48 protein-coding genes and 1 riboswitch (2 of these 49 cut by a window edge) are annotated in these 57,383 nt (G+C 65.2%); of the genes, 31 read left to right on the top strand and 17 right to left on the bottom strand.

The features are described 5' to 3' along the window. From cysT to cbl, 4 genes are all read left to right on the top strand, one after another. Positions 1-746, top strand: partial view of a sulfate ABC transporter permease subunit CysT gene (cysT, locus tag I6L38_RS16280; protein WP_216988733.1) — the 3' portion only. Its footprint begins 94 nt before the window's first position; 746 of the gene's 840 nt are visible here — the last part of the coding sequence; the start codon falls outside the window, past its left edge; the stop codon is at positions 744-746. After that, on the top strand, positions 743-1,639 hold the full coding sequence (gene cysW / locus I6L38_RS16275) for a sulfate ABC transporter permease subunit CysW (RefSeq protein WP_216988732.1): 897 nt from the start codon (positions 743-745) through the stop codon (positions 1,637-1,639). Before cysT ends, cysW begins: the two co-directional genes overlap by 4 nt. A 22-nt stretch (positions 1,640-1,661) precedes the next feature. Further along, on the top strand, positions 1,662-2,729 hold the full coding sequence (locus I6L38_RS16270) for a sulfate/molybdate ABC transporter ATP-binding protein (RefSeq protein WP_010635192.1): 1,068 nt from the start codon (positions 1,662-1,664) through the stop codon (positions 2,727-2,729). Positions 2,730-2,904: 175 nt separating this feature from the next. Beyond that, positions 2,905-3,852, top strand: coding sequence for an HTH-type transcriptional regulator Cbl (gene cbl / locus I6L38_RS16265; protein WP_005308577.1), 948 nt, complete (start codon positions 2,905-2,907; stop codon positions 3,850-3,852). A gap of 92 nt (positions 3,853-3,944) precedes the next feature. Here cbl and gbpA read toward each other — a convergent pair whose 3' ends face one another. Both gbpA and I6L38_RS16255 read right to left on the bottom strand, forming a co-directional pair. Then, the gene (gene gbpA / locus I6L38_RS16260; RefSeq protein ID WP_216988731.1) at positions 3,945-5,369 is read right to left on the bottom strand and encodes an N-acetylglucosamine-binding protein GbpA; all 1,425 of its coding nucleotides are present in this window, start codon (positions 5,367-5,369) and stop codon (positions 3,945-3,947) included. Between the two features lie 61 nt (positions 5,370-5,430). Continuing rightward, positions 5,431-5,516: riboswitch (cyclic di-GMP riboswitch) on the bottom strand. Between the two features lie 265 nt (positions 5,517-5,781). After that, positions 5,782-7,473: a methyl-accepting chemotaxis protein gene (locus tag I6L38_RS16255; RefSeq protein ID WP_216988730.1), complete on the bottom strand. Its 1,692-nt coding sequence runs from the start codon at positions 7,471-7,473 to the stop codon at positions 5,782-5,784. 291 nt (positions 7,474-7,764) lie between these two features. Here I6L38_RS16255 and I6L38_RS16250 point away from each other — a divergent pair, with 291 nt between their 5' ends. Further along, on the top strand, positions 7,765-9,612 hold the full coding sequence (locus tag I6L38_RS16250; protein WP_216988729.1) for a M3 family metallopeptidase: 1,848 nt from the start codon (positions 7,765-7,767) through the stop codon (positions 9,610-9,612). A gap of 77 nt (positions 9,613-9,689) precedes the next feature. Then, the gene (locus tag I6L38_RS16245) at positions 9,690-10,481 is read left to right on the top strand and encodes an ABC transporter substrate-binding protein (protein ID WP_216988728.1); all 792 of its coding nucleotides are present in this window, start codon (positions 9,690-9,692) and stop codon (positions 10,479-10,481) included. A gap of 21 nt (positions 10,482-10,502) precedes the next feature. Here I6L38_RS16245 and I6L38_RS16240 read toward each other — a convergent pair whose 3' ends face one another. Next, positions 10,503-12,698, bottom strand: coding sequence for a glycoside hydrolase (locus tag I6L38_RS16240; protein ID WP_216988727.1), 2,196 nt, complete (start codon positions 12,696-12,698; stop codon positions 10,503-10,505). A 332-nt stretch (positions 12,699-13,030) separates the two neighbouring features. On the opposite strand from I6L38_RS16240, the gene I6L38_RS16235 reads away from it, so the two are divergent. Further along, positions 13,031-13,693, top strand: coding sequence for a hypothetical protein (locus tag I6L38_RS16235; RefSeq protein WP_216988726.1), 663 nt, complete (start codon positions 13,031-13,033; stop codon positions 13,691-13,693). Between the two features lie 20 nt (positions 13,694-13,713). Further along, complete coding sequence (locus I6L38_RS16230; RefSeq protein WP_216988725.1) at positions 13,714-15,057, top strand: zinc-dependent metalloprotease; 1,344 nt, start codon at positions 13,714-13,716, stop codon at positions 15,055-15,057. 101 nt (positions 15,058-15,158) lie between these two features. Here the strand turns inward: I6L38_RS16230 and I6L38_RS16225 are convergent, their stop codons facing one another. After that, entirely contained in the window at positions 15,159-18,329 is a 3,171-nt protein-coding gene (locus I6L38_RS16225) for a S41 family peptidase (RefSeq protein ID WP_216988724.1), read from the bottom strand. A 260-nt stretch (positions 18,330-18,589) separates the two neighbouring features. Between I6L38_RS16225 and I6L38_RS16220 the strand changes: the two genes are divergently transcribed. From I6L38_RS16220 to I6L38_RS16195, 6 genes are all read left to right on the top strand, one after another. Further along, positions 18,590-19,066: a murein L,D-transpeptidase family protein gene (locus I6L38_RS16220; RefSeq protein ID WP_005308598.1), complete on the top strand. Its 477-nt coding sequence runs from the start codon at positions 18,590-18,592 to the stop codon at positions 19,064-19,066. Between the two features lie 135 nt (positions 19,067-19,201). Then, on the top strand, positions 19,202-19,921 hold the full coding sequence (locus I6L38_RS16215; protein ID WP_017787476.1) for an AzlC family ABC transporter permease: 720 nt from the start codon (positions 19,202-19,204) through the stop codon (positions 19,919-19,921). A 2-nt stretch (positions 19,922-19,923) separates the two neighbouring features. Next, positions 19,924-20,265, top strand: coding sequence for an AzlD domain-containing protein (locus I6L38_RS16210; protein ID WP_216988723.1), 342 nt, complete (start codon positions 19,924-19,926; stop codon positions 20,263-20,265). Between the two features lie 116 nt (positions 20,266-20,381). Next, positions 20,382-21,908 (top strand): YjjI family glycine radical enzyme, encoded by a 1,527-nt coding sequence (locus I6L38_RS16205; RefSeq protein WP_216988722.1) that lies wholly within the window; start codon positions 20,382-20,384, stop codon positions 21,906-21,908. A 37-nt stretch (positions 21,909-21,945) separates the two neighbouring features. Continuing rightward, positions 21,946-22,797, top strand: coding sequence for a YjjW family glycine radical enzyme activase (locus I6L38_RS16200; RefSeq protein WP_216989598.1), 852 nt, complete (start codon positions 21,946-21,948; stop codon positions 22,795-22,797). Between the two features lie 192 nt (positions 22,798-22,989). Next, positions 22,990-23,313 (top strand): DUF1820 family protein, encoded by a 324-nt coding sequence (locus tag I6L38_RS16195; protein ID WP_005308607.1) that lies wholly within the window; start codon positions 22,990-22,992, stop codon positions 23,311-23,313. Between the two features lie 43 nt (positions 23,314-23,356). On the opposite strand, the gene I6L38_RS16190 is transcribed toward I6L38_RS16195, so the two are convergent. The 3 genes from I6L38_RS16190 to I6L38_RS16180 form a co-directional block, all read right to left on the bottom strand. Beyond that, on the bottom strand, positions 23,357-24,280 hold the full coding sequence (locus I6L38_RS16190; protein ID WP_216988721.1) for a LysR family transcriptional regulator: 924 nt from the start codon (positions 24,278-24,280) through the stop codon (positions 23,357-23,359). Positions 24,281-24,338: 58 nt separating this feature from the next. Continuing rightward, positions 24,339-25,535: an amino acid aminotransferase gene (locus I6L38_RS16185; protein ID WP_216988720.1), complete on the bottom strand. Its 1,197-nt coding sequence runs from the start codon at positions 25,533-25,535 to the stop codon at positions 24,339-24,341. Between the two features lie 168 nt (positions 25,536-25,703). Then, a complete protein-coding gene (locus I6L38_RS16180; RefSeq protein WP_106553410.1) occupies positions 25,704-25,979 on the bottom strand; it encodes a metal/formaldehyde-sensitive transcriptional repressor in 276 nt (91 codons plus the stop codon). Positions 25,980-26,050: 71 nt separating this feature from the next. On the opposite strand from I6L38_RS16180, the gene dmeF reads away from it, so the two are divergent. Next, positions 26,051-27,004 carry a CDF family Co(II)/Ni(II) efflux transporter DmeF gene (gene dmeF / locus I6L38_RS16175; protein ID WP_216988719.1) on the top strand — a complete coding sequence of 318 codons (954 nt, stop codon included), beginning with the start codon at positions 26,051-26,053 and terminating at the stop codon, positions 27,002-27,004. A gap of 59 nt (positions 27,005-27,063) precedes the next feature. Here the strand turns inward: dmeF and I6L38_RS16170 are convergent, their stop codons facing one another. Continuing rightward, on the bottom strand, positions 27,064-27,474 hold the full coding sequence (locus I6L38_RS16170) for a hypothetical protein (protein ID WP_216988718.1): 411 nt from the start codon (positions 27,472-27,474) through the stop codon (positions 27,064-27,066). 280 nt (positions 27,475-27,754) lie between these two features. Between I6L38_RS16170 and pulA the strand changes: the two genes are divergently transcribed. Beyond that, on the top strand, positions 27,755-31,789 hold the full coding sequence (gene pulA / locus I6L38_RS16165) for a pullulanase-type alpha-1,6-glucosidase (RefSeq protein ID WP_216988717.1): 4,035 nt from the start codon (positions 27,755-27,757) through the stop codon (positions 31,787-31,789). A 196-nt stretch (positions 31,790-31,985) separates the two neighbouring features. Here pulA and I6L38_RS16160 read toward each other — a convergent pair whose 3' ends face one another. Next, positions 31,986-34,391 (bottom strand): zinc/cadmium/mercury/lead-transporting ATPase, encoded by a 2,406-nt coding sequence (locus I6L38_RS16160; protein ID WP_216988716.1) that lies wholly within the window; start codon positions 34,389-34,391, stop codon positions 31,986-31,988. A gap of 217 nt (positions 34,392-34,608) precedes the next feature. On the opposite strand from I6L38_RS16160, the gene tpx reads away from it, so the two are divergent. Continuing rightward, entirely contained in the window at positions 34,609-35,109 is a 501-nt protein-coding gene (tpx, locus tag I6L38_RS16155; protein ID WP_065018319.1) for a thiol peroxidase, read from the top strand. Between the two features lie 68 nt (positions 35,110-35,177). On the opposite strand, the gene I6L38_RS16150 is transcribed toward tpx, so the two are convergent. Beyond that, positions 35,178-35,987, bottom strand: coding sequence for a transporter substrate-binding domain-containing protein (locus tag I6L38_RS16150; protein WP_216988715.1), 810 nt, complete (start codon positions 35,985-35,987; stop codon positions 35,178-35,180). A gap of 147 nt (positions 35,988-36,134) precedes the next feature. Here I6L38_RS16150 and I6L38_RS16145 point away from each other — a divergent pair, with 147 nt between their 5' ends. Then, positions 36,135-37,355, top strand: coding sequence for a DEAD/DEAH box helicase (locus tag I6L38_RS16145; protein WP_216988714.1), 1,221 nt, complete (start codon positions 36,135-36,137; stop codon positions 37,353-37,355). Between the two features lie 160 nt (positions 37,356-37,515). Beyond that, positions 37,516-38,997 (top strand): alkaline phosphatase D family protein, encoded by a 1,482-nt coding sequence (locus I6L38_RS16140; protein ID WP_216988713.1) that lies wholly within the window; start codon positions 37,516-37,518, stop codon positions 38,995-38,997. 38 nt (positions 38,998-39,035) lie between these two features. Here the strand turns inward: I6L38_RS16140 and I6L38_RS16135 are convergent, their stop codons facing one another. From I6L38_RS16135 to I6L38_RS16115, 5 genes are all read right to left on the bottom strand, one after another. Further along, on the bottom strand, positions 39,036-39,818 hold the full coding sequence (locus I6L38_RS16135) for a hypothetical protein (protein ID WP_216988712.1): 783 nt from the start codon (positions 39,816-39,818) through the stop codon (positions 39,036-39,038). Further along, positions 39,815-41,131, bottom strand: coding sequence for a sphingomyelin phosphodiesterase (locus tag I6L38_RS16130; protein WP_216989597.1), 1,317 nt, complete (start codon positions 41,129-41,131; stop codon positions 39,815-39,817). Before I6L38_RS16130 ends, I6L38_RS16135 begins: the two co-directional genes overlap by 4 nt. A gap of 173 nt (positions 41,132-41,304) precedes the next feature. Beyond that, positions 41,305-42,135 carry a CPBP family intramembrane glutamic endopeptidase gene (locus I6L38_RS16125; protein ID WP_216988711.1) on the bottom strand — a complete coding sequence of 277 codons (831 nt, stop codon included), beginning with the start codon at positions 42,133-42,135 and terminating at the stop codon, positions 41,305-41,307. A 161-nt stretch (positions 42,136-42,296) separates the two neighbouring features. Further along, a complete protein-coding gene (locus I6L38_RS16120; RefSeq protein ID WP_005308637.1) occupies positions 42,297-42,590 on the bottom strand; it encodes a hypothetical protein in 294 nt (97 codons plus the stop codon). A gap of 62 nt (positions 42,591-42,652) precedes the next feature. Beyond that, complete coding sequence (locus tag I6L38_RS16115) at positions 42,653-43,027, bottom strand: YacL family protein (protein ID WP_017785565.1); 375 nt, start codon at positions 43,025-43,027, stop codon at positions 42,653-42,655. A 322-nt stretch (positions 43,028-43,349) separates the two neighbouring features. On the opposite strand from I6L38_RS16115, the gene I6L38_RS16110 reads away from it, so the two are divergent. The 7 genes from I6L38_RS16110 to I6L38_RS16080 all read left to right on the top strand — a co-directional run bounded on the left by I6L38_RS16110 (position 43,350) and on the right by I6L38_RS16080 (position 50,760). Further along, positions 43,350-44,465 carry a sugar diacid recognition domain-containing protein gene (locus I6L38_RS16110; protein WP_216988710.1) on the top strand — a complete coding sequence of 372 codons (1,116 nt, stop codon included), beginning with the start codon at positions 43,350-43,352 and terminating at the stop codon, positions 44,463-44,465. A gap of 119 nt (positions 44,466-44,584) precedes the next feature. Beyond that, positions 44,585-45,847: a GntP family permease gene (locus I6L38_RS16105; protein WP_054544056.1), complete on the top strand. Its 1,263-nt coding sequence runs from the start codon at positions 44,585-44,587 to the stop codon at positions 45,845-45,847. A 9-nt stretch (positions 45,848-45,856) separates the two neighbouring features. Beyond that, the gene (locus I6L38_RS16100; RefSeq protein WP_139396731.1) at positions 45,857-46,990 is read left to right on the top strand and encodes a glycerate kinase; all 1,134 of its coding nucleotides are present in this window, start codon (positions 45,857-45,859) and stop codon (positions 46,988-46,990) included. A gap of 210 nt (positions 46,991-47,200) precedes the next feature. After that, positions 47,201-47,764, top strand: coding sequence for an NnrU family protein (locus I6L38_RS16095; protein ID WP_010635161.1), 564 nt, complete (start codon positions 47,201-47,203; stop codon positions 47,762-47,764). A 62-nt stretch (positions 47,765-47,826) separates the two neighbouring features. Then, positions 47,827-48,363 (top strand): glutathione peroxidase, encoded by a 537-nt coding sequence (locus I6L38_RS16090; protein ID WP_139431186.1) that lies wholly within the window; start codon positions 47,827-47,829, stop codon positions 48,361-48,363. 82 nt (positions 48,364-48,445) lie between these two features. Continuing rightward, the gene (locus I6L38_RS16085) at positions 48,446-49,381 is read left to right on the top strand and encodes a LysR family transcriptional regulator (protein WP_043169442.1); all 936 of its coding nucleotides are present in this window, start codon (positions 48,446-48,448) and stop codon (positions 49,379-49,381) included. A gap of 182 nt (positions 49,382-49,563) precedes the next feature. Continuing rightward, the gene (locus tag I6L38_RS16080) at positions 49,564-50,760 is read left to right on the top strand and encodes a NupC/NupG family nucleoside CNT transporter (RefSeq protein ID WP_201881972.1); all 1,197 of its coding nucleotides are present in this window, start codon (positions 49,564-49,566) and stop codon (positions 50,758-50,760) included. A 266-nt stretch (positions 50,761-51,026) separates the two neighbouring features. Here the strand turns inward: I6L38_RS16080 and I6L38_RS16075 are convergent, their stop codons facing one another. Next, the gene (locus tag I6L38_RS16075) at positions 51,027-51,521 is read right to left on the bottom strand and encodes a methylated-DNA--[protein]-cysteine S-methyltransferase (RefSeq protein WP_201881973.1); all 495 of its coding nucleotides are present in this window, start codon (positions 51,519-51,521) and stop codon (positions 51,027-51,029) included. Between the two features lie 23 nt (positions 51,522-51,544). Continuing rightward, a complete protein-coding gene (gene arfB / locus I6L38_RS16070) occupies positions 51,545-51,961 on the bottom strand; it encodes an alternative ribosome rescue aminoacyl-tRNA hydrolase ArfB (protein ID WP_005308653.1) in 417 nt (138 codons plus the stop codon). Between the two features lie 201 nt (positions 51,962-52,162). Between arfB and glnK the strand changes: the two genes are divergently transcribed. The 5 genes from glnK to I6L38_RS16045 form a co-directional block, all read left to right on the top strand. After that, positions 52,163-52,501, top strand: coding sequence for a P-II family nitrogen regulator (glnK, locus tag I6L38_RS16065; protein ID WP_005308655.1), 339 nt, complete (start codon positions 52,163-52,165; stop codon positions 52,499-52,501). A gap of 206 nt (positions 52,502-52,707) precedes the next feature. Then, positions 52,708-53,715: a Fe(3+) ABC transporter substrate-binding protein gene (locus tag I6L38_RS16060; protein WP_201881974.1), complete on the top strand. Its 1,008-nt coding sequence runs from the start codon at positions 52,708-52,710 to the stop codon at positions 53,713-53,715. A gap of 39 nt (positions 53,716-53,754) precedes the next feature. Continuing rightward, the gene (locus I6L38_RS16055; RefSeq protein WP_216988709.1) at positions 53,755-55,380 is read left to right on the top strand and encodes an iron ABC transporter permease; all 1,626 of its coding nucleotides are present in this window, start codon (positions 53,755-53,757) and stop codon (positions 55,378-55,380) included. Between the two features lie 82 nt (positions 55,381-55,462). Continuing rightward, the gene (locus I6L38_RS16050; RefSeq protein ID WP_216988708.1) at positions 55,463-56,497 is read left to right on the top strand and encodes an ABC transporter ATP-binding protein; all 1,035 of its coding nucleotides are present in this window, start codon (positions 55,463-55,465) and stop codon (positions 56,495-56,497) included. A 103-nt stretch (positions 56,498-56,600) separates the two neighbouring features. After that, positions 56,601-57,383 carry the 5' portion of a Dyp-type peroxidase gene (locus tag I6L38_RS16045; RefSeq protein ID WP_024942028.1) on the top strand. The gene runs 123 nt beyond the window's last position, so the window shows 783 of its 906 coding nt (coding positions 1-783); its start codon is at positions 56,601-56,603; its stop codon lies off the right edge, out of view.

The raw sequence follows: 57,383 nt of genomic DNA, 5'->3' as shown, positions 1-57,383 counted from the left end.
CGGCGCTGGTGCTGTTCGCGGTGAACAATCTGACCCTGGCCGAGTTCTGGCAGGTGATAGGTTCGCCGCGGGTGCTCGCCTCCTTTCGTCTGAGCTTCGAGGCCGCCCTGGTGGCGGCGCTGCTCAACGCCCTGTTCGGCCTGATCCTGGCCTGGGTGCTGGTGCGTTATACCTTCCCCGGCCGCCGACTGGTGGATGCCCTGATCGATCTGCCGTTCGCCATGCCTACCGCCGTCTCCGGCATCGCCCTGTGCGCCATCTTCGCCCCTAACGGCTGGATCGGGCAGTGGGTCGCCCCGTTTGGCATCGAGCTCGCCTACAACCCCATCGGCGTGGTGATTGCGCTCACCTTCATCGGGCTGCCGTTCGTGGTGCGCACCCTGCAGCCGGTGCTACGGGAAGCCGAGACCGAGCAGGAGGAGGCAGCTGCCAGCCTGGGCGCCGATCGCTGGCAGACCTTCATCCGGGTGCTGTGGCCGACCCTGGTGCCGGCTCTGTTGACCGGCTTTGCCCTGGCCTTCGCACGGGCGGTGGGGGAGTACGGCTCCGTCATCTTCATCGCCGGCAACCTGCCGATGGTGTCGGAGATTGCGCCGCTGATGATCATGAGCCACCTGGAGGAGTACGACTACGCCGGCGCCTCTGCCATCGCCGTGGTCATGCTGCTGATCTCTTTCATTTTGTTACTGCTTATCAACAAGTTGCAGGCCTGGAGCTGGGCCCGTATCGGAGGGAGCCGGATATGAACGCATCCAACGCAAGCCTGACGCTGGCAACGGGCGAGGCGGCGCCGACCACCTCGGTGCGCCAGCCCCCCGTCATCCGCGAGCCGGTCTGGGTCAAGTGGCTGCTGGTCACGGTCGGTCTCGGCTGGTTTGCCGCCCTGCTGCTGCTGCCGCTGGCTACCGTCTTTATCCAGGCGCTAAGCCCTGGTTTGGCCTTCTTCTGGCACGCCATCAGCGAGCCGGACGCCCTCAGTGCCCTCGGCCTCACCGCCCTGGTGACCCTCTGCTCGGTGCCCCTCAACCTGCTGTTCGGGGTTGCCGCCGCCTGGGCCATCGCCCGCTTCCGCTTCTCGGGTCGGCAACTGCTCATCACCCTCATCGATCTGCCGTTCTCCGTGTCGCCGGTGATCGCAGGGCTGATGTTCGTGCTGATGTTCGGCAGTCGCGGCTGGTTCGGCGAATGGCTGAGCGAGCACGACATCAAGGTGATTTTCGCCACCCCTGGCATCATCCTGGCCACCACCTTCATCACCGTGCCCTTCGTGGTGCGCGAGCTGCTGCCCCAGATGGAGGCGCGCGGCCCGGAAGAGGAGGAGGCCGCCATCATGCTGGGGGCGAGCGGCCTGCAGATGTTCTGGCGGGTCACCCTGCCCGGCATCCGCTGGAGCCTGATGTACGGCCTGCTGCTCTGTACCGCCCGTGCGGTGGGGGAGTTCGGCGCCGTGTCTGTGGTCTCCGGCCACATTCGCGGCCAGACCAACACCCTGCCGCTGCACATCGAGATCCTCTACAACGAGTACCAGACCGGCGCCGCCTTCGCGGTGGCCAGCCTGTTGGCCCTGTTCGGGATCTTCACCCTGCTGGGGGAAACCCTGCTGGCCCGGCTGCGTGCCCAGCCTGTTCACTCTCACTGATCACCGAATTCAAGAGGCTGCCATGAGCATTCAGGTACAAGGACTCAACAAGCATTTCAACCAGTACGCGGCGCTGGCCGACATCAACCTCGACTTTCACGACGGTGAGCTGGTGGCGCTGCTCGGCCCCTCCGGCTGCGGCAAGACCACTCTGCTGCGGATCATCGCCGGGCTGGAGCAGGCCGACAGCGGCCACGTCATCATCCGCGGCGAGGATGCCTCGGATCTGCACGTGCGCGAGCGCAACGTCGGCTTCGTGTTCCAGCACTACGCCCTGTTTCGCCACATGACGGTGTTCGAGAACGTGGCGTTTGGCCTTAGGGTCAAGCCGCGCCGCGAGCGACCGGCCGAGGCGGCGATCCGCGCCCGGGTCAAGGAGCTGCTGGATCTGGTGCAGCTCAGCCATGTGGCCGCGCGCTACCCGACCCAGCTCTCCGGCGGCCAGCGTCAGCGGGTCGCGCTGGCCCGCGCGCTGGCGGTGCAGCCCAAGGTGCTGCTGCTGGATGAGCCGTTCGGCGCCCTCGACGCCCAGGTGCGCAAGGAGCTGCGGCGCTGGCTGCGCGAGCTGCACGACGAGCTGCACGTTACCAGCCTGTTCGTCACCCACGATCAGGAGGAGGCGCTGGAGGTGGCGGATCGGGTGGTGCTGATGAACGCCGGCAAGGTCGAGCAGATCGGCACCCCGGCCGAGGTCTATGACCAGCCCGCCAGCTCCTTCGTGCACAGCTTCCTCGGCAGTGTGAACCTGTTTCGCGGCCGGGTGGCCGGGCAGGGGCTCGGCATCGGCGAGCAGCTGCTGGGCGGGCCCATCAGCTCCCAGCTGGCGGAAGGCAGCGCGGCCGTCGCCTATGTGCGTCCCCACGAGCTGGAGATAGTGCCGGCGGATGCGCCGGGCGGCATCAGCGCCACCATCACCCGATTGCTGCCCATGGGGCCGCGCATCCGGGTGGAACTGCGTGGCAATGGGGATACAAACGGTGCACACTTCGAGGCCGAGCTGAGCAAGGAGGCGGCCCGCGCCTTCCACCCGGGCCAGGGGGTGCGGCTGGTGGCCAGGCAGGCCCAGCTCTACCCGGATTACCAGATTTAAGTAGAAGGCCCCTGGAGGACCGTGCAGGCAAGCAGCGTGACCAGGGTGGGGTCTGCCCGCCTGGGTACAACAGGGTCAGTGTGGCGGTCAGAGTTCAGGCTCGGGCAGCCAGACAAGATAACAACAAGGCGGCGGGGAGGGCCCCGACCGGCCGGTCAGCGCAGGAGGCGATGACGTGAATTTTCAGCAGTTGCGAATCATTCGGGAGGCAGCACGGCGGGATTACAACCTGACCGAGGTGGCCAATGCCCTGTTTACCTCCCAGTCCGGGGTTAGCCGCCATATCCGCGAGCTGGAAGAGGAGCTGGGGATCGAGTTGTTCATCCGCTATGGCAAGCGGCTGCTCGGCATGACAGAGCCGGGCAAGGAGCTGCTGGTGATCGCCGAGCGCATCCTCGGGGATGCCGAGAACATCCGCAAGCTGGCCAGCACCTTCGCCAACCGCGACTCGGGCCGGCTGCTGGTGGCGACCACCCACACCCAGGCCCGCTACGCCCTGCCGCGGGTGGTGAAGGCGTTTCGCGAGCAGTTCCCGCTGGTGCAGCTGGAGCTGCGCCAGGGCGGTCCGGAGGAGATAGTGCGGCTGGTGCAGACCGGCGAGGTGGACATCGGCATCAGCAGCGAGCAGCTCGACAAGAGCGAAGGGGTGGTGGCGTTTCCCTACTACCGCTGGCACCACAACATAGTGGTGCCGGAGCAGCATCCGCTCAGTGCCGAGCAGGAGCTGACCCTGGCGGCGCTGGCCCAGTGGCCCATCATCACCTATCAGGCCGGGCTGACCGGGCGGGCGCGGGTGGACGAGGCGTTTGCCGAGGCCGGTATCGCCCCGCAGATCCTGTTGACCGCACAGGACTCCGACGTCATCAAGACCTATGTCGAGCTGGAGATGGGGGTGGGCATACTGGCAGACATGGCGTTCGACACCCAGCGCGACAAGGGGCTGGTGCAGCTGGACGGCAGCCGGTTGTTTGCGCCCCACACCGCCTGGATCGGTCTCAAGCAGGGGCAGTTCCAGCACAACTTCGCCTGGCAGTTCATCCAGCTCTGCAACCCTGAGCTGGCGCTGGCGGACATTCAGGCCCGCGCCATGGGCGGCGAGCCCGCCATCGACTTCCAGATCTGAGCGGTCACAGCAGAGAACACCAGAGAACACCAGAGAAAACGGGGAGCCAGTGGCTCCCCGTTTTGTTGATGGCGTCATGCTGCGCCTGCGGATCAGTTCACCAGGATCCAGGCATCCTGCCAATTGCTACCGACCCCGGGTTCATACTGGGTGGCGCTGGCCGACCACTGGCTGCACCAGCCGCGATAGGGGAAGGGCTTGCACTGGTAGACCTTGCCGTTCTTGGGCTGCAGCACCCTGGTGCCGTCGGTGTAGGACTTGAGCCCCTCCGGGAAGGTGAACTGGTAGTCACCGCCGGCGGCCGGATCCTTGAGCATCAGGTCCAGAGTCTGCTGCACCGCCTCGCCACCGGCCTTGGGTTTGCCTTCGATCACCAGCTGGTGGTGACCGGCGCTGAGCCCAGTGAGCGGCATGGTGAAGCTGTGGCTGCTGTCCTTGATGTCGGCGCTGGTCTGTCCCTTGGCGGCCCCACCGTGATCATACAAGGTGTTGGTGACGGTCAGATCGCCCTCGGCGGCCACGGTAAAGTTGAGGGTGAGTTTGCCCTCGTCGAGCAGGTACTCGCTCTCCAGGCCGCTCACGCTGACACCGTTGCTCACCGGCGGCTGCTGCTGTTCGAGCTGAATCTCGACCCGCTCCAGCGCGCTGCCGGCCTTGAAGTAGACCGGGTTCTGGCCGTAGACGGGGTTGAACTGGCCTTCGCCGCTCTGCTGGCCAGCGCGGATCTGGCTTTGCTCCGCATTGATCTTGCTCGCCAGGGCGTGGGTCCAGTTGTTCTTCTGGCCCTGCTCCGGGCTGGCGATGGTCAGCTCGGTCTGCAGATCGGGGCGCACGCCGTTGGCGTCGAACACCAGGGTTCTGGCCTTGTCGCCGACCGCCAGCTCGGTGGAGGGGTAGATGGTGCCGCCCTGGCTCCATTCCAGCGGTGGCTGGGTGCCGCCCTTGAAGTTGGCGTCGATCACGTTATAGAAGCTGTTGCTGGTGTCACCCACTTCCCACACCCCCAGGATCACCTGATAGCCGGTGCGCTCGGGCAGGTTGCACTGGTGGGTGACCTGCTTGGGCGGCTGGGTCATGTTGCCGTCCACCACGCAGAAGGGGGTGAGCTCGAAGGCGGCGCGAGTCAGCGGCTGGTTCGGGTTCCAGTCCTGCTTGGTGAGGTAGTAGCGCCAGTTGCGGGTGACGTGGTTGGCGGTGAAGGTCCAGCTGATGGCGAAGGGGCCGGCCTGTACCTCGCGGCGGGTCCAGCGGTCGCTGGTCTGGGCGTTCAGCTCGCCCCAGCTGGCGCTACCGGCCGAGGCGATCTGGCCGTCGGCAGGGCCACCATTCGGGAAGCCGGAGGGGCCTTCCACGCTCTGGGGTTCCCATTGCACCGCGCCGCACTGGCTGTTGCCGCCGGTCTTGCACAGGTAGTTGCGCGATTCCGGCTGGCTGATGTAGCCGTGGGCGAGCACGCTGCCACTGACCAGCAGGGCCAGCGTTGCAGCGACGTGATTGAGTTGGATTTTTGCTGCCATACATTCCTCTGTTCGACAGATGTGGGCAGTCAAGTTGGCAGGGGCGTGCCCCGAAACACTGTGTGGCAACCCCGCTATCCTGGACGACATGTCTTTAGACCGGAGGCTTTGCGTCCTGGCCTTTCAACCAGTTTGCCAAATGACTACATAAAGGGTCATGGTGTCGCGTTTGGCGACAACTCATCATGACTATTTTTGATTAAATAATTAAGTGTAAATCTTTACAGCTTGACCTCATCGGAGTAGAGCAAACACTTAACTTTCTGTTTTTAAATGGCTATTAACTCGGCGTCACGGCATCAAGTTCGTCGAACAGGTCGACAAGATGCAAATATTTGGCATTTTTTCGCAATGAAAAACGCCCCCGCCAGCCGCGCTGGCGGGGGCGTGCGCTGCGACAAGCCAGGACGGATCAGTGGCGGAGGCGCGGGCGATCCTCCTGCCGCGGCGGTTGCGGCACCCGCGGCTTGGTCGCCGGCTGGTGGCTGGCCGAGCCCAGTTTGAACAGGGCCAGCCGCTCGTCCAGGCTGCGGGAGAGTCCGGCCAGCAGCTCGCTCTCCTGAGCCAGCTGGGAGGCTGACTGGGACATCTCCAGCGCCGAGTCGTTGATGCCGCTGACGTTGCGGTTCATGTCCTCCGCCACCATGCTCTGCTGCTCCGCCGCGGTGGCGATCTGGGTCGCCATGTCGCTGACGTGCTGGATGTGGTTGACGATGAGGGAGAGATCCTGGCCCGCCTTCTCCGACTGGCCGACGCTGCTCTCCGCCAGCTTGCGGCTGGCGTCCATGGCGTCGGCCGCACTCACCGCCCGCTGCTGCAGCTGGGCTATGGTGCTCTGGATCTCCTCGGTGGACTGGCGGGTGCGGCTCGCCAGCTGGCGAACCTCGTCGGCCACCACGGCAAAGCCGCGGCCCTGCTCGCCGGCGCGGGCCGCCTCGATGGCGGCGTTGAGGGCCAGCAGGTTGGTCTGCTCCGAGATGGCGCTGATGACCGCCGTCACCTCGCTTATCTGCATCACCCCCTCCTTGAGCTGGTTGACCTGCAAGGTGGCCTGCTCCACCTCGCTGGCCAGCGCCTGGATGCCGTGCACGCTGGCGTGCACGTCCCGGTTGCCGAGGCCGGCCTCGCTGGTGGCGTCCTGGGTATCGCGGGCGGTGTTCTCGGCGTGGCCGGCCACGTCGGCGATGGTGGCGCTCATCTCGTTCATGGCGGTGGCGAGCTGGGCCAGCTGATCCCGCTGGCTGTTGACCGCCTGGTTGGTCTGTTCGGCGGAGGCGGCGATGCGCAGGGCGGCATCCGCCACGTTGCCGGCCCCCTGGCTTGCCTCCAGCAGGGCGTGCCGGATGGCGCTGAGTCCCTGGTTGGTGCAGCTGGCGACGGCCCCCAGCTCATCCTTGCCGTGCACCGGGATGCTCACCACCAGATCGCCGGCGGCCACCTGCTGCATGGCCCGGTTGATCTCGGCCAGCGGGTTGACGATGGAGCGGCTGATGGCAAAGCCCAGCAGCCCCATCAGCAGGGTCACCAGCAGGGTGGCGCCCCCCATCAGCTGGTACTGGGACCAGATGGTGGCCTGGATGTCCTGCAGCAGCACGCCGGAGCCGAGGATCCAGCCCCAGGGCTGATAGCCGGCCACCAGCGACAGTTTCTGGGCCGATTCGCCGGAGGGGGAGACCCACTGGTACTCCAGTCGACCCTGCTGACCCCCTCTGCCGAGTTCCACCATCCGCTGCCAGTGCGCGCCGGCGGTGGCGGATCCGCTCTCGCCCATCTGCTGGCCGACCAGCTCGGGCCGGACGGGGTGCACCAGCATCCGGCGGTTCTCGTCCAGCACGAACAGGTAGTTGTCACCGTCAAAGCGCATGCTGTTGAGCATGGCCCTGGCCTCGGCCTGCGCCTGTGGGGCGGGCAGGGTGGCGGCCAGCGCCTGGATCCGGCTCATGGCCAGATCCAGCACGGCCTGCAGCCTGGCTTCCCGTTCACTCATCAGATTGCGCTGCAGGGCACTGGCGGAGATGAGCAGCAGTGCGATGAAGCCGACCAGCGCCAGTGAGAGCAGCAGCATCAATTTACGGCTCACGGCAATATCACCGAGCTTGAACATAGTCTCTTCCTTAACTTTCCCATGCGGGTCTGGTGGTGACCAGTCTGTCGGCTGGCCCTGATTATTTTTCATTTAACATTTAATTAACTTTCAAAGGCTTGGCGCGACAGCACGCCAATTGAGAAGTTTGACACCAGTATAGCCAGCAGACAGAAACCCTCGCTTTTGGTAGCGTGTTCGCGCGCATCCCGGCGCACCATTTGCCGGATTATTTGCAGAAAATGTGAATGAGTCGGCATTTCACCAAAAAGGAGTGGGCACCCCGTGCTGCCCCATAACAAGAGGGAATTTATGAGTTCCATTGCCAGGAATTATCTCAACCAGCTCAACGCCGACTACCTGCAGGTGCACAGGCGCAAGGAGGATCTGTTCTGGTCCACCTACATGGGCACCAGCGACGATCAGGCCGGTTTCACCGCCGCCGAGCAGGCTTACAAGGCGTTCTGCGCCGATCCGGCGCGCCTGCCGGTGCTGCGGGAGATGCATGCCATGGCCGAGGAGACCGAGCTCAAGCGCGGTCTGGCAGGCTGGATCGCCTTCTTCGAATGCAACGTCATCGAGGCGCCGGCCGCCGCCGCCCTGATGGACGAGCTGGTGGCCGCCGAGGCGGCGCTGTTTGCCCGCCGTCGGGAGCTGAAGCTGACCTTGCTGGACGAGCAGGGTCGCGAGGTGGCAGGCAGTCTGCCCGCCGCCAGCACGGCATTGGCTGCCAGTAGCAACGAGGCGGTGCGCCAGAGCGCGCTCGCCATGTTCCACACCCTGGAAAACTGGGTGGTCGACAACGGCTATCTGGCCATCGTCGCGCTGCGCAACCGCTTCGCCCGGGCCATGGGGTATCGCGACTACTTCGACTACAAGGTGCACAAGAACGAGCAGATGAGCCCGGCGCAGCTGTTCGCCATCCTCGACGACTTCATCGCCGGCACCGAGCAGCGGTTGCACCAGAGCCTGGCCGAGCTGAAAGCAGCCAAGGGGGAGGCGGCTCTGCTGCCCCACAACCTGCGTTACAGCGTGAGCGGCGACGTGACTCGCCAGCTCGACCCGTACGTACCCTTCTCCCGCGCTTTGCAGGATTGGGTCGAGAGTTTCCGCCGCCTCGGCATCCAGTACCGCGGCGCCAGCCTCACTCTGGATCTGCTGACCCGGGAGGGGAAATACGAGAACGGCTTCTGCCACGGCCCGGTGCCGAGCTTCTGGCAGGAGGGGGAGTGGGTGCCGGCGGTGGTCAACTTCACCAGCCTGGCCGACCCGGCCCAGGTGGGCAGCGGCTGGAGCGGGCTCAACACCCTGTTCCACGAGGGAGGCCATGCGGCGCACTTTGCCAACGTCACCGGCAACGCCCCCTGCTTCTCCCAGGAGTTCCCGCCTACCTCCATGGCCTACGCCGAGACCCAGTCCATGTTCTGCGACAGCCTGCTGGATGACGCGGACTGGCTCAAGCGCTACGCCAGAAATGCGGCGGGGGAGCCGATCCCGGATGCGCTGATCAAGGCGATGATCGAGGCACGCCAGCCGTTTCGCGCCTTCAACGAGCGCCAGATCGCGCTGGTGGCCTACTTCGAGCGGGATCTCTACGCCATGGACGAGGCCGAACGCACCCCGGCCTCCGTGCTGGCGCTGGCCCGCCGCTGGGAGCGCCAGATCCTGGGGGTGGAGAGCCCGCGTCCGCTGCTGGCCATCCCGCACCTGCTCAACCAGGAGTCGGCCTGTGCCTATCACGGTTACCTGCTGGCGCTGATGGCGGTGGAGCAGACCCGGGCCTACTTCCTGAAGCGCGACGGCTATCTCACCGACAACCCGCGCATCGGGCCGGATCTGGCCGCCCACTACTGGGGACCGGGCAACGGCATGACCCATGACGAGACCCTGCGCAGCCTGACCGGCAAGGGCTTCAGCGCCGGCCCGCTGGCCGCGGTGTGCAACCAGAGCGTGGCCGAGGCGTGGCAACAGGCCGAGGCTTGCATGGCGGCGGCCCGTCAGCGTCCGCCGGCCGGCGAGGGGGCACCGCTCGATGCCCGCATTCGGGTAGTTCACGGCGACCAGCTTATCGCCGACAATAGCGACTCAGAGGAAGCCATGCTGGCCGGCTTCGAACGCTGGATCCGCCACCACTACCAGGAGGCGGCCACCAGTCACTGAGGCGCAAGCCGGTGAACATGCGTTATGTCAGACCCCTGCCGCGGCAGGGGTCTGTTTTTCATGGGAAGGAGTCGAGGGTGGGAACAACAGTGCGGTGGAGGTGGCTGCTGGCCACGCTGCTGCTGACGGGGTCGCTGGCGCAGCCGGCCCGGGCACTGCAGGCGCTGACCGAGCAGATGCCCCCTTACAACTACCAGCTGGCCGGCCAGCCGGTGAGCGGTTTCTCGGTGGATCTGCTGCAGGCCCTGCTGGCGCGCAGCGGCCTGGCGCTGCGCGGCGACATCCAGCTGCTGCCCTGGGCGCGGGCCTATCAGAATGCCCGCTATCGGGCGGGCAGCATCCTCTTCTCGGTGGCGCGCACCCCGGAGCGGGAGCACCAGTTCCAGTGGGTGGGGCCGGTCGGGCCGCGCACCATCAGGGTGTGGCGGCTGAGCTCGCGCACCGACATCCAGCCCCGCAGCCTGCAGGAGGCGAGCGACTACCGGATCGCCGTGGTACGCAACTCGGCTTCGGCCCAGCAGCTGGTCCGCCAGGGGCTGGCGCCGGTCAGCGTCAACAGCGAGGAGGACAAGTTTCGCATGCTGCTGCGCGGCCGGGTGGAGCTGGTGACGGCGCTGGATCTGGGGGCGGCCTTCCACATGCACCAGCTGGGGCACGGCTTCGAGGCGCTCACCCCGCTGTTCGTCTATGACGACAGCGAGCAGTATTACTTCGCCCTCAACCTGGCGACGGAGCCGGCCAAGGTGCAGGCCCTGCAGCAGGCCCTCGACCAGATGCGCCAGGATGGTTCGCTGGAGATCCTGCGCCGGCGCTGGCTCAACCTCCATGCGCAGCCCACCGTCTCGCTCGGCGGGGCTGCCCCTTTCTGATCCCCCGCCACCTCGACGGGCCTAGCCCTGGATCTTCAGCACGCTGACCGGTTTGCCCTTGAGCGCCACCAGCAGCTGCCGGCCCGCCAGCTTGTGGCCGTCGATCATGATGGAGTTGTGGCTGAAGTTGGCCACCAGCCGGCTGCCGTCGGAGAAGCGGGTCTCCTGCACCCGGCCCACCCCGTCACGCCAGCGAAAGCCCACCAGCGCCTTGTCCCACAGCGCCTCGTGCAGCGGGGCGAACTGCTCGCTCAGCCGGGTCAGCTCCGGCAGGCGACTGGCCAGCGTGCTGCGGCTCAGGTTGACCAGCGGCGGGGTGTTGTAGAGCAGGCCGAGCAGGGCGCGCTCCTCCTTGATGCCGGGGAATTTCAGGTTGTCCAGCAGCCAGTGGTGGCTGTTGAGCACGGAGTCGTGGAACACCGCCTGATAGAGGGGCAGCCGATCCGCCGGATTGAACACCGTCTTCAGGTAGCGCGGCTTGAGCCGGGCGGGCTGGAAGAAGACCTGCGGCGCTTCGTCCGGCCACCACTTGCCGAGGTAGTAGGGGGACTTGGCCTGCTTGCGCATGGCGGCATCCTCCCAGCCAAAGCCCCAGCTCTGGATGCCGTGGGCAAACAGCAGCGGCTTGCTGGTGAGGGCGTTGCCATCCTCCGAGCCCAGCACCAGGCCGAGGTGATCCCCCACCCAGCTCATGCGGGCGTTGCGGTCGGCGACCATGGCCTGGCTACCCTGCTGGTGGGCCGGGTTGTAGTCGTTGGAGGCCATGGCGGTGCCATCCACGTCGAGGAACAGGCTGTTGATGCCGCTGGCCTTGGCCAGCTCGCTCATGCGGCTCTTGGCAAAGGGCAGGGTGCAGCCGGGGTTGAGATAGACCCCTTCGCCGCCAAAGCCCGGTTTGGGCTTGCCATTGGCCTCGACGATGGCGCAGCGCTTGCCGATCGCCGGCGGCAGCTGGGCGGTGAGCCAGCTGTCGTTGGTGCCGGGTAGGATGGCGGTGTCGTAGGAGTCATAGCTGCCCACCAGATAGCCCTGGCGCTGGGCGGCGGTGAGGGCATAGCCCTGCTGCAGGGCCGCCGTCCACTGCGGAGTGCCGAGCCACAGCTTGCGCAGTCCCGCCTGCTGCAGCGCCTCGATCACCGGCAGCGACAACCCCTGGCCCCAGCGCTCCTGAGGCACCAGCAGATCCCCCAGCTGACCCTTGACCCACTGCTGGCGCAGGGCCAGCACCTTGCTCTGGGCCTGCGGGCCCTGCTGGGCAGGCAGCGGCAGCTGGCTGGCAATCAGCCGGTTGAGGCCGGCCATGATCAGGCTCTGCTGCCAGACCTCGGGATGGGCGGCGGCCAGCGCCTCCTGCTCCTCGGCATTGAAGGTCTGCAGCCACTCCGGCTTTTGTTGCAATCTGGCCTGCAGAGCGGGCCACGCCTTCACGTCCTGCCGATCGAGCAGGGCATCCCCCCACAGGTAGACATGGCTGGCGCCGATCAGTCGCCGGCCGGCCGGGACGCGGGCAATCTTGTCGGCCAGGGATTGCCAGGCCCCCTCGCTCTGCAACCACGCCCGGTAGCGGCGCGCCCCTGCCAGCCAGTCATCCCCCACGCTCAGCCGCACCACCATGGGCGCCTGAGCGTTGAAGCTGCTGAACTCGTGGCTGGCGCTCAGCTGCAGCCGGCCCCCCTGGCGGCTGAACTTGAGCCGGTTGTCGTAGGGGCTCTGCAGGATCCAGCTGTAGGTCTGCTTGCCCGCATCCTGGCTCCAGAGCGGCAGCTTGAGGTCGTAGTGGGTGTTGAGCTCGGCCAGCTCGTCGCCGACATAGCCGAGCCAGTCGCTGTCGCGCACGGAGAAGCGGCTGCCCTCGCCGATGGCGAGGGAGAGGTGGGTCTGGTTTCGCGGCAGGCTGTACCAGGTCAGCTGACGGGGACTGTCGCTGGCAAGCGTCAGCAGCAGGTCGTCGCCATCCAGCCTGACCTCCACCCTGGCCTCCTGGGCGGGCCAGCGCCAGCTGGCCTGCTGGTCATCCTGCTGCAGCTGATCGACCTGGCGGGCGGGCTGGCCCGCGCTGACCGGGATCCGGTTCACCGCAATGGCCAGGGTATCGGGATCGATGCTGTAACTTTGAGTCCCGCCTTGCAGGGTCAGAGGGGCGGCGGCGAGCGGCGCCGCCAGCCATGAAATTGCCAGCCAGCCCAGTGCTGGCGCCGTTATTCGCAAACCGTTCATGCAACATCCTTGACCTGATCAATGCCATCAGGGTACGCCGCAGCCCGCCTCCCGGTACAGCCAAATTTGCTTAACCCATATGGGGTGAAGGGAGTCATGCCGGTCGCTTTCACGGACGTTTTACTGCAGCAAAAAAGCATCATTCGAACCCTTCCTCAGCCCCCGCCAGCGCTGGCTTTGTCGACTCAAATGGATGTGTGCAAACACCAGCGTCGATTTTTCAGACGCCCCATATAGGGGGGTGCCAGCCTTGTCGCCAGTTTCTAGCATGCCCCCTCACTTTTAATGCAATTCATTGTTTTATAAGGATTGTTTTTGACTGGAGTATCAGTATGAAGAGAGCGAAATGGGGGCTTGGGCTGGCATTGTGCGCCCTCTTGGCCGGGGTGATCGGCTGGTGGCTGTGGCCGCAGCCGGTGGCGCCCGGAGCAATGACGACAGGGGATGAGGCGCGTGCGGCAGAGTCGGCCCCGCTGGTGGAGCTGACGCCACTCGCCGCCATGCCGGTACCCGCGCTCAAGCCGGCGCCGGTCACGCCCCCCGCCAAGCCGGATCGGCTGCGGGAAGATGGCAGCCAGCAGCTGGAGACCCCCTGGCAGGCGGCCGAGGTGGATGCGGACTTTCCGCTGGCGGAGCCGGGCGATGCGGTCGAGCAACCCCAGCCGATCGCCCTGCAGGGCAGCGATCTGGAGCGGGCCCAGGTGGGTGACAGCGTAGCCCTGCCGCTGCCGGATGGCAGCACCCTGCAGGCCAGGGTGACCAAGGTCGAGCTGCAGCGGGGCGGGGAGCGCAACTGGCAAGGGGAGATTCGGGTCGACGGTGACAGCTATCCGGTCAATTTCACCGTCGGCAAGCAAGCGACTTTCGGGTTCATCGGCACGCCGCAAGGCAGTTACTCCGTCGAGACCCTGGGAGGCAAGGGCTGGGTTTACAAGAACCCGCCGCTGGATCTGGGTCATGGCGGCGATGACGCCCTGATCCCGACTCACCAATAACAACAGAAAAGGAAGATCACATGCAGAAAACTACCTTGGGGATCATGATTGCGGGATTGCTCGGGGCGACCCCCGTGCTGGCGGAAACCATCGACCTGATGGTGCTGCACAGCCCGGGGCTGGCGGCCCGCTATCAGGGGGATGCGCAGACCCGGATCCAGCACATGATCAACGTCACCAACCAGATCTATGCCGCCAGCGGCCTGGATCTGACGGTGCGGAGCGTGCACGACCAGCAGGTCAATTACCCGGATGGCGGCACCGACGAATCCGCGCTCAACGCGGTGACCTACCAGCAGGATCCGGCTTTCAAGCAGGTACCGACCCTGCGCACCCGTTATGGCGCCGACATGGTGGTGCTGATGCGCCCCCAGACCGGTGATCACGGCAGCTGCGGGCTGGCCTGGGTTGGTGGTTCCGCGACCTATAGCGATGGCCGCAAGGCGTATGCCGACGGGGATGTCTCCCAGGATGCCGGCAGCATGTTCAGCCATGTCACGGCCACCGGCTGTGGCGACGTGGTGCTGGCACACGAGCTGGGTCACAACATGGGGCTCAACCACTCCCGCCTGCAAGATGGCACGGGGGGCACTTACCACTATGCGCTGGGACACGGGGTGCGGGGTTCCTTCGCCACCGTGATGGCCTATCCCTCCAGCTTCGGGGTCTACAGCCACGAGTACAAGTTCTCCAGCCCGGACCTGGTCTGCAAGGGGCAGCCGTGCGGCGTGGATTACCGGGATCAGGCCAACGGGGCCGATGCGGTGCGGGCGCTGAAGGTGACCACGCCGCAGATCGCCGCCTTCTACCCCACCATGGTGACGGAAGCGCTGCCGGATCTGGGCGAGCTGGAACGCTCCCTCGAAACCCGGCGCCAGGACCTGGCGGCGGCCCAGGAGCACTACAGCCAGCAGGTGGCGGCCAGAACCGCCCTGCAGGATCGCCAGCAGACGCTCAAGGGCAACTTTGATCGCTACCAGCGCGAGCTGAGCCAGCTGAACCAGCGCAACCGGCAGACGGTGCAGGAGATCAACCGGCTGGTGCGCGAGCACAACAGCTACAACGGCAGCTACGGCCCGGAAGAGTATCGCCGGATCCGCGCCATCCAGGCGAGCCTGAGCGCCCGCATCGATCAGCTGCACGATGAGAACAACGCCATCATTCGCCAATCCAACGAGATCAGCCAGCGCTACCAGGCCGAGGTGAACGAGTACAACGGCAGCTGGGATCGCTACAACCAGTTGGTGGCGGCGGTGAAGAGTGCCGACGGCAAGGTGGACGAGGCGCGCCGCGAGCTGGAGCTGGCCGAGCACAGGTATCAGCTGGCGTTGGCCCGCCAGCCGGCCGAGACGCAGCCGGCCTGATGCAACAAGGGCGCCCCGCAACAGGCGGGGCGCCCTTGATGTCTGTCTGTCAGAGGAGCCGACCGGGCAAGCCCGGCCGGCTCCTCTTTTGCTGGTTGGCGTCAGTCAGCCCGTTTGGCTGCGGGTTTCGCATTCGTCGACAGCTGGGCGAGGGCGGCCTGCACCGCGGCTGCCAGCTGGGGATCGCGCCCCGCCAGCATGTCGGCCGGGGTCAGCGCCACCTGCACGTCCGGGATCAGCTCCTGATTCTCGTACAGGGTGCCATCGGGGTTGCGCAGCCCCAGGGTCGGGATGCCGTAGGCAAGGCCGGGGATCAGCCTTGAGGTGTGGGCATACACCATGGTGCCGGTGCCCGGCACCGGCTCACCGACGATGGGGCCCACCTTGAGGGTGCGGTAGTACTGGGGAAAGGCCGAGCCTTCCGAGTAGCTGCCCGCATTGACCAGCACCACCGAGGGCTTGGTCCACTGGCGGGTGGCGGCGTCCGTCTCCCCCTTGCCAAGGCGTGGCCAGCTGCGGGCCATGCCCTGGGCGCTGCCGCTGCCGGTCAGGAACTCCACCAGGGTGTTGGCCAGATAGCCCCCCTTGTTGAAGCGCACGTCGACGATCAGCGCCTCGCGGTTGCGCTGGCGACCGAGGGCGTCGGCCACCACCTCCTCATAGACGGCGCTGCTCATCTCCGGCAGATAGACATAGCCGACCCGCCCCTGACTCAGCTGCTCCACCTGGCTGCGGCGCTTGGCGATCCAGCCGTCGAGCTGCAACTGATACTCCTGCAGCAGGTCGATGGCGGTGACCTCCAGCTGGCTGGGCTCCTTGGCTCCCTTGGGCTGCACAGTGAGCGCCAGCCGCTGGCCGGCCTGGTGGTTGAGCAGGGCATCCAACTCGTTGAGGCTGTGCAGCTCGGTGCCGTTGACGGCCAGCAGGCGGGCACCCGGCGCCAGATCCGTCTCCTGCTCCAGCGGGCCGCCGGCCAGCAGGGCGGTCAGCTCGACCGCTCCCTGCCGCTCGCGCCAGTAGCCGCCGAGGCTGGCGGTGTCGTCCGGCATGCGCAGGGAGGAGTCGGGGACGCTGCCCCAGGTGTGGGAGACATTGAGCTCGCCGGCCAGCTCCGCCAGCAGGTTGCCGAAGTCACGCTCGTTGCTGATGCCGGGCAGCAGGCGGCGATAGGCGGCCACATAGCTGTCCCAGTCCACCCCGTTCATGTCGGCCCGGTAGAATTCGTCCCGGGTGAGGCGGGTGATCTGGTCGAAGGCGGCGCTCATCCGATCCTGCCAGCTGGCGGTGATCAGCAGATTGAAGGGGTGGCTGCTGGCCTCGCCGGAGCGGGTATCGATGAGGGCTATTTCCCCCTCCCGCACCAGGGTGGCGAGGCTGGCATCCTGGTTGAGGCTGGCCAGCGCCGGTCCCGGCTGTTCGGCAAACAGCAGCTTGGTCTCGCCCTTGCGCAGATCCCGGGCGTAGCCCTTGATCTCGCTCTCGCCGTTGGCCCCGCTGGTCTCCACCAGATAGATCAGGTGATCGTCGACGATGCGGCTGGCGAGAACGGTGCCTTCTGGCTGCAGCTGCAGCGCCTCGCGGTGTGCCAGCCGGTCTGTTTCGAAGCCGTAACCCGTCTTGGGTGGCGCCTGTTCGGCAAGGAAATCGCTTCTGGCGGCGCGGCTGCTGTAGAGGCCGAGCAGGCTGCCGCCGAGGGGCTCGCCATCGGCCCCCAGCACGCCGTACTTGGTGGATTGCCAGTAGAGGATGCCGCCATCCTGACTCCAGGCCGGCTCACCATCCCGATAGCCGTTGAGGCTGACGTTGACCGGCTTGGCCTTGGCATCCCGGGTGTCGATGACGGCGATCTCCTGCTGGCTGGAGTCGGGCTGGATGGTCAGCGCCAGGTAGCGCGAGTCGGGGGCAAAGGCCAGCTCCACTGCATGGCGGGAGGGGTTGAACTCGGCGGCGACCAGCTGGCGCTGCTTGCCGCTGGCCAGATCCAGCAGGTGCACGGCCTGGCCATCCACCACGAAGGCGAGCTGTTTGCCGTCGGGGGAGAGGGTCGGCACGCTGATGGCGGCGCCCGGGATGGCCAGCAGCTTCTCTTCTATCAGGGTGCCGGGGGCGCTGAACAGGGTGTCAGGTTGCTCCTTCTTGAGGCGATACAGCGCCGCCGGCCCCTCCTGTTCGGAGAGGTAGATGAGCGTCTGCTCCTTATCGAGATAACGTGGCGCCGACTGCTCGCTGGGGTGGCGGGTGAGCTGGCGTACCCGCTCGCGCCGGGTGTCGACCGCGTAGAGATCCCCCTGGCTGACCAGGATCACCTCTTCTCCGTCCTGGCGGGCGATGGCCTCGTCGATGGGGCCGGGCTGCCAGCTCTGTTCGACCGGCACCTTGGCGAACAGCGGCTGGATGGCGAGCTTGCGCGGGGTGTCGCTACCGGCATCGAGGCGGTAGAGCTCCCCCTGCCAGGACCAGACCAGATCCCCCTGGCGGGAGGCACTGAGGCCGCGCACCGGGTGACCCTTGAAGCGGGTGAGCTGGCGATCCTGGCCGCTGGCCAGATCCCGTTGCCAGACGTTGAAATCGCCGCTGCGCTCGCTCAGGTAGTAGAGCTGTTTGCCCTGCTCATCCCAGACCGGATCGCTGGCGGCAACCCTGTCTTCGGTCAGCTGGCGATGCTGTTTGCCGTCGAACAGCCACAGACGGGAGACGGCGAACGAGTGCTGGTGCTTGCGAAACGGCTGATCCATGCCCGGCATCTGGTAGGCCAGCTGGTTGCCGTGGGGGCGGGCCAGGGTGGCGGGCAGGGGCTGGGCCGGCGTCAGCGGGCCGCCGGTAACTGGCGTCCAGTAGAGGTTGCTGGCCCGATACCCCTCTGCCACGAAGTGATCGGCGTCGGGGTCGGTCAGGCGCTGGCTGCTCAGCAGCAGCTGTTTGCCATCGGCGCTGAAGGCCTGGGGCAGATCGGGGCGCGAATCGCGGGTCAGCCGCACCATCTCGCCGCCGCGACTCGGCACCACGAACACGTCCTCGTTGCCGTAGAGGTTGGCGGCAAAGGCTATGAGCTTGCCATCCGGCGACCAGAGCGGGCGCTGGCTCAGATAGCTGCCGTCGGTGAGGGGCACGGCGGGGCCACCATCCCCCGCGCTCAGGTAGATGCGACCCTGCCAGGTGAAGGCAAGCTGCTTGCCGTCGGGGGAGAGGGCGGGCTCGCGCAGCCAGAGTGGCTCGGCCGCCTGCAGGGGGGAGCAGATCAGCAAGAGCAGCAGGGATAGTCGGTATCGCATCGTGAGGTTCCTGAGAGGTGAAAAGCGCCTTATCTTCCCCCAATGTCCCGCCCGGGACTATCCCGAGATAGGGGGGTTATCCCGTTGTTTTGGCAGTTAATTGTAACAATCTATAAAAGATGGCGCGGGATATGTTTCTCTGGATATATTGAGTATTGATGGCGATCCAATATGATGGCGCTCGCCCGCCACACCAGGCGGTGCAGTTCAGATGATTTGGTAACAGAAAAGCCCTTACCAGAGGCTTGCCGAGGGATGGAATGAGAGCCGTATTACTGTGTTTGCTGGGGCTGTGGCCCGCATTGAGTTTTGCCACCCTGTCCGCCGATATGGTGGTGGTGAAGAAATCGAGTTATAGCCTGACCCTGATGAAGGATGGCAAGGAGGTCAAACGCTACTGGATCGCTCTGGGCCCGGCTCCCAAGGGGCACAAGCAGCGGGAAGGGGATCAGCGCACGCCGGAAGGCCGTTACATCCTCGACTACAAGAAGACCAACTCCAACTATTACAAGGCCATCCACATCAACTACCCGAATCTGGACGACATCAAGGCGGCCAACGAGATGGGTGTGCGACCGGGCGGCATGATCATGATCCACGGTCAGCGCAACAGCATAGGCAACACCCGTTTGCAGCCGTCCAACTGGACCAATGGCTGCATCGCCATGCTCAACAAGGATCTGGACGAAGTGTGGAACGCCATCGAACCCGGCACTCCCATCATCATTCAGCCCTGACTCTCTGCAGCGCGCCACCTTCGGGTGGCGTTCTGTTTTTTGGCTCCCTCCTTTCTTTACCCGCAGCCTCTTGGTATCCGTCCCCGTGCTGTGCTAGTTTTTCCGGCTCGCCGTGGCCGCAACAAGGATGATCCCATGCCGTCAGCAACCCTCTCTCCGTCCGTCGGTGCCGAGAGTACCCGTGCGCTCTGGTGGCGCGCCTCCATCGATATTCTGCCGCTCTCCGTCTCGGTGATCCCCTGGGGGATCCTGTGCGGCGCCCTGGCGCTGCAGGTGGGGCTGAGCCCGCTGCAGGCCCAGCTGATGTCGCTGCTGGTCTATGCTGGCGCCGCCCAGCTGTCGGCCACCACTCTGTTCGGGGCGGGCACGCCGCTGCTGCCCATCATGGGTTCCACCTTCGTCATCACTTCCCAGCATCTGCTCTACGGCTTCACCTTTCGCCGCGACGTGCTGCCGCTCTCCCTGCGCTGGCGCGCCAGTCTGGCCTTCTTCCTGACCGACGAGATGTTCGCGGTGGCGCTCAAAGACCGGGAGCGCAGCGGCCGTTTCGATCCGGCCTACGCGCTCATCGCCGGCTTCGTCTTCTATCTGTTCTGGAATGCGGCGACCCTGCTCGGCATCGCCGCCGGCCAGTACATCGACGGGCTGGATCAGATGGGGCTGGATTTTGCCATCGCCGCCACCTTCATCGCCATGACCATTCCCGCCATGAAGAACCTGCCCATGGTGGCGGCCACCCTGGTGAGCGGTGCCATGGCGCTGCTCACCAAGCCGCTGCTGGCGGAGGTCTACATCATCATCTCGGCGCTCTCCGGCATGCTGGTGGGTTATGTGCTGCACCGGATGAGGAGGTAATCATGAGCTGGCTGATGATAGGCCTGCTGGCCCTGATCACCTTCTTCAACCGTTTCGCCTTCTTCTCGCGGCTGACCCGTTATCAGCCGGGTGCCGAGATGGGGGCTTTCCTCAGCTTCTCGGCCCAGTCGGTGCTGACCGCCATCTGGTTGCCCATCGTCTTCAGCTACCAGCCTGGCATTGGGCTGAGCTGGGATCCGGACTACCTGGTCGCCACCCTGCTGGTGACGGCGCTGACCTTGCTGCGGCTGCCGACCCTGCTGGTGGTGGTGGTCGGCATGGGGGGCTTCTTCCTGCTGCGCTGGCTGGGGGGCGTGGCACAACTGCTGCCCTGGTTGGGCTAGGCCCGTGATCTTGCATGGCGGATGTCTTTATCGGATATCCGCCATGTTGTGAATGTCACTTCAAAAAACACCTCCAAAGTGTGAGGATTTAGCTCCCATCCGTCGAGGAGCGAGCCATGTCCTTCACCGAAACCTGCCAGCGCATCGTGCGCGATCCCCTGTTGTCACCGGCCCAGAAGAGCCATGCCCTGGCGCTGGCCGCCGAGAATGCGCTGCCCTATCCCGCGCTGCCCGCCGAGGTGAGCGAGGCGATGGCCAAGGGCTTGGTCTGCGACATGTTCGAGGGACACGCCCCCTACAAGCCGCGCTATGTGCTGCCGGATTACGAGAAGTTTCTGCGCCAGGGCTCCGCCTGGCTCGAGCTGGCACCGCCGCGGGATTTCGACGAAGCGCTCGATGCCCTGCGCATCCTCTACCACCATGTGCCCTCCGTCACCGGCATGCCGGTCTGGCTGGGGCGGCTCGACCACCTGCTGCTGCCCTTCGTCGGTGAGTTGGATGACGAGACCCTCTATCGCAAGCTGAAGGGGTTCTGGATCTACCTGGACCGGGTGCTGCCGGATGCCTTCATGCACGTCAACATAGGTCCGGACGACAACCGTCTCTGCCGCCTGATCCTGCGCATCGACGGCGAGCTCAAGCAGGTGGCTCCCAACCTCACCCTGTTCCACGATCCGGCGCAGACCCCGGACAGCCTGCTGCTGCAGGGGGTGCAGAACATAGCGGCTTGCAGCAAGCCCCACATCGCCAACTACCCGCTGCATCGCAACACCTTCGACGAGCGCGGCTTCGGTATCGTCAGCTGCTACAACGCCCTGCCCCAGGCGGGCGGCGCCAACACCCTGGTGCGGGTCTCCCTCAAGCGGGTGGCCGAGCAGGCCCACGGCATCGACGACTTCCTGGGCTGCCTGCTGCCCCACTACTGCCGCCTCGCCTCCCGTCTGATCGAGGCGCGGGCCGCCTTCCTGCACCAGGAGTCCGGCTTCTTCGACAGCTTCATGGTGCAGGAGGGGTTGCTGGAGGAGGGTCGCTTCGTGCCCATGTTCGGCATCTACGGCATGGCAGAGGCGGTCAACCTTCTGATGGACAAGGAGAATCTGCCGGAACGTTACGGCCGTGACGAGGAGGCGAACCAGCTGGGCTATCGCATCTCGGCCCAGCTCGCCCGCCACGTGAGCGAAACGCCGCAGCGCCACGCCTGGGGCGGCCGCGCCCTGCTCCACTCCCAGGGCGGGCTCAGCGTGGATCGCGGGGTGACCCCTGGGGTACGCATCCCCTATGGCGAGGAGCCGGATCCCGCCAGCCACGTGCTGGCGCTGGCTCCCCACCACGGCTTCTATCACTCCGGGATCAGCGAGATCCTCACCCTGGATCCCACCATCCGCCAGAACCCGCAGGCGCTGCTGCAGCTGTGCAAGGGGGCGCTCGCCATCGGCATGCGCGAGTTCACCGCCAACGTGGCGGACAGCGATCTGGTGCGGGTGACCGGCTACATGATCCGCAAGAGCGACGTGGCCCGCTTCGCGACCGAGGGCTCGCGGCTGCAGACCACCTGCCTCGGCGCCGAGGCGAGCGAGCTGACCGGGATCCGCCAGCGGGCGCCGCGGGTGGTGGGGCGCGAGGCGACCCTGTGTGACTACTGAGTGCGGCAGGCGGGCAGGGGCGGCGCGCAGCGCGACGGTGAGCCGCTGGCTGCCCTTCTCCTGCGTGGACGGCCCCGGCAACCGGCTGGTGCTGTTTCTGCAGGGCTGCAACTTCGCCTGCCCCGGCTGTCATAACCCGCACACCATCGGCCTCTGCGATCACTGCGGTGACTGCGTGTCCGGTTGTCCGAGCGGGGCGCTGACCTTGCACGAGGGGCGGGTGAGCTGGCAGGCGGCGCGCTGCACCGACTGCGATGCCTGTCTCGATGCCTGCCCCCGCAGCGCCAGCCCCAAGACAGCGGTCATGACGGTGGCCGAGGTGCTGGTCCTGCTGCGCCGCTACGGCCCGCTGCTGACCGGCATTACCGTCTCCGGCGGTGAGGCCACCACCCAGCTGCCGTTCGTTATCGCGCTGTTCACGGCCATCAAGGGGGCGCCGGATCTGGCCCATCTCGGCTGCCTGCTCGACAGCAACGGTTCGCTCGCCGAGGCAGGCTGGCAGCGGCTGCTGCCGGTGCTGGACGGCGCCATGATCGATCTCAAGGGGTGGCGCGACTCTGTGCATCACATGCTGACCGGCTATGGCCGCGAGCGGGTGCTGGCCTCGCTGCAACTACTGGCGCAGGCGGGCAAGCTGGCGGAGGTGCGCCTGCTGCAGGTGCCGGGGCAGAGCGATTATCTCGCCGCCGACGGCACGTTGGATGGCGGGCTCGCCGCCTTCTTGCACTCTCTCGGGCCCGTGCCCATCCGCCTCAACGGCTTTCGCCATCACGGCGTGCGCGGGACGGCGCAGGGCTGGCCACAGGCGACGCGAGAGGAGCTGGAGCAACTGGCCGCGGCGCTGGCGGCGGCGGGGCTTGGCCCCGTCACTCTGCCGCCGCTGCTCTGAATAGCTGGATGCTAATCAGCTGATCTCAAAGGGATTTAATACGACAAGGCAAGATTGGGCGGCAAACCGAGCGGTTCGGCGTGGCTTTTATGTTGTCTGAGTCTTGAGATGACGTAACTGTGATTGCTGTCTATTTGAGCTCTGCGAGGGGGCGGCTAGAATGGGTCAATCGCCCACCATCAACAGACGAACATGAGTGAATCCAACGCCTTATATCGAGTGCAGTTCATTTGTCACAACGAGCGTTACGAAGTCTATGTCAGGGAAGTGAGCCAGGGTCAGCTGTTCGGCTTTATCGAGATCGCCAACTTCGTGTGGGACAACCACACGGCGCTTATCGTCGACCCCAGCCACGAGAAGTTGAAGAGTGAGTTTGCCGACGTCAATCGCACCATGATCCCCATGCACCACGTGCTGCGGGTCGATCAGGTGCGCAAGCAGGGGGCTGCCCGCATCACCGAGCTGGGCAACAACGTCTCTCCTTTCCCCGGCCCCATCTACACCAAGAAACCCTGAGCACAGTCGTGTCTGGCACAGCCTGTGCCGTGCACGGCCCCCATCATGCCAGCGCGCGGGCCAGCTGCAGGATCCGCTGGCGAAACCAGCGCCGCGCCGGCTCCTCTCCGGCCGGGCCGTACCATACCAGGCTGTGGGTGACGGCGCCGTAATCAAACGGTACCGGCCGGCTCACCAGATCGTGCGGGGCCGCCTGCTCGGCCCAGCCGTTGACGGCGGTGAGGATCAGATCGCTCTGGCGCAGCAGGGTCGACGCACTGCCAAAGTCGGGCAGGATGGCAGCGATCTGCCGGCGTACCTGCAACTGGGCCAGGCTCTGCTCGAAGAAGGGGTTGGCCAGCTCCTGATCGCGAATGGCGATATGGCGCCAGCTCAGGTAGGCATCGAGATCCCAGGGCCGCGCCAGCGCCGGATGATCCGCGCGCAGCAGGCAGACCAGCTTGTCCTCTCGCAGTGTCTCCCACACCAGCCCTTGCTGGCGGGGCAGGGGCTGGCTCTGATCGTGGGGCAGGATCACGAAGTCCAGCTTGCCCGCCGCCAGGGCCGCCAGCCCCTGCTCATCCTTGTTGCGAATGTCGGGCACCAGGCCCGGCACCTCGCGCATCAGCTGCGCCAGGATGGGCCCCATGGGCCAGACCATGCCGCTCTCGCGCAGGGCGAATTTCAGCTGCCCCTGCCAACTGGCGGGATCGAAGCCGCCCTGGCCGGTGAGGCCGTTGAGTTCGCTCAGCAGCCGGTGCAGGGTGGGGCCGAGCCGCTCGGCAAACGGGGTCAGCAACAACTGGTTGCCCTGGCGGTAGAGCAGCTGATCGCCGAGCAGATCCCGCAACTGGTTGAGGGTCTTGCTGACGGTGGAGGGGGTGGTACAGAGCCGCTCGGCGGTGCGGGTGACGCTCTGGCTGTCGAGCAGCAGGTGCAGGGTAACCAGATGGCGGCCGCCGAGGCGGGAGAGGGCAATGAGATCCATAACGGTTCCACGAGCAAACGGGACAAACAAAAAGCCCCGCCTGAGCGGGGCTGCGGGCTTAGCCCTTGAGCACGGCGGCCATGGCGTCGGCCACGTAGTCGACGTTGCGGCTGTTGAGGCCCGCCACGCACATGCGACCGGAGCGCACCAGATAGACGGCGAACTCTTCGCGCAGGCGGTCCACCTGCTCCGGGGTGAAACCGGTGTAGCTGAACATGCCGCGCTGGTTGATGAAGTAGCTGAAGTCACGGCCCGGCACCTTGGCGCTCAGCACCTCGAACAGCTTCTGGCGCATCCCCTTGATGCGGGTGCGCATCTCGGTCACCTCGCCGACCCACATGGCGTGCAGTTCGGGTTGGCTCATCACGGCCGCGGTGATCTGGCCGCCGTGGGTGGGGGGGCTGGAGTAGTTGCGGCGCACGGTGGCCTTCATCTGGCCCAGTACCCGGCTCGCCTCTTCGGCATCCTGGCAGATGACCGACAGGCCGCCGCAGCGCTCGCCGTAGAAGGAGAGGTTCTTGGAGAAGGAGTTGCTGACGAAGAAGCTGACGCCAGCGGCCACCATGGCGCGAATGGCGTAGGCATCCTCTTCCAGCCCGTCGCCAAAGCCCTGGTAGGCAATATCCATAAAGGGGATCAGGTTCTTCTCGACCACCAGAGTGATCACCTGGTCCCACTGGGCACGGGAGAGATCCACCCCGGTCGGGTTGTGGCAGCAGGGGTGCAGCAGCACGATGCTTTTCGCCGGCAGGGCGCTCAGGCAGTCGATCATGGCGTCAAACTGCACGCCGCCGGTGGCCGCGTCGTAGTAGGGGTAGTCGTGCACCTTGATGCCGGCCCCCTCGAACATCGCCTTGTGGTTGTCCCAGGTGGGATTGCTGACCCACACCTCTGAGGTTGGGAAGTAGCGCTTGAGCAGATCGGCGCCAATCTTCAGGGCGCCTGAGCCGCCGATGGTCTGGATGGTGGCGATGCGACCGGCCTTGACCGCTTCGTGGTCAGCACCAAACAGCAGGTGCTGCACCGCGGTGCGGTAGTTGGCGGCGCCTTCCATCGGCTGGTAGGGGCGCGGGGCCGGGGCGGCGGCGCGCTGGGCTTCGGCCTGCTGTACCGAGGCCAGCAGCGGAATGCGGCCCTGCTCGTCGTAATAGAGGCCGATCCCCAGGTTCACCTTCTGCTCGCGGGTGTCTTTGTGGAAGGTCTCGACCAGGGTCAGGATGGGGTCGCCAGCATAGGCATCGACGTGTTCAAACATGGGGGGTCCTTGCGAAATGGAATCCAGGGTATGGCGATCAATGATCGGCGGTCATCATGGCGTAAAGCCGGCGAGGGCTCAAGTCTGAAAGGGGCGGGGGCTGGCGGAGCGATGCCGCCCAGCCGTAAACGGGATGATGCGGGTCGCTCGCGGCCCCCTCCACCGGCCTTACTTCAGATAGGATCGCAACACCCGCACCACCTGATCTAGATCCTCCAGCCGCTCGGCATGGGTCGCCTCTTCGGCGCCGAGATGCTCGCGCATGTGGCCCTCCAGCACCTCCAGCATCAAGCCGTTGACGGCGCCGCGAATGGCGGCGATCTGCTGCAAGATGGCGGCGCAGTCGCTTTCCTGCTCCAGCGCGCTCTCCAGTGCCCCTGCCTGCCCCTTGATGCGGCGCACCCGCGCCAGCAGCTTCTTCTTGCCGTGAATGGTGTGTGACATGCAGGATCCTCTCGATCAATAAAACTATACTGGGGTATAGTATATTGCATGCTCGTCCTCAGGAGAAATCCATGTCATCCCTCGCCTCATCCCACTGCCACCAACCCGTCGTCCACGAAGGGAATCCGCTGGCCGAACAGAAGACCCGCTGGGCCGTGCTGCTGACCATCATCATGATGGTGGCGGAGATCGGTGGCGGCTGGTTCTACAACTCCATGGCACTGCTGGCCGACGGCTGGCACATGAGCTCCCATGCGCTGGCGCTCGGCCTGTCGGTGCTGGCCTACCGCGCCGCCCGCCACTTCGCCCGCGACCACAGATTCAGCTTCGGTACCTGGAAGATCGAAGTGCTGGGGGGCTTCACCAGCGCCCTCTTGCTGGTGGGGGTGGCCGGCATGATGTTGTTCGAGTCGGTGTTCCGGCTGCTGGATCCCAGCCCGATCCACTACCAGCAGGCCATCGCCATCGCCATCGTCGGCCTGCTGGTGAACCTGGCCTGTGCCTGGCTGCTCAAGGATGATCACGGTCATCATCACCATGGGCATGGCCACGACCACCATCATGATCATCACGAGCATGATCACTCACCCGATCATCACGGCCATCAGGATCTCAACCTGCGCGCCGCCTACATCCACGTGCTGGCGGATGCGGCCACCTCGGTGCTGGCGATTCTGGCGCTGGTGGGGGGCATGCTGTGGGGGGCCGACTGGCTCGATCCTCTGATGGGCATAGTGGGCGCCGTGCTGGTGGCGGTGTGGGCCTGGGGGCTGCTGCGCGACTCCGGCCGGGTGCTGCTGGATGCCGAGATGGATGCGCCGCTGGTGGCAGAGATCCGCGAGGTGATAGCCGAGCTGCCACAGACCGAGATCCGCGATCTGCACGTCTGGCGGGTGGGCCAGCAGCAGTATGCCTGCGTGCTCTCCCTGCTGATGGCGGCGCCGCTCTCCGCCAGCGAGATCCGCGCACGGCTCGCCATCCACGAGGAGCTGGTGCACGTCACCATAGAGGTGGGCACCCCCTGATCCTGGCCGGTTGGCCGCAACAGCAGGAAGGGGCCAAGGCCCCTTCCTGTTTTTCTGGCTCAGTGTGGCGGGCCCTGCACATCGTCCGGTTTGTGCTGCCAGATGGCGCCGAGCAGCAGCTTGAGCAGCAGCCCGGGTGGATTGTCCAGCAGCCGGCCCGACTCCAGCTGCAGCTGGCCGTCGGGATGAAAGCCGAGGCTGGCGTGGACGGTGCCATCCTCGCCGCACACCTGGATGAGACCGCTCAAACTGCCGCGCTCCCCCGGCTGGCAGCGCAGCCGCAGCTCCCGTGGCTCCCCCAGCAGTGTGAAGGCGCGGGCGAGGGGCGGGGTATCTTCATAATCCGGCCAGTTGAAGAAGTGGTACTGCTCGGCCAGGGTGCCCGCCTGCTGGCAGAACTGGTCGAACCGCTGGGCAATCCCCTGATACTCCTGATCCAGCCGCCTGGCCTGCTCTTCAATCCGTTTCATCTCCGGTTGCTCCTTTGCTCGCTCTTGTTCACTTATCCATTTGATCGGAAATCTTTTTTTCCGAAATTGGACGCGCCTTCCGCTGGTATGGGCCGAAACGGACGACGGGTCTGTGAGCCCGATCCGATTTTCGTTATGAAAACGTTATCTTGTTGAAAGAGGTTAACTTTTTTGCCTTCCTGCTCACATTTGAAACGATTTCAGCTGATTAATATGGCCCCGCTCGGCAATGACCGAGTACTCGAATATCGAGACTAACTACAGCGGGAATTATAAAAAAATGGATATGAAAAAGACCAAGGTGGCGCTGGTAACAGCCTCACTGCTCGCGCTTTTGTCCGGCTGCAATGACAACAGCACTTCCCCCACCCCGGAACCCTCGGACGGCCCAGTCGCCCGTCTGCCCAATGTACAACCCCCGGCCGAACAGCTGGTGGCCGGGCCCGATCAGGCGGTGATCGCCCTGGTGGATACCCAGACCAGCGCCGCCCGCGGGGTCACTGGCCCCTTCGCCAACTACAGCCTGCACCTGTGGAACAACGACGCCTGCAACGCCACCGCCGAGAGCGGCCTCAACGCGGGCTGGGACGACAAGGCCAACACCCCGGCCGCGGTCGACGGCTTCGGTCCGAGCTGGGTGGTACCCCTCAGCAAGGTGGAAGGGTGCATCAACTTTATCGCCCGCAACGGTGATCTGGCCAACCTGACCGGCAGCGACATGAAGGTGGTCTTCAGCGATCATCCGGACCGCACCGTGGCCATCGTCGCCGGCAAGAACGAGATCTTCGGCAGCCGGGCCGAGGCCTTCACCGCCGCCTTCGGCGTGGCGGGGGCCAGTGCCCAACTGATCGACGGCAACACCCTGATCTGGCAAGGGGGCAAGGACAAGCCCCATGTCCGTCTCTATTACACCGACTCCGGCACCATCAAGGCCAACGCGGAAGGGGTGTTCGACTTCCCCTACATCACCCTTACTCCGACCAGCCTGACCGCCGAGCAGCAGGCCAAGTATCCGCATCTCAAGGATGCCGCCGCCTTCGCCCTGCCGGCCGGCAAAGATCTCAAGCCGCTGCTCAAGGGTGAGCTGGTGGCCATCGGCACCGACGCCGACGGCATTCTGCAGGGGGCGACCCTGGTGCAGAGCGCCGGCGCCCTCGATGCCCTCTACAGTGAAGCGGCCACCAAGCTGACCTATGGCGCCGTGGTGGAGGGGGGCAATGTCACCTTCCGGCTGTGGGCGCCGACCGCAAGATCGGTCAAGCTGGCGCTGTTCGACGAGCAGCACAAGTCGCTCGGCGAGCGCACCATGACCCTGGACGAGGCCAGCGGGAGCTGGAGCGTGCAGGGCGGCAGCGAGCTGGTGGGCAAGTTCTACCGCTACGACATCCAGGTCTATCACCCGGTCAGCCGCAAGCTGGAATCCTATCAGGTGACCGACCCCTACTCCCTGAGCCTGGCGATGAACTCCGAGTTCAGCCAGGTGGTGGATCTCGATGATCCGGCCCTCAAGCCGGAAGGGTGGGACAGCCTGAAGGCGCCCCACAGCCAGCAGAACCCGGCCGACATCACCATCTATGAGGCCCATGTCCGCGATCTGACCGGCAACGACGACTCCACCCCGGCCGAGCACCGCGGCAAGTTCCTCGGCCTGACCGATACCGACACGGCGCCGGTCAAGCACCTGCAGGCGCTGGCCAAGAGCGGCGTCAGCCACCTGCACCTGCTGCCGGTGTTCGACATCGCCACCGTCAACGAGGATCCGGCCAAGGTCGCCAACATCGGCGACGACTTCGGCAAGCTGTGCCAGGTCAATCCCGAGGTGCAGAACTCCAAGTTCGCCGGCTACTGCAGCAGCGGCCAGACCATCGCAGCCGTGCTCGGCGATCTGCAAGGGGGCGACAGCAAGGAGAACCCGCAGGTGCAGGAGCTGTACGGTTACCTGCGCGGCGTCGACTCCTTCAACTGGGGTTATGACCCCTACCACTACACCACCCCGGAAGGCTCCTACGCCACCAACGCCGAGGGCAGCCAGCGCATCCTGGAGTTCCGCGAAATGGTCAAGGCCATCAAGCAGAACATCGGCATGAACGTGGTGATGGACGTGGTCTACAACCACACCAACGAGGCGGGTCTGGGGCCCAAGTCGGTGCTCGACAAGATAGTGCCCTGGTACTATCAGCGCCTCAATCCGGAGACCGGCTCGGTGGAGAACTCCACCTGCTGCTCCAACACGGCGCCGGAACACGCCATGTTCGCCAAGCTGATGGATGACTCCCTGGTCACCTGGGCCCGCGACTACAAGATCGACGCCTTCCGCTTCGACCTGATGGGTCACCACCCGAAAGATCAGATGGTGCAGGCGCTGGCTGCGGTGAAGCAGGTCAACCCCGAGATGTACTTCTACGGCGAGGGCTGGAACTTCGGCGAGGTGCAGGATGACAAGCGCTTCGTGCAGGCGACCCAGAAACACCTGGCCGGCACCGGCATCGGCTCCTTCTCCGACCGGCTGCGGGATGCGGTGCGCGGTGGCAGTCCGTTCGACGGCGGCGACACCATTCGCAAGACCCAGGGCTTTGGCAACGGCGCCCTGGTGGATGCCAACGAGATGGACGGCGTCGATCGCGCCACCGCCCTGCATCAGAGCGACCTGGTGCGCCTCGGCATGGCCGGCAACCTGAAGGAGTTCATTCTGACCGACAAGGACGGGATGCCGAAGAAGGGGGCCGACATCGACTACAACGGTCAGCCGGCGGGCTATGCCCAGGATCCGACCGAAATCCAGAACTACGTCGACAAGCACGACAACCAGACCCTGTTCGACAACCTGATCTACAAGGCGCCGCAAGGGGCCGATCTGGTGCGGATGCAGGGGGTATCGCTCGCCACCGCCATGCTGGGGCAGGGCATTCCCTTCACCCACGCCGGCGTCGAGCTGCTGCGCTCCAAGTCCATGGAGCGGGACAGCTACGACTCCGGTGACTGGTATAACCGGGTCGACTATACCCTGGCCGACAACAACTTCGACAAGGGGCTGCCGCGCAAGGACAAGGATGGCGACAACTATCCGCTGATCGAGCAGGTGCTCGGCAAGCACGTCAAGCCGAGCGGTGCCGACATGGCGACCATGGTGGGCTTCTATCAGGAGCTGGCCGAGCTGCGTCAATCTTCCCGTCTGCTGCGTCTGGGCAGTGGCGCCGAGGTGATCAAGCGGGTCGATTTTCGCAATACCGGCCCGGATCAGGTGCCCGGCCTCATCGTGATGACGGTGGATGACGGCGTCAATGCGGGTGCGGATCTGGATCCGGCCATCGACGGTCTGGTGGTGATGATCAACGCCACCAATGCTCCCCAGAGCATCGGCGACTTCCGTGACGGCAACGATCAGCCCATCGACCTGGCCAGCCTGCAGCTGAGCCCGGCCCACCACGGCGGCGAGAGCATCGCCCGCGATGCCGCCGTCAATGGCGGTACCCTGACCCTGGGGGCCTGGTCGGCGGCGGTGTTCGTCAAGCCGCAGAGCGGTGCCCAGGGCAGCGGCCTGCCGGTCGGCAAGAAGACTGATCTGAGCACGGTACCGCCGTTTGGTGACACCGCCGTCTATCTGAAGGGGTTCCTCGATGAGTGGGGCAACACCAACCAGATGACCTTCACCAGCAACTTCATGTACGAGTTCACCACCGAGGTGAGCAGCGACAAGCTGGGCACCACCAACGTCAAGATCGCAGATGCCAGCTGGGGTCCCCTCAACTACGGCAGCTGCAACGCCGGTGACAAGCTGGTGGTCGGCACCCCGCTGACCCTCTGCAAGGGTGGCGATACCGGCAACATCGGGCTCGATCTGGCCAAGGCGGGCAGCTACAAGTTCGTGTTTACCGCCATGAACAAGGACAAGCCCACCCTGAGCGTCAGCTTTACCGAGCCGGTGCAGAGCTGCAAGGTGCTGGACACGGTGGCGGGCAATCCGCTCGGCTACAACCTGTTCGTCAAGGGCGAGCTCTCCGGCTGGGCCGCTCAGCCCCAGTACCAGTTGAGCTACAAGGGGATGGATGGCGATCTCGCCATCTATCAGGCGGCCTTCAACTACACCGGCAGCACCGAGTTCAAGGTGGCCAACGAGGACTGGAGCAAGGAGTACCTGCTCAACGGTGGCGGTGCGCTGAAGGCGGAGACCGGTTACCCCTTCGCCTTCTCCCAGGCGGGCAGCGCCAACAACAGCATCACCTTGCCGCAAGGGCTGTGGAGCGTGCTGGTGAAAGTTGACCCGGCCGGTGCCAAGGCGGGTACCGCGGTGATCCAGGAGTGCAGCGCCAAGTAGTCATTCCCATCGAGCCCGGGGCTGGCTCGGCAGCCCAGGGTTGAATTCCACCTTGCCAAGGGTGGGATAACACCGAGAGAGTAAGCAAAGCGCGACTGCCGACCGGCAGCCGCGCTTTTTCTTTGCCGTCGAAGGCGGCGCAATAAAAAAGCCGTCCCGAGGGGGACGGCTGTTGGTTGTGCCGTCAACGGCCGGCTTAGCGCTTGCGCAGCAGGCGCAGGGCGTTGGCGGTGACCAGGGCGGTGGCGCCGGTATCGGCCAGCACCGCAATCCACAGGCCGGTGATGCCGAGCAGGCTGGTGACCAGGAAGATGGCCTTGAGCCCCAGCGCCAGCGCTATGTTCTGGTGGATGTTGGCCAGTGCCGCGCGGGAGAGCCGGATCATGGCTGCGACCCCGCCGAGCTGGTTGTGGGTCAGCGCCGCATCGGCGGTCTCCAGCGCCACGTCGGTGCCGCCCCCCATGGCGATGCCGATGCTGGCCCGCTTCATGGCCGGCGCGTCGTTGATGCCATCGCCGATCATCGCGACTTTCTGGCTGAGGCCTAGCTTGGCGATCTCATCGACCTTGCCCTCCGGCAGCAGGCCGGCGCGCCAGCCCATGCCGAGCTCGCCGGCGATCGCCTCGGCGGCGCGGGGGTTGTCACCGGTCAGCATGATGCTTTGCAGGCCAAGCTCGCTCAGCTCGCGCAGGGCCGGGGCCGCCTCGGGGCGGATCTGGTCGCGCAGAGCCAGCAGGGCGGCTGGAGCGGCATCAGGCTGACCGAGCACCACCACCGTCTTGCCTTGCTGCTCCAGGGTGGCAACCCGGGCCTGCATCGCCGCATCCAGGGTGGCGACCCGGCTCGGTGCCAGCAACTGCCAGAGGGTACCGTCGATGCGACCCTCCACCCCCATGCCGGGCAGGGCGCGCAGCTCCTGGGCCGCAGCGGGGCTGAGGCCCCGTTCGCCGGCCGCCGTCACCACGGCGCGGGCCAGCGGGTGGTGGGAGCCCTGCTCGATGGCTGCCGCCAGTGCCAGCAGCTCGGTTTCAGGCTGGCCATTGAGGCTCACCAGTTCGGTCAGCTGCGGCTTGCCCAGAGTCAGGGTGCCGGTCTTGTCAAAGGCCAGGGTATCGATGTGGGCGAGGCGCTCCAGCGCGGCGCCCCCCTTGATGAGGGCCCCCTGCCGGGTGGCTGCCGCCAGCGCCGAGGTGACCGCCGCCGGGGTGGAGATGACCAGGGCGCAGGGGCAGCCGATCAGCAGCAGCGCTAGCCCGCGATAGACCCACTCGTCCCAGCTCTGGCCGAAGGCGAGCGGCGGTACCAGCACCACCAGCAGGGCGACCAGCATCATGGCCGGGGTATACCAGCGGCTGAAGCGGTCGATGAAGCGCTCGATGGGGGCGCGCTGGGTCTCGGCCTCTTCGATGAGATGCAGGATGCGGTCGATGGCGTTGTTGCCGGGCTCGGACACCACCTCGAGACGCAGCACCCGATCCGCCGCCAGGCTGCCGGCGGGCACCTTGTCACCCTGACGGCGCTCCACCGGGATGGATTCGCCGGTCAGGGCGCTCTCGTCAAAGGCGCCGAGGGGGTCGAGCAGGCGGGCATCGGCCGGCAGACGGGCGCCCGGGGCGATCTCTATGATGTCGCCTGGACGCAGTTCATCGGCAGCCACCTCTTCCCGCACCTCGCCCTCGGCAGTAGTGCGGATGCGCAGCGCCTTGTCGGGCACCAGCGCCATCAGGGCGGTGACCCCGGCGCGGGCGCGGCCGGCGGCGTAGGCCTCCAGGTGTTCGCCCAGCATGAACAGCAGCAGCACCATGGCCGCTTCGGCGGTTTCACCGAGGAACAGGGCCCCCACGGCGGCGACCGTCATCAGGGTCTCGATGGCGAAGGGGGAGCCGCTTTTGGTCAGTGCCCACGCCTTGCGGGAGATGGGCCACAGCCCCCAGAGGGTGGCCAGGGTAAACAGTGGCTGACCGATCTGGCTCGGCAGCAGGGCCGCCACCAACATCAGGCCGGCCAGCGACAGCGGTTGCCAATATTTGCTGAGCAGGGTCTGCAGCGGGCCGCGTTCGCGGCCGGACTCCGGCTTGGCAGTTCGCTCGCCCTTGAGCTGGAAGCCGGCGGCCAGCACGGCGGCGGTAACGGGATCGGGGGAGAGGCCGGGGGCCAGATCCACCACCAGCTTCTCGGTGGCAAACAGCACGCGGGCCTGCTGCACGCCGCTCACCCGGCCGACGGCCGTCTCTATCTTGCGGGCACAGCTGGGGCAATCCATCCCCAGCACCTGCCAGCTGTGGCGGCGGCTGTTCTGCTCGGGGGCGTCCAGCGGCGGTTCGTCCGCGGCGGAGGCGTGATCGTGCGCATGACCCTGCTCATGGTGATGGTCGTGTTTGGTGTCGGTGCAGCAGCCCCCTCTGGGGGGCTCTTCGTCACCGGGGACGTCGGAGACCCCGCGCGCCTGATGATCGTGGGGAGCCGGGGTGGCCGCGCAACTGGCCGTTGCTGTGTTGTCACAGCAGTGGCTGGTGTGGCTGTGCTCGGCCTGGGAGGCGGCCGCCTTGCTGACGGCCTTGATGGGGGCGGCGTGCTGATGGCTGCAGCAGGATTTGCTCATGGTGCGTTCCTCTTGAGGGACCCCGCCCCTGCGGGATCCTGGATGACTGAGCCGAGTGTAAACCTTGGTGTTAAGTCCAAGGTCAACCCCCTTTCTTTCTGCTCCTCCAGACGGGTGCTTTGGCGATCCTATATCCCTGTGATTGGCGGGTGTTTGTCCCCGCCCGGCGGGCCTATACTGGAGGCCCTGATCCTCCCTCGATAATCAAGGACATAACATGAGCAATACCGTTACTCTGCAAGGCAACCCGGTTTCCGTCGCCGGTCACTTCCCGGTTGTTGGCGAACAGGCCAAGCCCTTCTCCCTGGTGGCCAAGGATCTCTGTGACGTGACCCTGGCGAGCTTCGCCGGTCAGCGCAAAATCCTGAACATCTTCCCGAGCGTCGATACCCCGACCTGCGCCACCTCAGTGCGCAAGTTCAACGAGCAGGCAAGCAGCCTGAACAACGCCGTGGTGCTGTGCATCTCCGCCGACCTGCCGTTCGCCCAGGCCCGTTTCTGCGGCGCCGAGGGGCTGGACAAGGTGGTGAACCTGTCCACCCTGCGTGGCGTCTCCTTCCTGCAGGACTACGGCGTGGCCTTCTCCTCCGGCCCGCTGGTGGGTCTGGCTGCCCGCGCCATCGTGGTGCTGGATGAGCACGACAAGGTGCTGCACAGCGAGCTGGTGGCCGAAGTGGCCGACGAGCCGAACTACGCCGCCGCCTTGGCCGTGCTGTAATAGCGTCGGGTCGACAAAAATCCCGCCGGGGCTATGCCCCGGCGGGATTTTTTTATGGGCGGCTGCCGTCAGGGGGACGTGGCGACCGGCTGCGATGGGGGCTTGGGTTGCCACTCCACATAGGGGCGGTGCAGCCTGGCGTAGATCTCGGCCAGCTTGCCGGAGGCGGCGAGCCGGTCAATCGCCTCGCCGAGGAAGCGATCCATCTCGTCGCCGGCGGGCCCCTTGGCGATGATGAAGACATCCTCGAAATCCCCCAGATGTTCCCGATGGATGTTGCTGAGCTTGAGCCGGCGCAGCATCAGGTCGGCCTCCTCCTGGGCCCAGATGAAGGCATCGATGCGACCGCGGGATAGCTTGCGCAGGGACTGCTCTATGCTCATCGACCGCTGCAGTGGAATGGGCAGAAAGCCGGGGGTGGCCTCGATCAGCAGATCCCGCTTGGTGGGCACTATGCCGTAGGCCATGTCGGGGGTGATGATGTGGTCGGTATTGCTGTAGAGCACGTGGGTCACCTTGCCGAAACTGCGGGTGCTGAAGCGATAGGGCAGCAGGTCGGCATCCTGCAGGTTGCGGATGGCGGGCAGGCTGAAGTCGGCGGTGCCGGCGATCACCCCGGCCATGGCCCGGGCGAGGGGATAGATGGTGATCCGGATGCTGATATCCGGATAGAGATCGTCGATGGCGCGTACCAGATCCACGAAGGGACCTGTCTTGTCGGCATTGATCAGGCCCGGCAGCTCGCCGAGGTGGGCGTTGATGATGCGCACCGGTTTGGCGGCGGGGGTGGCCTGGGGATCGGCACGGGAGAGCCCCAGGCTGGTCAGCCCCAGCAGGGCGAGCAGCAGCAAGAGGGGCAGGGTGGGGGATCGGGTCATGGTCGGGTAGCTCCGCCTTGAGAGGTTTTCTGAAGTGTAGCCAGCGGCACCCTGGCGCGGCGGCCCGGCACCTGAGCGGATTGGGTTTTACTTATGGGCCCCCGCTCACTAGACTTCGCCCTCCCACTTGCTTATCCGTACCGTACCATGACCTTTGACCAACTCGCCCTTGCCCCCGCCCTGCTGGCGGCCCTGCCAACCAATCTTCAGCACCCGACCCGGGTACAACAACTGGCCATCCCGGCCGCGCTGGCGGGACGGGATCTGCTGGCGCTGGCCCGCACCGGCAGCGGCAAGACCCTGGCGTTCGGCTTGCCGCTGCTGCAGCGGCTGGATCCCGCCCTGGCAGAGGTGCAGGGGCTGGTGCTGGTGCCGACCCGCGAGCTGGCGGTGCAGGTGAGCGAGGCGTTGCAGGGGCCGGCCGCCGGGCTGGGTCTGCGGCTGGTGACCCTGTGCGGCGGGGTGGAACAAGCGCAGCAACAGGCCGAGCTGGCGCTGGGGCCGCAACTGCTGGTGGCGACCCCGGGGCGGCTGCGGGATCTGCTGGGCCAGCAGTTGCTGACCCTGGCCGGCCTGCGCACTCTGGTGCTGGACGAGGCGGACCGCCTGCTGGAGATGGGGTTCTGGCCCGATATTCAGTGGCTGATGAAGGCGATGCCGGACGCGCGGCAGCAGATGCTCTTCTCCGCCACCCTGCCCGCCGAGCTGGAGGCGCTGGCTACCGGTCTGCTGAAAGAGCCCGCGCGGGTGGAGGCGGATCCACGCAACAGCGTGGCCGACGACATCGAGGAGCGGCTTTATCTGGTCAACAAGAGCAGCAAGGTGCCGGCGCTCATCAGCCTGCTCAAGGCCCACGAGTGGCCGCAGGTGCTGGTCTTCATCAGCGCGCGGGACGACGCCGACGGAGTGGCCCGCAAGCTGGCCAAGGCGGGCATCGCGGTGGCGGCCCTGCACGGCGAGAAGGAGCAGGCGGTGCGTGAGCAGGCGCTTGGCGACTTCAAGGCGGGCAAGGTGCGGGTGCTGGTGGCAACCGATCTGATGGCGCGCGGCATTCACGTGGAGGCACTGCCGCTGGTGATCAACCTGGACTTGCCCGCCAGCGCCCCCGTCTACGTGCATCGCATCGGCCGCACCGCCCGGGCCGGGCGCAGCGGGCTCGCCATCTCGCTCACCTGCCATGGCGAGGCCGACACCCTGGCGGCGATCCGCACCCTCACCGGGCGCGAGCTGCCGCTGGCCGATCTCGCCGGCTTCCCGGTGACCGACAAGCCAGCCAGCGGGGAGGGCAAGCGCGCCCCCCGCGACAAGCTGGCCAACCGTCGCACCCAGGCCAAGCGCAGCGTCAAGCAGTTCAAGGGCAAGGCGTAGCGCCCCCCGCCATGACCGGTGTGACAGGCCGGTTCATCGCAGCGCCAAACAGTGAAAGGGTCGGGGCCAAACCCTGGCCCTTTCTGTTTGCCCACCTGGTCACTATCAAATAGCGGTCGCTTCGCTATGCTCCATGGGTTTCACCATGGAGGGATGACGAATGACCAGTCTGGTAATGGGGCCCCTGCTGGGCCTCGAGTCAGAGACCGAGTACAGCATCTGTTTTATGGCGCAGGCCAGCTGCAAGAGTGCAGCCGTGCGGATCAACGGCGAGCTGCTGGCCGCCAGCAAGCAGGCGGATACCCCGAGAGGCGGCTTCTGGCGGCTGGTCTGGCAGGCCAGTCCCAAGAGCAAGGCCGGCACCCCCGTCGACTACGAGATCCTGCTGGACAACAAGCCGGCGCAGGATCTGGCGGGATACGACAAGTGGCAGTTCCATCTGCCGGGCAAGAAGGAGCCGGTGCGGATAGGCTACGCCTCCTGCAACGGTTTCTCCGACTTCAAGCTGCTCACCTCCACCCCGGCCCCCTACGTCATGTGGGACAAGCTGGCCGCGGAGCACAAGGCCCATCCCTTCTCCCTGTTGCTGATGGGAGGAGATCAGGTTTATGCGGACTCCCTCTGGACGAGCGTGCCAACCCTCAAGGCCTGGAACGAGCTGGACCGGGCGGAGAAGGTCAAGCGCAAGGCGACCCGGGCTATGGTGGAGCAGCTCGACCGCTTCTATTGCGATCTCTACTGCAAACAGTGGGGCCGCCTCGAGGTTGCCTTCATGCTGGCCCGGGTGCCGAGCGCCATGATGTGGGACGACCACGACATCTTCGATGGCTGGGGCAGCTACCCCGAGGATCTGCAGCGCTGCGAGGTCTATCAGGCCATCTATGCCGCCGCCACCAAGTACTTCCGGCTGTTCCAGCTGCGCACCGGTGCCAACGGGGCGCTGCTGGACAAGACGCTGAATCACCACTCCTGGCGGTTCGGTTTCAGGGGCTACCAGATCCTGGCGCTGGACAACCGGGCCAACCGCACCCGCGACCAGGTAATGAGCCCGTCCCAGTGGGATCAGGTCAACGCCGCGCTGGCCGCCTGCGACACGGGCCACCTGCTGGTGCTGGCGGGGGTGCCCGTGGTCTATCGTGACTTCTCCTTCACCGAGGCGGCGTTCGATGCCACCCCCTGGGAGGAGGAGCTGACCGACGATCTCAAGGATCACTGGCGGGCAAAGGCCCATCAGGGGGAGCGGGCCCGCCTCATCATGCGGCTGCTGGACAACGCCAGGCAGCGGCGCCAGAAGGAGCCTGGCTGCAAGACCCTGATCCTCTCAGGCGACGTGCACGTGGGGTGCCTCGGGGTCATTCAGGACAAGCGGGAGGGGCTCAACGTGCACCAGCTGGTCTCCTCCGGCATCGTCCACCCCTGTCCCACCCAGTTCCAGTGGATGGGGATCCTGGCCATGACCAACGACGATCCCGAATACCTCGACGAGAGCCGGCTGATCCGCGCCGAGCTTATCAAGCCGTTTGGCGCCCCCGTCTACCTGCGTACCCGCAACTTCGCCACCCTGCTGATGGGCAGTGACGACAAGCTGTGGGCCAACTGGCATTGCGAGAACGGACTGGCGGCCAGCTACCCGCTGGCCTGATGGCCAGAAAATGCGAAGGGCCCGTCAGGGCCCTTTTTTCATTGCGTTGGTGTGGCGGTGTCACGGGCGAAGAAGTCGCGCCGGAACTGGCCGAGCACCGCCTCCCTGTGCTGCTGCCAGCTCGCTTCGTCCATGTTGCCCCGGCTGGCTGCCAGCTGCTGTTCGAGCTCGGTCAACTGCTGCTGGTAGCGGCTGCGCTGATCCAGCTGCTGCTGGCGGCTGGCGGCAAACTGCAGGGTCGCCTCGGCCTGTGCAGCCGGCAGGAAGTGGTGGGCCAGGGTGGCGAGCTCCTCGTCCCCCCACAGCTGGCGTGCCTGCTGCAGCCGGGCCGCCGGGTTGAACAGTTCAGTCGCCAGATCCGGGTGCTCCGCCACCCACTCATCCTGCAAGCGGGTGAGGGCATCCAGCCGCTCGGCCAGCGGCAACTGCTCGTTCTCCTGCGCCAGCTGCTCGAGCGCCAGGGCGTAGCGCCCCTGCAGCCGAAACAGGCTCTCCCCCTCGCCAAGCCAGCTGGCCTCAGCGCCTTCCAGATTGGCGAGCCGCTCGGCCAGCGGCAGATCGCTGTCGCTTACCTCGCTGGCGAGCTGCTGGCTCAGCGCCTCCGGCATGGCCCGCCAGCTGGCGGGAGGCGGCTCGGAGCCGGTCTGTGTGGCGGCAACCGGCGAGGCGAGCGCCGGGGAGTCCGGCAGCTGTGCCGGCACGGGCGCAGCTGCGTCCGATGGGGGCTGGCTGGTGGAGGCCGGGTGTGCCGGCTCCTCCTGTGCGCCCAGGTTGAGCAGCAACAAGGCCAGCAGCGCCAGCAAGCCGTAACGGCGCTTCATCGGCTGATCTCTCCCTTGACCGGGAAGTGATCGGAGAGGTTGCTGGCGGGCCAGAGGCTGCCGTCGCTGCTGCGCGGGATCCAGACGCTGTTGAGGTTGTGGCTTGCGGCGCCGTACTCCCGGCTCACCACCAGATAGTCGAGGTACTCCACGTTGGCACCGCCGGAGAGCGGGCCACCGGCATAGGGGTTGATCCTGGGATCGAAGGTGGCCTCGGTGTAGCCGCCGTAGGCCGGCTCGTCGGCGTCGAGATTGGCCAGCATGCCGGCGTAGTCATCGGCAAACTTGCGCTTGTTGACGTTGAAGTCGCCGCCGTAGATGACGGTGTCGCTGGCGGGAATATTGAGGCTGGCGGCCAGGATGCGCATCTGGCCGAACTGGATCTGGCGCAGCCGGCGCGCCTCGTCGGTGTCGAAGCTGGCGGTGTGGGTGGCGAACAGGTGCCAGGCCTTGCCCCCCTTGATCACCTCCGCATACATCACCCCCTTGTCGGCGAAGCAGTCGGTGCCGGTGCACTGGGGATAGACCAGCTGGGCCTCGCGCACTATGGGGTAGCGGCTGACGATCACCACGCCGCCGTCGTGGATGTTGACCCCCGGCTTGTCGAGCACCTTGGTCTGGTAGGGGTACTCTTTGGCTAGCACCTGCAGGAAGCCCTCGCGGCGGCCGTCGAACACCTCCTGCAGCAGCAGGGCGTCATAGCCCTTGAGGTGTTCGGGCAGCAGCGCCAGCCGCTCGCCGATGCTGGAGGCGATCACCGGCAGCGCCCAGACGTTGTAGCTGGCCACCTTCAACCTGGTTTCGGCAGGTTCGGGCTGCTCCACCTGTTTGGGCGGGGTCAGCATGTAGTGCAGATCGTCGTAGCGGCCGGTGAACTTGGCGGCGAAGGCCAGCTCCTGCGGCCCGCTCAGGCGATGGATGGCGCGATCGCTCTGCCAGCCTGAGTTGTCTGCCGGCGTCTCGCCGCCGTGTTGCAGGGTGCTGTTCCACCAGGTGCCCTCCATCCGCTGGTTGAGGCGATAGGTGTCGCCGCTGGGGGTAGTGACCCGGGTTTCGAACAGATAGCTCTTGCCCGCCTTCACCCCCTCGTAGCGGTTGAAGCTGAGCACCATGGCGCTCTCCCAGGGACCCAGCTCAGTCCTGTGCTGGATCCACTGGCTGCCGGCCTGCAGCTCGCCGGAGCCGCTCTGGCGGATCTCCAGCTGGACCGGATCCGGGCTGTTGTTGGTGAGGTAGACATCGGTATCGGCCAGCGCCTGCAGCGGAAACTGGCTGGCCAGCAGCAGGGCGGCATAACTGACGGGCTTGTGCATCATGAAGTCCTTTTGGTTGAGACACGCAGGAAAGTGACTGTTATGGCGGGCACAGAGGTCATTTCATTTACATTTTTGTTACAAATAAATGAAAGGCCCCATATGGGGAGGCAGGGCGAGCGGACAGGTAGGCGAAGAGGTGGGGCGTGCCGGTTGGCACGCTCCCGAGGGGATCAGCGGCTGGCCAGCGGGTAGGTGAAGAGGGCCAGGTGGGCGAAGTTGAACAGGAAGTGGATCGCGATGGCGACGCTGAGGCGCCCGCTCAGCAGGAAGGCCAGACCATAACAGGCCCCCGCCAGCGCGGCGAACAGCACCAGCAGCGGGCCGCCGGCCAGGTGGGCGGCGCCGAACAGCAGGCTGGCTACCAGCACCCCAAGCCAGCGCCGGCTGTGTGCTGCAATCCCCTGCTGCAGGAAGCCACGAAACAGCGCCTCTTCCGCCACGCAGGTGAACAGCAGGTTGTTGATGGCAAACAGCCACCACCAGCCGGGCAGTCCTACCTCGGGTTTGAGGGCTCCCAGCTGCCAGGCGGTGATCAGCAGGGCCGCCAGCGGCACCAGCAGCAGCGCCAGCCTGCGCCACTGAATGGCGCCGCCCGGGCCCAGCAGGGCGGGCCAGGCCAGCAGCAGGCCGAAGAAGACCAGCGGCTTGTCGAGGTTGAGGTACATGTTGAAGGGCACGCTGGCGGGGCCGGCCTGCACCTGATCCAGCACCTTCAGGTTGGTGAAGCCGGGGATGAGGTGCAGCATCAGCGCCACCGCCCACAGCAGTACGGCGCCCAGGGCGACGGCGCGCCAGGGCTGGGGCAGGGAGGGGGTACGCCAGGCCAGCAACAGACCCGCCGCGCTGGCCAGCAGGGCGATTGGGCTCAGGTGGCCGAGGCCAAGAGCCGCCAGCAGGGCGACCGCCAGCATGATAAAGCCGGGCAGACGCTGCCGGGCCAGACAGAGCAAGACGGCCAGCGCCAGTGCTCCCCAGATGAGTGAATCAGGTAGAGGTAACATTGAGTCTCCAGGGCCGATGAAAGTGCCGCACCTTAACAATGGGACATCCCATGAGACAAGGCTCAATAAGCTGGTCGGATCCCCACGCGGCAGGAGAGAGCAGGCGAGCGGCCATAAAAAAACCGGAGCTGGGCTCCGGTTTTGGCAAGGATGCGACGCTATCAGCGGCCGGATTCGGCGATCACCCGGGCGATGATGTCGGCCCGCAGGTTGGCGTCCAGCTCGCCCAGGGCGATCAGGCCGGCCTTGAAGATCACGTTCTTCGGCAGGCTGACGTCGTCCAGGGTGGTGATGGCCTCCACGTGCAGGCCGTTCAGGCGGCTGGCATCGCGCGGGCTCAGGTTGACCTGGGTGTTCAGCACCTGCTTGCCCTTCTTCTTGGGCTGGGCGGGTTTCTTCGGCTGCTCTTCCAGCTCGTCTTCCGGCAGTTCGTCATCAAAATCGTAAATAGACATAGTCAATCCTGTTGGTTGGGCGAGGGGCCGTGAGCCCGACGTGGTTGTTCCGATGGGGTCAATCAGCCCATATCCTCGTTGCGGATAAAGGCGCGCCAGGAGACGAGCACCTGGGCAAAATCTTCCAGCCCGCACATGGCCAGCTGTTCATCATCGTAGTAGGCGAGATCGTCGAGATCCTCATCCTGCTCAATATTGAGGACGTTGGCCTTCACCTCGGCCTCCTCGTGGGTCAGCAGCAGGGAGTAGTCGCCGCCAAGCAGCCGGTATTCGGTGCGGGTCCGGCTGGAGAGCTGATCGATGATGGCGAACAGCTCGTCGAGTTTCTCCTCGTCCTTGCCCACTTCGTCGATCAGCCACTGACCGATGGCCTCGTGGCCCATGGAGAACCGGGCGCGATAACCACCGAACGGATCGCGGCGAAATTCATAATCCATAGTTCAGTCCATAGCGGAAGGGTGAGTCGTCATGGGCAGGGGAAAATCCTGCTCCATGGCGGGGCGCATATAGCGTAAAGTGGCCTATTCTAGCGAGCCCCCCCTCGCTTGTCTTGAAGATGTGGCATCTTTGCCCCGGTGCAGGCGCTTTGTGGCCGGTCCGGCCCCCGCTTTGGAGATGTGATGCAGCTAAACGATACCCTCGCGCGCCAGAGAGTGAGCCGGGCGATACAGATCCTCTCTTCTTGGCTCAACGTGATGGATGAACGACTGAGGCCCGTCGTAGCTCCTCGTACTCTTGTCTCGGTAACTGGTGGCGCATATGCAGCTCAATGACACCCTCGCACGGCAAATCGTCAGCCGGGCGATGAAGATCCTCTCATTCTCGGTCAACGTGATGGACGAGCATGGCCTTATCATCGCGTCCGGCAACCCGGAGCGGCTCCATCAGCGCCACGAGGGGGCCGTGCTGGCATTGACCGAGAACCGGGTGGTGGAGATCAGCGACGCCACCGCCCGCGAGCTCAAGGGGGTGCGCCCCGGCATCAACCTGCCCATCGCTTATCAGGGGGAGCTGCTCGGGGTCATCGGCATCTCGGGCGATCCGGACGAAGTTCGCGCTTACGCCGAGCTGGTGCGGATGACGGCTGAGCTCATTCTGGAGCAGGCGGCACTCACCGAACAGCTGCAGTGGGACAAGCGCCACAAGGAGGAGCTGGTGCTGCAGCTCATCCGTGGTGAAGGGCGGGAAGATCAGCTGCAGCAGGCGGCCCGCTTCCTCGGGCTGGATCTGGCCCAGCCGCGGGTGGTGGCGGTGCTGGCGCTGGAGGAGGCCGACCCGGCCCGGCTGCGGGAGCTGGTGCACCTGCTGGAAAACCCGGAGCGGGACAATCTGGTGGCCATCAACGGCCTGGACGAGATAGTGGTGCTCAAGCCCGCTCAGCTCAGCGACGGCATCTGGCAGTCAGAGCAGGAGCGCAGTCGCATCAAGCAGTTGCTGGCCCGCATCCCTCACTTTCGGGTGCGCATCGGGGTGGGTGATTACTTCGCCGGCACCGGCGGGCTGGCGCGTTCCTACCAGACGGCGCGGGACACCTTGCGCCGCGGCATGCGGCAGGCGCCGCGCAAGCAGGTCTATTTCTTCGAGGATTACCGGTTGCCGGTGCTGCTCGGCAGTCTGGCGGACTCCTGGCAGGCGGATCAGCTGCGGGCTCCGCTGCACAATCTGGCGCAGGAGGATACAAAGGGAACACTGCTGAAGACGCTGCGCCAATATTTCTTGCAGGATTGTGATCTGCATCCCTGTGCCAAAGCCCTGTTCATCCACCCCAATACCCTGCGCTATCGGCTGACCCGGATCGAGCAGATAACCGGGTTGAATTTCAACAAGTTAGATGACAAGTTCCTGCTCTATCTCGGGCTCAATCTCGACAGCTGACTTGTTCATTCATACAAAAATCAGCGTTTTTATAAGGTGATGTTTGGTTTTTAGACCAAAGCATTCCGATCCCGGATCACCATAATGGCCACCATTCACTCACTAGAAAGGTGCCCGTCATGACCCCGGTTACAGCCCTTGGCGCCCTCGCGGCGCTCTCCATCGCCATCTTCCTGATCCTGAAGAAGGTGCCACCCGCTTACGGCATGATCGTCGGCGCCCTGGCCGGCGGCCTGATCGGCGGCGCCGATCTGACCCAGACCGTCGCCCTGATGATCGGCGGCGCCCAGGGGATCACCACGGCGGTGATGCGGATCCTCGCGGCGGGCGTACTGGCCGGCGTGCTGATCGAATCGGGCGCCGCCACCACCATCGCCGAGACCATCGTCAAGAAGCTGGGCGAGACCCGCGCCCTGCTGGCGCTGGCGCTGGCCACCCTGATCCTGACCGCGGTCGGTGTGTTCGTGGACGTGGCCGTCATCACGGTCGCCCCCATTGCGCTGGCCATCGCCCGCCGTGCCGATCTCTCCAAGGCGGCCATCCTGCTGGCGATGATCGGTGGTGGCAAGGCGGGCAACGTCATGTCGCCCAACCCCAACGCCATCGCGGCGGCGGACGCCTTCCACCTGCCACTCACCTCTGTGATGGCGGCCGGCATCATCCCGGGCCTGTTCGGGCTGGTGATGGCCTACTGGCTGGCCAAGCGCCTCAACAACAAGGGCAGCAAGGTCGCCGCCGACGAGGTGGTGAGCTTCGATGGCAGCAAGCTGCCGGGCTTTGCCGCCGCCATCAGTGCGCCGCTGGTGGCCATCCTGCTGCTGGCCCTGCGCCCCATCGCCGGCATAGTCGTGGACCCGCTCATTGCACTGCCTCTCGGTGGCCTGGTCGGCGCCCTGATGATGGGCAAGTTCAGCAAGGTGAACCAGTTTGCCGTCTCGGGTCTGGCCCGCATGGCGCCGGTGGCCATCATGCTGCTGGGTACCGGTACCTTGGCGGGCATCATCGCCAACTCCGGTCTGAAGGATGTGCTGATCAGCGGCCTGACCGCCTCCGGCCTGCCCTCCTACCTGCTGGCCCCCATCTCGGGTGCTTTGATGTCGCTGGCGACCGCCTCGACCACCGCCGGTACCGTGGTAGCCTCCAATGTGTTCAGCGCCACCCTGCTCGAGCTTGGTATCAGCAGCCTGGCGGGGGCCGCCATGATCCACGCCGGTGCCACCGTATTCGACCACATGCCCCATGGCTCCTTCTTCCATGCCACCGGCGGCAGCGTCCACATGGGCGTGGGTGAGCGGCTCAAGCTCATCCCCTACGAAACCGCAGTTGGTCTGACCATCGCCGTTGTCTCCACCCTGATGTTCGGCGTGTTTGGCCTCGCCTAAGGAATTGATATGAAAATTGTTATCGCCCCCGATTCATTCAAGGAGAGCCTGAGCGCCATGGCGGTGGCCGATGCCATCGAGGCCGGTTTCAAGCAGGTGCTGCCGGATGCCACCTACGTCAAATTGCCGATGGCTGATGGCGGCGAGGGGACGGTGCAGTCCCTGGTGGATGCCACCGGCGGCCGCATTCTGCCCTTCCATGTGACCGCCCCCCTCGGCAACAAGGTAGAGGGCTTCGTCGGTCTGCTGGGGGATGGCGAGCGCGCCGTCATCGAGATGGCGGCGGCCTCCGGCCTGCATCTGGTGGCGCCTGAGCTGCGCAATCCACTGCACACCTCGAGCAGCGGCACCGGTGAGCTGATCCTGGCGGCCCTCGACATGGGGGTGAAGCATCTGATCCTCGGCATCGGCGGCAGCGCCACCAATGACGGCGGTGCCGGCATGATCCAGGCGCTTGGCGGCAAGCTGCTCAAACGCGACGGTACTCCCATCGCGCCGGGCGGCGCCGGTCTGGCCGAGCTGGCCACCATCGATCTGAGCGGGCTGGATTCGCGCCTTGCCAAGATCACCATCGAAGTGGCCTGCGATGTGGACAACCCGCTGTGCGGGCCGAAAGGGGCCTCCGCCGTGTTCGGTCCGCAGAAGGGGGCGACCCCCGAGATGGTGGCGCAGCTGGACGCCAACCTGGCCCACTACGCGGATTGCATCGAGCAGGCCCTCGGCAAGCAGGTGAAGGAGATCCCGGGGGCGGGCGCCGCCGGCGGCATGGGGGCGGCCCTGGTGGGCCTGCTCGGCGCCGAGCTCAAGCCCGGCATCCAGATCGTCATCGAGGCGTTGAAGTTGGCCGAGGCGGTGGCCGACGCGGATCTGGTCATCACCGGCGAGGGGCGCATCGACAGCCAGACCATTCATGGCAAGACGCCAATCGGTGTCGCACGCTGTGCCAAGCAGTTCGGCAAGCCGGTGATCGGTATCGCGGGTTGTCTGACCGACGACTGCGGCGTGGTGCACGAGCACGGGCTGGATGCGGTGTTTGCCGTGGTCAACCGCGCCATGTCCCTGCCGGAGGCGCTGGCCACCGCCACCACCAACCTGCAGCTCACGGCCCGCAACGTGGCGGCGCTCTATCTGCTGCGACCCTGACCCTCTTCTGGCCGGTGCCTGGCGCCGGCCAACCCCGCCCCGTGTCGCGGTGACGACCCACTCAACTGTGGGTCAGCCCGAAACACCTTGCCGATCCGTCGATCGGCTTTTTTCATTATCCCGCTGTATCCCCAGTGCTTTTCTGCGGTTTCTGTATTCTGGCCGCCGACTTTGCGGCATAGTGATCCCCCATAGTACAAGGAGCCACCCATGATCTTGCTGACCCTGGGGGTACTGCTGTTTACCCTGACTCACCTCTACCCCTGCTTCGCGCCCGACCACAGGATCCGGCTGCGCGAGCGGTTGGGGGAGCATCGCTACAAGGGACTCTTCTCGCTGGTGCTGTTTATCGGCATCGCCTGCATCATTGCCGGCTGGCGCACCTCCAGCCCCTTGCCGCTCTATTTTCTGCCCGCCTGGGGCCCGACCCTGATGATGGCGGTGATGCCCATCGCCCTGATCCTGTTCTGCTCCGGTCAGGGCCCCAACCACCTGCGGCGCTGGCTGGTGCATCCCCAGCTGCTCGGCACCCTGCTCTGGGCCGGTGCCCATCTGGCGGTCAACAGCGAGGCTCGCTCCCTGGTGCTGTTTGGCGGCATCGGCCTGTGGGCGCTGGTGAGCATCGTCTGGATTTCGGTGCGGGACTGGCAGCGCCATCCCCGTCCGGCGGCCAACTGGTATGGCACCGGGCTCAGCGTGGGGGCCGGGCTGGCGCTCACCGCCCTGCTGATCTTCTGGGGACACGGCATGCTCACCGGCATCCCCCTCTATTGAGCCGGTGAACCGGCCGGCGTGTTCGCGCGTATGTCACTCATCTGCCTGACAGGAGTCACTCGATGAAAAGGATTGTCTTGTTGCTGACGCTGGCATCCGGCATGGCCGGCGCCGCCTGCCCCGACTACTTCAACGTGGAGATGCGGGAGCTCAACAGCACCCAGCGCCACAACCTCTGCCAGCTGACCGAGGGCAAGGTGGTGCTGGTGGTCAACACCGCCTCTTATTGTGGCTACAGCGGCCAGTTTCGGGATCTGGAGCGGCTCTATCAGGGCTACAAGGAGCAGGGACTGGTGGTGCTGGGCTTCCCCTCCAACGACTTCAGACAGGAGGCGGGCAACGAGAACAAGACCGCCGAGGTGTGCCGGCGCGACTACGGGGTCACCTTCCCCATGTTCAACCGGGTGGCGGTGCGGGGCTCGGATGCGGTACCCCTGTTCAAGGGGCTGGCGGCGGCAGCCGATGGCGATGCCCCCGACTGGAACTTCCACAAATACCTGGTGGGGCGCGACGGCAAACTCATCGGCAGCTACGGTGCCAACCAGAATCCGGCGGACGATCCCCTGCAAAAAGAGGTCAAACGGGCGCTCGGCCTTTAGCGCTACCCCGCGGTGGGCCGCTCTGGAATAATGGGGGCCCGCTCTTCTCTCTGGTAATCCCGTGCTGCAACGTCTGCCCCAAATGGTGATCTTCGATGCCCTGGTCCGTGAACAGGGGATCTCTGCCGCCGCCCGGCGGCTCGGCGTCTCCAAATCCCACATCAGCAAGCAGCTGGCCCAGCTGGAGACCGAACTCGGCGCCCAGCTGGTGCAGCGCACCACCCGCCGCTTCTCCCTCACCGAACTCGGCCAGGAGTATGCCCGCCACTGCCGTGCCCTGGTAGCGGTGGCGCTGGAGGCGGACTCCATGGTGGCGGAGCGGCGCGGTAAGGTGAGTGGCGTGCTCCATCTGGGGGTCGGTCAATCTTTCGGCCGGCTGCACGTGATCCCGCGCCTCAAGGCGTTTCAGGATCGCTACCCCGAGCTGGAGCTGGAAGTCTCCCTGTTCGATCACCGCACCAATCTGGTGGATGAGGGGCTGGATCTCTGGATCACCACCTACGAGGACAAACCCGAGGCCCTGGTGGGGCAGCGGCTGGCGGACATCGGCTTCGTGCTGGTGGCCTCGCCGGACTATCTCTTGAGCCACGGCACCCCGCTGCACCCCAGAGACCTGGCTCAGCACAACTGCATCACCTACCAGAGCCGGGAGCGGCGCTACCACGAGTGGTCGTTTCGCCAGGGCAAGGAGCGCCAGACGGTGCAGGTGGCCGGCAACTACCGGGTGGATCTGGCGGAGGCGGTGCGCGACGCCGCCCTGGCCGGGCTCGGCATCGCCTACGTGGCCAACTACCTGCTAGACAAGGAGCTGCAGTCCGGCCAGCTGATCCCGCTGTTGCCCCAGTGGCGACCAAACCAGAAGATGGCGGTACACGCCGTCTATGCCAGGCGCGAGCACCTGGATCCCAAGATCCGGCTGTTCATCGATTTCCTCAAGGAGGGTTTCGGCCCCCATCCCTACTGGGAACAGCGGCTGGCCCCCTGGCTCGGCGGCAAATTGTCCGGTACAGAGGAATAATCGTTTCCATATAAGAACACTGGCTTTCGCTTGATACCAAAATCGAGCCAAATCAGCCAGTTGCCGCAACCGGTATCGTGAAAACGTTTTTGCTAACAGGGCTGTAACCAATTGGACTTGCAGTGGCGAGGCTGGGAGAGCAGAATCCGCGCCCATCTTTCGCCCCACCTGATGGAGTCCCTATGATTGCCCTGCTCGGCATCCTGAGCATCCTGGCCCTGGCCACGCTCTGCTCTGATAATCGTCGTCGTATCCCGTTGCGAACAGTGGGCCTGGCCCTCTGCCTGCAGATCCTCTTCGCCGGCCTGGTACTCTGGCTGCCCGCCGGTCAGCACGTGCTGAACGGGGTGAGCGAGAGCGTGAGCAGCGTGATCGGTTACGGTCAGGAGGGGATCGCCTTCCTGTTCGGCGATCTGGCCAAGTTCAAGCTGGGCTTCATCTTTGCCTTCAACGTGCTGCCGGTCATCATCTTCTTCTCCGCGGTGATCGCCATCCTCTACCACATCGGCCTGATGCCGAAAGTGATCGCCCTGCTTGGCGGCGGCCTGCAGAAGCTGCTGGGCACCGGCCGCGCCGAGAGCCTCTCCGCCACCGCCAACATCTTCGTCGGCATGGTAGAGGCGCCGCTGGTGGTCAAACCCTATCTCTCCAAGATGTCCGACTCCCAGTTCTTCGCGGTGATGAGCTGCGGCCTCGCCTCCGTGGCGGGAGGTACCCTGGTGGGTTACGCCAGCATCGGGGTCGAGCTGAAATACCTGATCGCGGCGGCCTTCATGTCGGCGCCGGCCGGTCTGGCCATGGCCAAGATCCTGGTGCCGCCTGCCGCCGAAGAAGAGGACCATCATCAGGACGTGGTGATCCCGCGTGCTACCAACGTGATTGAAGCGGCCGCCGATGGCGCCATGTCCGGTCTCAACATCGCGGTCGCCGTGGGGGCCACCCTGCTGGCCTTCGTTGGCGTGATCGCCATGCTCAACGGCCTGCTGGGCTGGGCCGGCGACCTGGTGGGGCTGGAGCTGAGCTTCCAGATCATCCTGGGCTGGCTGTTCGCTCCCATCTCCTGGCTGATCGGCATCCCCTGGGAGCAGGCTCAGGCCGCCGGCGCCCTGATCGGCACCAAGATAGTGGTGAACGAGTTCGTTGCCTTCATCGCCCTGGTGCAGGACCAGACCCTGAGCGAATCGAGCAAGGCCATCGTCACCTTCGCCCTGTGCGGTTTCGCCAACATCTCCTCCATGGCGATCCTGATCGGCGGCCTGGGCGCCATGGTGCCGGAGCGCAAATCCTTCATCGCCCGCTACGGCATGCGCGCCATCCTGGCGGGGGTGCTGGCGAACCTGATGAGCGCCTCGCTGGCCGGCCTGTTCCTCGCCCTCTGATTGACCCCAGAAGTTAGCACCTTCCGGTCAGAGCCCGCTTCGGCGGGCTTTTTTGCGCCCGTCTGCCGGCAAAAAAAAGCGCCTCAGGGAGGCGCGGGGGAAAAAGACAGATTGGAAGCGTCACATGGGTGCCACTTGAATGAGGGATGAGCCATGCCATCCAAGTGTGAAGCCATGATGCCTGAGGCTGTCTGAAGCCCTTCTGAGGCGATTCTTCATGCTATGTTCATTTTGCTAAACGCAATGCGGGCTGGCTGGTCAGTGGCTCAGGGGGTCAGCACAAAGTGATCGGCGGTCTGTTGCTCCAGTGCCAGCAGCCAGCGTTTGATAGGGATGCCGCCGGCATAACCGGTCAGCTCGCCGCTGCGGCCGATCACCCGGTGGCAGGGCACTATGATGCTGAGCGGGTTGCGGCCGTTGGCGGCACCCACCGCCCGCACCGCCTTGGGATTGCCGATGGCCTGGGCTATCTCGAGATAGCTGACTGTCTCACCGTAGGGAATGTCGCCCAGGGCGCGCCATACCGATTGCTGAAAAGGGGTGCCCCGGGCGGCGAGCGGCAGATCGAAGCGGCGCAGGCGACCGGCGAAGTAGGCAGCGAACTGCTCGACGAAAGGGGCGAGCGCCAAGTCGTCCCGCTGCCACTGGTCGGTCGGGGTCACCGGTTGCTCGCCTCGCATGAACTCCACGTAACGCAGCCCGTCCCGATCGATGGCGATGAGCAGGGGGCCATGGGCGTTGTCGCAAAAACTGTATTGCATGTTGTCATCCTCGGGTGTCGGGCCTAGTCCACGACCGGTTTGCCGCGGGTCGATTTGATCTCCCCCTTGCGCTTCTTGGCATCGACCCGCTTGCGCTGGGAGCTGCGGGTCGGCTTGGTGGCATGGCGCGCCTTGGGGCGCCAGGCTGCTTTTTTCAGCAGCTCCACCAGGCGGTTCATCGCCTCCTTGCGGTTCATGTCCTGACTGCGATGGGTCTCGACCCGGATCAGAATGAAGCCGTCGTGAACCCGGCTGTCGCTCAGCTTGTCGAGCCCCTCCTTGTAGAGCGGGGTGAGGCTGGGGGAGCTGCGGTAATCGAAGCGCAACCAGACGGCGGAGTCGGTCTTGTTGACGTGCTGGCCGCCGTTGCCCTGTGCCCGCATGGTCTGGAATTGCAGCTCATGCCAGGGCAGGGTGACGCTGTTGGAGATGACTAACATACTGCTGTGCTCTTGTTTAGTGCAGCGGCGCAGGCTGGTTCAGCTTGGTGCCTCATAATGGGGCGAGCTGCGCTCCCTTGGTGATGTCGGGAGAGTCCTGCTCCAGACGTAAATGCTATCTTTTTGAAATTAAACAATAAAAAGACTTGGCACAAGAATTGATTCCCCATTCATGACATACCATGGATTGGGAGCAACCAGATGAAGCTGATTACTGCGATTATCAAACCCTTCAAGTTGGATGACGTGCGCGAGGCCGTCGCCATCCTGGGGGTCGAGGGTCTGACCGTGTCCGAGGTCAAAGGGTTTGGCCGCCAGAAGGGGCACACCGAATTATACCGGGGAGCCGAGTATCAGGTCGACTTCCTGCCCAAGGTCAAGCTGGAGATCGCCACCGCCGATGACAACGTCGAAGGGGTGATCGAGGCGATCTGCAAGGCCGCCTACACCGGCAAGATAGGTGACGGCAAGATCTTCGTCTACGACCTGCTGCAGGCCGTGCGCATTCGGACCGGCGAGAACGACGACGAGGCGCTCTGACGGCCCTGACGGGGCTGGTGGTCGATGGGGTGTCGCTGATTGACTCCATGGTGGGGCTGGATAGGATTCTATCCGGCCCCTTTGTTTGAACGACGTTTAAATATGTGATCCCGCAACGTCAGGATTTCTTGATCCCGCTGTCGAGCTCAATGCAAAATGCAAACAGCAATGGTTCTCACTCGATATAGCAACTCAAGGAATGGATGATGAAAATGAAGATGTTGGCACTGGCTTTCTCTGCGTTGGCGGCTCAGTCGGCGTTTGCCGCAGGGGAAGTGAATGTCTACTCCAACCGCCAGGATGAGCTGATCAAGCCCATCATCCAGCAATTCGAGAAAGAGTCTGGCATCAAGGTCAACGTGGTGTTCGCCAAAGAGGGTCTGAACGAGCGTCTGGAGCGGGAAGGCAAGCTCTCCCCGGCGGATCTGATGCTGACCGTCGACATCAGCCGGCTGACCGATCTGGTGGACAAGGGGCTGGTGCAGCCGGTGGACAGCAAGATCCTGCAGGAGAACATCCCCGCCATCTATCGCGATCCGGACAATCGCTGGTTCGCCCTGACCACCCGGGTGCGCGCCATCTATTCCAGCAAGGAGCGCCTCGGCAAGCTGGACACCATCAGCTACGAAGATCTGGCCAAGCCTGAATTCAAAGGAAAAATCTGCACCCGCAGCGGCAAGCATGAGTACAATGTGGCGCTGGTCTCCTCCATGATCGCTCATCACGGCATGGCGGATGCAAAAACCTGGCTGGAAGGGGTCAAGGCCAACCTGGCGCGCAAGCCGCAGGGCAACGACCGGGATCAGGTCAAGGCGATCAAGGATGGTATCTGTGACGTGTCGCTCGGCAACAGCTACTACCTGGGCGCCATGCTGAAGGATCCGGCGCAGAAGTCCTGGGCCGATGCCGTCTACATCAACTTCCCGAACCAGGGGGATCGCGGTGCCCACGTCAACGTGAGCGGCGTGGCCATGACCAAGTATGCCAAGAACAAGGCCGAGGCCCAGAAGCTGATGGAGTTTCTGGCCGGCGACACCGCCCAGCACATGTATGCTGACGTGAATGCCGAGTATCCGGTCAAGGCCGGCGTCGAGCCTTCCGCCATGGTCAAGTCCTGGGGCAGTTTCAAGTCTGACCCCATGCCGGTCAGCGATTACGCCAAGCACCGCAAGGACGCCTTGCAACTGCTGGATGAAGTGAAATTCGACTTGTAATCAGATGGGGCCAAGGGCCCCATCAACCTCTGTGGACACATGAAAAATTTTGGATGGATTACCGGCAGCTGGGCCACCGCCCTGCTGCTGGCTTTGCCGGTGCTTGCCCTGGTCTTCTCCGCCTTCTCGGCTGACGGAGATCTGTTTCGCCATCTCGCCGATACGGTGCTTCCCGCTTATCTTGGCAATACCCTGGGGCTGGTTATCGGGGTGGTGCTGCTCAGTCTGCTGTTCGGCGTGCCCACCGCCTGGCTGGTGGCCATGTGTCAGGTGCCGGGGCGCCGTGCCCTGCAGTGGGCCTTGATGCTGCCCATGGCCATGCCCTCCTACATAGTGGCTTATGTCTACACGGATCTGCTCGACTACTCGGGCCCGTTGCAGGCGGGGCTACGCACCCTGTTTGACTGGCAATCCCCCGCCGATTACTGGTTTCCGGGCATCCGCTCCCTCGGCGGCGCCGCCTGGGTGCTGGCGCTGGTGCTGTTTCCCTACGTTTATCTGCTGACCCGCGCCTCCTTTCTGGAGCAGTCGGTCAGCCTCATTCACTCCAGCCGTCTGCTGGGCTGCACCCCCTGGCAGAGTTTTCGCCGCCTCAGCCTGCCGCTGGCGCGCCCGGCCATCATGGTGGCCGTCTCCCTAGTAGCGATGGAGACCCTGGCCGACTTTGCCACCGTCCACTTCTTTGCCATCAACACCCTGACCACGGCGGTCTACGACACTTGGCTCGGCTACGGCAGTTTGGCCACCGCCGCCAAGCTCTCCTGCCTGATGCTGCTGGCGGTAGTGCTGCTGATCGCGATGGAGCGTCGCTCCCGCCAGCGCCAGCAGGTGTTCCAGAAGTCGATGGGTCACGAACAGCCGTTGCGCTACCCGCTCAAGGGGGCGCGACGCTGGTTGGCTGCGCTCTGGTGCTGGGGGCTGGTGCTGGCCGGCTTCGGCCTGCCATTCGTCATCCTGCTGGATTATGGGGTGCGTTATTTCGAACTCTCCTGGACGCCGGAGTTTGTCCGCTTCGCCGGCAACAGTCTGCTCATCTCGGCGCTGACCGCCCTGCTGGCCATGGGCATTGCCCTGCTGCTCGGCTTCTGCCGTCGCCTCGATGGCGGGCCCAAGAGCCTGTTGCCCCTGCGCATAGCTGCCATGGGTTACGCCATGCCGGGTACCGTGCTCGCCATCGGGGTGCTGGTGCCGCTCACCGCCCTCGACTTTGCCATCAACGATCTGGCCGAGTGGCTGGGGCGTCAGGGGCCTGGGTTGCTGCTGACCGGCACCCTCACCGCCATCGTGTTCGGCTATCTGGTGCGCTTCGTGGCCATCGCCATTGGCTCGGTGGAGAGCAGCATGGGCAAGATCTCCCCCAGCCTCGACATGGCGGCCCGCTCCCTGGGGCAGGGAGATGGCGCCATGCTGCGGCGGGTACACCTGCCGCTGGTGCAGCGCGGCCTGTTTGCCGGTGCCATGCTGGTGTTCATCGAATCCATGAAGGAGCTGCCTGCCGCCCTGCTGCTGCGGCCGTTCAACTTCGATACCCTGGCGACCCACGTCTACCAGTTCGTGTCGGACGAGATGCTGGAGCGCGGCGCGCTCGGCGCCATCGTCATCGTGCTGGTGGGGTTGTTGCCGCTGATCTGGGTCAACCGCAACCTGGATGGGGCGGGGCACTGAGTCGCCACGTCGGCCAATGAAATTGCATGCAGTGTGCTGAGCCGAAAGGCCGCACACCGCCAGAAATGAGAGGAAGTCAGCCTTGTCCTGTTTGCAGGTTGAAAATGTCAGTTGCCGTTACAACGGCCGCAATGTGCTGGAACAGCTCTCCCTGACGGTGGCCGACAACGAGATCGTCTGTCTGCTGGGGGCCAGCGGTTGCGGCAAGACCACGCTGCTCAAGGCCATCGCTGGCCTGCTGCCGCTGGCGGAGGGCACGATTCGCCTCGGCGATACCCTGCTCGACGGGCCGGGTGCCAGCGTGCCGCCCGAGGCGCGCAACATCGGCATGATCTTTCAGGATTACGCCCTCTTCCCCCACCTGACGGTGGCGGACAACGTCGGCTTCGGTCTGACCCGGCTCGATCGCCGTGCCCGCCAGCAACAGGTGGACGAAGCGCTGGCGCTGGTCAATCTGCAGGGGCTGGGGGATCGCTATCCGCACCAGCTATCCGGTGGCCAGCAACAGCGGGTGGCCATCGCCCGGGCGCTGGTGTGCAAGCCGAGATTGATGCTGCTGGACGAGCCCTTTTCCAACATCGACACCCAGGTACGGATGAAGCTGATCCTCGAGATCCGCGCCCTGCTCAAGCAGCAGGGGATCGGCGCCATCTTCGTCAGCCACAGCAAGGAGGAGGCCTTTGCTTTTGCCGATCGGCTGGCGCTGTTTCGCGCGGGTCACATTGAGCAGGTGGGCCAGCCTGAGCAGCTCTATCGTCGCCCCCAGAATCGCTTCGTGGCGGAGTTTCTCGGCGGGGTCAACTACCTGGCGGCCGAGGTGGTGGACAGCCACTGCGTGCGTACGGCGCTCGGGGTCATCTGTGGCAGCGAGCCTCACGGCCGGGAAGCGGGTGAGCTGCTGCAACTGATGCTCAGGCCCCAGCAGCTGCTGCTGGAGAGCGCCGCGGATGGCGAGCTCAAGGTGGTGGAGCAGCAGTTCTTAGGCCACCACTGCCGGGTGTTGTTCGAGAGCGGCGAGCTGCGGTTGGAGGCGAGCATCGGCGAGCCGCTGGAGGGCGCGCGGGCGCAGGTCAGGGTGACCCCTCACGCCCTGGTGTTGTTTGACCCTTTACCCTGAACGCGTGATATCGTCGTGAAATCAATGAACTGGAACCGCGCTGGTTTATAATCGCGCAACGCCAATTGCCCATATCGCCAATGTCTGTTCAGGGGAGAGATATATGAAAGCCCAAGCCGGGATCTGTGCCGAGCCCAATCTGCACGCCCTCTATCTGATGTTCAACCGCACCGGTGACGCCGCCGAGCTGGTGGCCCGTCTGGCCAGGCTGCCGGCCCTGTGGGAGGCGGTGGCCGCCGATTTCCCCGCTGCCGGCTTCAGCGGTCTGGTCGCCGTCGGTGCCGACGCCTGGGATGGCCTCTATCCCGCCGCCCGTCCGCCCCAGTTCCGCGGCTTCATGGCGCAATCCGCCAACGGCCAGGAGGCCCCCAACACTCCGTTCGATCTGTTCGTGCAGCTGCGCGCCGATCGGGTGGATGTGCTGCACCACGCCGGTCAGCGCGTCATGGCCCTGCTGGCCGGGCTGGTGGAGCTGGCGGAAGAGGTGCGCGGTTTTCGCAACCTCGACTGCCGCGACCTGACCGGTTTCGTCGACGGCACCGAGAACCCGCAAGATGAGCACCGCGCCGAAGTGGCGTTGCTGGCCGATGGCGAGTTTGCCGGCGGCTCCTACATCCACGTGCAGCGCTGGGTCCACGCCATGAGCGACTGGGAGAAGCTGGCGCAAAAAGAGCAGGAAGACATCATAGGTCGCACCAAGGTCGACAACATCGAGTACGAGTCGGCCGACAAGCCGCTGACCGCCCACATCAAGCGGGTCAACCTCAAGACCCCGAAGGGGGAGTCCATGGAGATCCTGCGCCAGAGCATGCCCTGGGGCACCATGACCGAGCAGGGGCTCTACTTCATCTCCTGCTGTCGCACTCCGCTGCACTTCAACGCTATG

This window comes from Aeromonas sp. FDAARGOS 1408, assembly GCF_019048665.1.
In the GTDB taxonomy this organism is placed as follows: domain Bacteria; phylum Pseudomonadota; class Gammaproteobacteria; order Enterobacterales; family Aeromonadaceae; genus Aeromonas; species Aeromonas dhakensis.
This window is presented reverse-complemented; position numbering and strand designations above follow the sequence as displayed.

Coding starts and splice junctions, on each gene's coding strand:
- cysW (WP_216988732.1), top strand. CDS start 743: ATGAACGCATCCAACGCAAGCCTGACGCTGGCAACGGGCGAGGCGGCG.
- I6L38_RS16270 (WP_010635192.1), top strand. CDS start 1,662: ATGAGCATTCAGGTACAAGGACTCAACAAGCATTTCAACCAGTACGCG.
- gbpA (WP_216988731.1), bottom strand. CDS start 5,369: ATGGCAGCAAAAATCCAACTCAATCACGTCGCTGCAACGCTGGCCCTG.
- I6L38_RS16255 (WP_216988730.1), bottom strand. CDS start 7,473: ATGTTCAAGCTCGGTGATATTGCCGTGAGCCGTAAATTGATGCTGCTG.
- I6L38_RS16250 (WP_216988729.1), top strand. CDS start 7,765: ATGAGTTCCATTGCCAGGAATTATCTCAACCAGCTCAACGCCGACTAC.
- I6L38_RS16240 (WP_216988727.1), bottom strand. CDS start 12,698: ATGAACGGTTTGCGAATAACGGCGCCAGCACTGGGCTGGCTGGCAATT.
- I6L38_RS16235 (WP_216988726.1), top strand. CDS start 13,031: ATGAAGAGAGCGAAATGGGGGCTTGGGCTGGCATTGTGCGCCCTCTTG.
- I6L38_RS16230 (WP_216988725.1), top strand. CDS start 13,714: ATGCAGAAAACTACCTTGGGGATCATGATTGCGGGATTGCTCGGGGCG.
- I6L38_RS16225 (WP_216988724.1), bottom strand. CDS start 18,329: ATGCGATACCGACTATCCCTGCTGCTCTTGCTGATCTGCTCCCCCCTG.
- I6L38_RS16220 (WP_005308598.1), top strand. CDS start 18,590: ATGAGAGCCGTATTACTGTGTTTGCTGGGGCTGTGGCCCGCATTGAGT.
- I6L38_RS16215 (WP_017787476.1), top strand. CDS start 19,202: ATGCCGTCAGCAACCCTCTCTCCGTCCGTCGGTGCCGAGAGTACCCGT.
- I6L38_RS16210 (WP_216988723.1), top strand. CDS start 19,924: ATGAGCTGGCTGATGATAGGCCTGCTGGCCCTGATCACCTTCTTCAAC.
- I6L38_RS16205 (WP_216988722.1), top strand. CDS start 20,382: ATGTCCTTCACCGAAACCTGCCAGCGCATCGTGCGCGATCCCCTGTTG.
- I6L38_RS16195 (WP_005308607.1), top strand. CDS start 22,990: ATGAGTGAATCCAACGCCTTATATCGAGTGCAGTTCATTTGTCACAAC.
- I6L38_RS16190 (WP_216988721.1), bottom strand. CDS start 24,280: ATGGATCTCATTGCCCTCTCCCGCCTCGGCGGCCGCCATCTGGTTACC.
- I6L38_RS16185 (WP_216988720.1), bottom strand. CDS start 25,535: ATGTTTGAACACGTCGATGCCTATGCTGGCGACCCCATCCTGACCCTG.
- I6L38_RS16180 (WP_106553410.1), bottom strand. CDS start 25,979: ATGTCACACACCATTCACGGCAAGAAGAAGCTGCTGGCGCGGGTGCGC.
- dmeF (WP_216988719.1), top strand. CDS start 26,051: ATGTCATCCCTCGCCTCATCCCACTGCCACCAACCCGTCGTCCACGAA.
- I6L38_RS16170 (WP_216988718.1), bottom strand. CDS start 27,474: ATGAAACGGATTGAAGAGCAGGCCAGGCGGCTGGATCAGGAGTATCAG.
- pulA (WP_216988717.1), top strand. CDS start 27,755: ATGGATATGAAAAAGACCAAGGTGGCGCTGGTAACAGCCTCACTGCTC.
- I6L38_RS16160 (WP_216988716.1), bottom strand. CDS start 34,391: ATGAGCAAATCCTGCTGCAGCCATCAGCACGCCGCCCCCATCAAGGCC.
- tpx (WP_065018319.1), top strand. CDS start 34,609: ATGAGCAATACCGTTACTCTGCAAGGCAACCCGGTTTCCGTCGCCGGT.
- I6L38_RS16150 (WP_216988715.1), bottom strand. CDS start 35,987: ATGACCCGATCCCCCACCCTGCCCCTCTTGCTGCTGCTCGCCCTGCTG.
- I6L38_RS16145 (WP_216988714.1), top strand. CDS start 36,135: ATGACCTTTGACCAACTCGCCCTTGCCCCCGCCCTGCTGGCGGCCCTG.
- I6L38_RS16140 (WP_216988713.1), top strand. CDS start 37,516: ATGACCAGTCTGGTAATGGGGCCCCTGCTGGGCCTCGAGTCAGAGACC.
- I6L38_RS16135 (WP_216988712.1), bottom strand. CDS start 39,818: ATGAAGCGCCGTTACGGCTTGCTGGCGCTGCTGGCCTTGTTGCTGCTC.
- I6L38_RS16130 (WP_216989597.1), bottom strand. CDS start 41,131: ATGCACAAGCCCGTCAGTTATGCCGCCCTGCTGCTGGCCAGCCAGTTT.
- I6L38_RS16125 (WP_216988711.1), bottom strand. CDS start 42,135: ATGTTACCTCTACCTGATTCACTCATCTGGGGAGCACTGGCGCTGGCC.
- I6L38_RS16120 (WP_005308637.1), bottom strand. CDS start 42,590: ATGTCTATTTACGATTTTGATGACGAACTGCCGGAAGACGAGCTGGAA.
- I6L38_RS16115 (WP_017785565.1), bottom strand. CDS start 43,027: ATGGATTATGAATTTCGCCGCGATCCGTTCGGTGGTTATCGCGCCCGG.
- I6L38_RS16110 (WP_216988710.1), top strand. CDS start 43,350: ATGCAGCTCAATGACACCCTCGCACGGCAAATCGTCAGCCGGGCGATG.
- I6L38_RS16105 (WP_054544056.1), top strand. CDS start 44,585: ATGACCCCGGTTACAGCCCTTGGCGCCCTCGCGGCGCTCTCCATCGCC.
- I6L38_RS16100 (WP_139396731.1), top strand. CDS start 45,857: ATGAAAATTGTTATCGCCCCCGATTCATTCAAGGAGAGCCTGAGCGCC.
- I6L38_RS16095 (WP_010635161.1), top strand. CDS start 47,201: ATGATCTTGCTGACCCTGGGGGTACTGCTGTTTACCCTGACTCACCTC.
- I6L38_RS16090 (WP_139431186.1), top strand. CDS start 47,827: ATGAAAAGGATTGTCTTGTTGCTGACGCTGGCATCCGGCATGGCCGGC.
- I6L38_RS16085 (WP_043169442.1), top strand. CDS start 48,446: ATGGTGATCTTCGATGCCCTGGTCCGTGAACAGGGGATCTCTGCCGCC.
- I6L38_RS16080 (WP_201881972.1), top strand. CDS start 49,564: ATGATTGCCCTGCTCGGCATCCTGAGCATCCTGGCCCTGGCCACGCTC.
- I6L38_RS16075 (WP_201881973.1), bottom strand. CDS start 51,521: ATGCAATACAGTTTTTGCGACAACGCCCATGGCCCCCTGCTCATCGCC.
- arfB (WP_005308653.1), bottom strand. CDS start 51,961: ATGTTAGTCATCTCCAACAGCGTCACCCTGCCCTGGCATGAGCTGCAA.
- glnK (WP_005308655.1), top strand. CDS start 52,163: ATGAAGCTGATTACTGCGATTATCAAACCCTTCAAGTTGGATGACGTG.
- I6L38_RS16060 (WP_201881974.1), top strand. CDS start 52,708: ATGAAAATGAAGATGTTGGCACTGGCTTTCTCTGCGTTGGCGGCTCAG.
- I6L38_RS16055 (WP_216988709.1), top strand. CDS start 53,755: ATGAAAAATTTTGGATGGATTACCGGCAGCTGGGCCACCGCCCTGCTG.